This is a genomic window from Citricoccus sp. NPDC079358 (assembly GCF_040702545.1).
Taxonomy (GTDB): Bacteria; Actinomycetota; Actinomycetes; order Actinomycetales; family Micrococcaceae; genus Citricoccus.
In genome coordinates, this window is the sequence record NZ_JBFBLI010000009.1 from 115,344 (window position 1) to 155,999 (window position 40,656).

A 40,656-nucleotide genomic window follows, 5' to 3' on the forward strand; every position below is an offset into this window, starting at 1 on the left:
TGATCGCCACCAGCCTCTACGCCAGCTTCGGCGCCTCCTGGCCGATCTCGCTGTACATCCTGGCCCTCGGCGCACTGGCGCTGGTGACCATCCTGCCGCTGAGGACCGGGCGCTTCGATGCGTCCTGGGAGAGCTCACGGTAGCGGATCACGACGCCGGTTCCCCGCCCAGGCGATGTTCCGTGCGGCGGAAGGACACCTCAGGATTGCTCGGCCCGGGGACCACAATTGACCCGACACGGCCATGCCGGCACTCGGAACAGCACCGGCCGCCAGCCCCACCCTGAGCCTCGGCTCCCGCCACCCCACCGGAGGAACCATGACCACCCAGCCCCTCGAAGACCTGCGCCAGACCTTGGCCGCGGACGGCTACATCCTGCAGATCGACGAGTCCGGTGACCGGCTTGACGCCCGCATCCGTGCCGAGGACGGTGTCTGCGGGGACTGCCTGGTGCCCAAGAACCTGATGGCCGCCATGATCTCCAACGCCACCGGCACGGCCGCTGACGCGATCGACATCACCTACCCCACGGAGATCGGCGACGACGGCCAGCTCGTCTGAACCTTGTCTGAACACACCGCCGGCCGGGGGCGCTGCCCCCGGCCGGCGGTGTGTGGCGGTGTGTTCATCGGACTGGCATCACTGCTCCACCCAGACCCGGTCATACAGGACCCCACTGTTGACCACGAGGGCCGGGATGGGCGTGGTGAGTCCGGGGCCGTGGACGCCCTTTCGGACCACCTGGGCCGGGGAGAAGGCCATACCGAACGGACCATAGGCCTCGTCGGAGATCATCTTCGCGGCCTGCTTGTACAGTTCGCCGCGCTCCTCCTGGTCCACGGTGGACGCGGCATTCGTCAGCACTTCATCGAGCTCGGTGTTCAGGTTCTCCTCCAGCGCCTGGGTCGCCGTCTCCGCACCCTCCGGCAGCGGAGTGCCGCTGAACGGAGAGGTAGAGCCGAAGCGGACGGCCACCCCGATACCGGCAGCAGGCTCCCACGCGCCCGCGGTCTGGAGCATGGACTCCCACTCGCCGCTGGTGAACTTGGTGATCACGTCACCGAGGGGCTTGGAGTCGATCGTGACGTCGATCCCGGCGTCCTGCCACTGGGTCTGCAGCGCGGTGGTGACCTGACGCGCGGTCACGATGTCCGTGGTGCCCAGCTCGACCGTCAAACCGCCGATCTCCTCGACCAGCTCCCGGGCCTTCTCGGGATCATAGGTGCGGTATCCCTCGACCTCCGGCTCGTAGAACAGGCCACCGGAGGCGGTGAACGACTGAGACATGTCACCCTGACCGCCGAAGAGTCCCTCGTTGATGGCCTCGAAGTCCGTGGCGTAGTAGATGGCTTCCCGCGCCTTCTTGTCATCGAACGGCGCCTTGCGCGTGTTCAGCTGGATCACATACGGAGAGGTGGGCGCCCCGGGAGTGACGGTCAGGTTCGGGTTCTCCTGCGCCTGCTCGATCAGCGTGACCGAGCTCAGGCCCTCGATCGCATCCCCCTGGCCGGCCTGCAACGTCTGGTACAGCACCTGGTCTCCGCCCACGGACTGGAAGGACAACTCGTCCAGATACGGCAGGCCGTCCTTGAAGTACTCCTCGTTCCGGGTCAGCTCCAGCCGTTCGGACAACTGGTTGGCGTCGACGGTGAAGGGCCCCGCCGCAACCGGCGCCTGACTGTACTGATCCGCGCCCATCTCCCGATACGCCGTGGGCGAGCCGACGAAGTTCAGGCTGGTGGAGGGCATGGCGTTGACGAAGGCACCGTTGGCCACGGAGAAGTGGACCTCGAAGGTGAGGTCGTCCACGGCCTGGACGGCCCCCAGCCGCTGCTCGATCACGGCCTCATCCACGTCCTCGGGCAGGGCCGCGTAGAGGTCGTCCAGGAACTGCTGGTCCAGTTCCGGCATGTCCCGCGTGAGATCGAGGTCCAGTTGGGGCGTACCCGTACTGCCGGAACTCAACGCACGGATCCAGTTCCACACCACCGCATCAGCGTTCAACGGGGATCCGTCCGAGAAGGTGATGCCCTCCCGGAGCTTCACCGTCAGGGTCAGCCCGTCCTCCGAGAATTCATAGCTCTCGGCCTGATTCGGAACGATTTCCGCGTTCTCGCCGTTCTCATCGGCCTCGAGGGTGAACAGTCCGCCGAAGATCGCCGAGTTCTGCGGCATGTTGGCGCCGACCGTATTGGAGGTCGCCGGGTCCAGCCCCGTGGACCACCCACCGGCGAAACCGGCATCGAGCAGCACGGTCAGGTCACCGCCGGTCTGAGGCTCGCCCACGTTGGCGGCAGCTTCGGTGGCCCCGTTGGCTTCGCCTTCCGCGTTGGGCTCTCCCCCACCACAACCGGCGAGGACGAGACTGAGGCTGGCCGCCAGGGCCAGGGTACCGAGGAGCCCGCGGCGCGGACCCTTCTGGCGGGGCATGGTATTCATGACGACTCCCAAGAGGACGGTGATGGAGGATCAACCAGAGTGATTCACGTCACATTGGCTTCATGGAAGTCTGTCCCAGGTGGACGGCAGCTACCATGCACCTTCCGTCGGACGAAAGGCGCTACGCGGGCTGGGCAGCCTTGGCGCCCTCCGGATGCCCGTTGGTGGTCAGGCCGTCGTCGTCCAGGGGGAAATGACAGGCCACGAATCCGCCGCCCGAGCATGGTTCCAGCCTCGGCTCCACGGCCGCACAGACGTCCTGGGCAAAGGGGCAGCGGGTGCGGAACCGGCACCCCGAGGGCGGATCCAACGGGCTCGGGACGTCCCCGGGCAGGGTGATGGGCCGCTTGGCCACCCCGGTCTCCGGGTCGAGTCCGGGCACCGAGTCCAGCAGTGCACGCGTATAGGGGTGACGCGGCGTCTCGTACATCCGATCTGAGGGGGCAATCTCGGCCAGTTGGCCGAGATAGAGCACTGCGACCCGGTCGCTGACCTGCTTCACCGTGGCGAGGTCGTGGGCGATGAAGAGGTAGGACAGCCCCAGTTCCACGCGGAGCTTCTCGAACAGGTTGATCACCTGAGCCTGGATGAGGACGTCCAGGGAGGAGATGGCCTCGTCGCAGATGATGACCGCCGGGTCCAGGGCGATGGCCCGGGCGATGGCGACCCGCTGTGCCTGCCCACCGGACAGTTCCATGGGCCGGCGCCGCAGGTAGGTGTCCGGGTCCAGGCCCACGAGGTCCAACAGTTCCCGCACCTTCGCCCGACGTTCCTGCCGGCTCAGTGAGCGGTGACTGTCCAGCGGTTCGGCCACCACGTCCTCGATCCGCCACCGCGGGTTCAGGGAGCTGAAGGGATCCTGGTAGACCATCTGGAAATTGGACCAGACCTTCTTCAGCTCCTTGCGGCTGAGCCCGGTCAGGTCCTCGCCCCTGAACACCACGGATCCAGACTTCGGCCGGTCGACCTGGATCACGGCACGTGCCAGGGTGGACTTTCCCGAACCGGTCTCCCCCACGATCCCCAGGGTCTCGCCGGGCATCAGGTCGAACGAGATGTCGGAGACGGCATGGACCACGCCCTCCTTCACTCCCCCGGGTCCACGGCTCTCGAACTCCTGGACGATGTTCCTGACGGACAGCAGCGGCTCAGGCCGCTCCGGGCCGGTGTCTTCGATACTGTTCTCCGTGGTCATGAGTCCGACTCCTCTCCCGGTTCCAGCACACCGGGTTCTCCGTCGGTTCCCGACGCCGGCCCGGGAGCCAGCGCGCCGGTCACCGGATGCCAGCACGCGTACCAGTGGCCGGCCTCATGCTCCTGCAACGCCGGCGCCGTGACACAGGTTTCGGTCGCCCGGACGCATCGCGGCCGGAACGGGCAGCCCTCGATCCGCTGGGAGGGATCCGGCGGGTGCCCGCCGATGACGGTCAGGGCCGAGTGGGAGGGCCGGGACACCTGGGGAATGGCCTCCAGGAGGGCGCGGGTGTACGGCATCCTGACGTTGGCGAACAGTTCCGAGGTCTCGGCCTGCTCCACCACCTGGCCGGCATACATCACGAGCACCTCGTCGGCATAGCTGGCGGCCAGTCCCAGGTCGTGGCTGATCATGATGACCGCGGTCCCCAGTCGCTCTCGCAGGTCCACCAGCAGCTCCATGATCTGGGCCTGGGTGGTCACGTCCAGGGCTGTGGTCGCTTCGTCCGCGATGAGGACCTTGGGGTCGGAGGCCAGCGCGATGGCGATCATGACGCGCTGGCGCATGCCGCCGGACAGCTGGTGCGGAAACTGGTGGAACCTCTTCTCAGGGGCGGGCAGTCGCACGAGCTTGAGGAGTTCGATGGCCCTCTCCGCTGCGTCCTTGCGGCCGATCGTTCGATGGGTCCGGACCGATTCCACGATCTGCGCACCCACCGACATGGTCGGGTTCAACGAACGTGCCGGGTCCTGGAAGACCATGGAGATCTCCTGGCCTCGTACCAACCTCATCTTCCGGTCACTCAGGCCCACCAGTTCCCTGCCGTCGAGGTCCGCGGACCCAGACACCCTGGCGCTGGGTGGCAACAGGCCCATCAGGGCGCGGACGGTGACGGACTTGCCGGAGCCCGATTCACCGATGATGGCCAGCATCTTCCCGGGCCGGACGTTGAAGGACACTCCCTTGGCGGCCCGGATGCGCTTGCCGGCCCGCGTGAACGTGACCTGCAGGTCTCTGACCCTGAGGACCGGCTTGTCTCCGATCCCGTCGGAGGTGGTCGGCTCTGGTGTGATGGTCATGGTCGTGCTCATCGCCCACTCATCTCGTCGCGGATGTTCTCACCCAACAGGTTGAAGGACAGCACCGTGGCCAGGAGGGCCAGGCTGGGCCACAGCACCAGCAGTGGTGTGGCGGACATCGATTGCTGGCCCTCGAAGATCATGTTTCCCCAGCTCGGTGCGGGCGGTGGGATGCCCAGGCCGAGGAAGCTCAGGGCACCCTCCGTCACGATCACGATCCCCATGCCGAGCATGGCGAAGTTCAGCATCTGCGGGCTGATGTTCGGCGCTACATGCCGCAGCAGGATGCGCCAGGCAGGGCTGCCGCTGAGCTCGGCGGCCTGGAGGTACGGCATGGTCATCACCCTCAGCGTGGCCGAGCGGGCCACTCGGGCCACGGCCGGGATGCTGAAGGCGGACAGCGCCAGGATGGTGTTCGGGATACTCGGGCCCAGGGCCTGGGCGATGAAGATGGTGAGGACCAGGGAGGGGAAGGCGATGAACACGTCCAGGACCCGCATGATGAGGTTGTCCACCCGGCCGCCGACATAGCCGGACAAGGCGCCGATGCCCCCACCGACGGCGAGGCCGATGAGGTTGACCGAGATGGCCACGATCAGCGACGACTGGCCACCGTGCAGCAGCCGGGCCAGGACGTCGTTGCCGTTGATGTCCGTGCCCAGCAGGTGGCCGGGGCTGCCCGGCGGCAGTGCGCTTTCCAGGATGCTGCCGCCGACCGGGGCCGGAACGGGAAACACGTACGGGGCCACGAAGCAGGCCAGCAGCAGCAGGCTGACGAAGGCCACCGGCAGGCCGACCACCAGGCGTTGGCGCAGGCGGCCCCAGCGCAGGTCGGAATCGTCGTGAACATCGGGCAACGCGGCGAGGACCGCGGGGGCTTCAGTGACTGCCATAACGGATCCTTGGGTCGAGGACGGCATACATCAGGTCGACGACGAGGTTGGCGAGCACGGCCACGGCCGCGAAGATGAACACGCACATCTGCACCACGGCCACGTCCTGGGACATGGCTCCCTCCAGCATCATCATGCCCATCCCCGGCATCGCGAAGATCTGTTCGATGATGACCGTGCCACCCACCAGAGTGCCGATGTTCAGGCCCACGATGGTCAGCAGCCCGAAAGAGGAATTGCGGAAGGCGTGGAGCCACAGGACCAGACCGGGGCGGACGCCCTTGGACCGGGCCGTGTCCACGTAGTCGGCGGAGTTCATCTGCTCGACGAGGTCGCCGCGCAGGAAACGGGTATAGAAGGCTGCCAGGGGGACGGCCAGGGCCAGGACCGGCATGGCGACCGATCTCAGGTTGGGTACCAGCCCGTCCTCCAGGGGGACGAACCCGATGGCGGGCAGCATCTGGAGCGTGATGGCGAAGACCAGGACGAGCAGCATGGCCAGCACGAAGTTCGGAACCGCCAACATGGTCATGGCGACCACCATGGTGGCCCGGTCGAACAGCCCGCCCGGCTTGCGTGCGGCCATCAGGGCCACCGGGATCGCGATCCCGAGGGAGACCACGAAGGCGAGGACGACCAGTTCCAGGGTGACGGGAGCGCGATCGGCGATCATGTCCGCCACTGACTGGCCGCTGACGGACGACTGGCCGAGGTCCCCGCGGAAGAGGCCGAAGAGCCAGCCGAGATATCGCTCAGGGGCCGGCCGGTCCAGGCCCATCCGCTGGCGGACGGCCTCGACCTGCTCCTCGGAGGCATCCATGCCGGCCTGGTTGCGCGCCGGGTCCCCGGGCATCATCTCCAGCAGCACGAAGACCAGGACGCTGATGGCCAGCAGCAGCGGAATGGTCATCAGCAGGCGGCGGCCGAACAGCCTCAGCAGGGGCGAGCCGTTGCTGGTGCCCTGGGTGGCCCTGCGTCCCGGCCTGCCCGGCGGTTTGGTCCCGTCCGGCCGGGCAGCGTGCGGGTGGACGGCGGTGTCAGTCACTGTTCAACCCACACGCGCTCGTAGATGACCCCGGGATTGACCGCCAAGGCAGGAATCGGGGTGGTGAGCCCGGGGCCGTGGACGCCCTTGCGGACCACCTGGGCCGGGGAGAAGGCGATGCCGAAGGGACCGTAGGCCTCGTCGGAGATCATCTTCGCGGCCTGCTGGTAGAGCTGTTCACGTTCCTGTTCGTCCACCGTTCCGGCGGCGTCCTGGATGACCTGGTCCAGGTCGGTCTGCAACCCACCTGCCAGGGCGTCGGCCGCGGTGCTGGCTCCCTCCGGCAAGGGGGTCCCGCTGTACGTGGAGGTGGAGCCGAAGCGGACGGCCACGCCGATGCCGGCGGCCGGGTCCCATGCGCCGGCGGTCTGGAGCATGGACTCCCACTCCCCGGTGCCGAATTTGGTGATGACGTCACCGAGAGGTTTGGAGTCGATCGTGACGTCGATCCCGGCGTCCTGCCATTGGGTCTGTAGCGCGGTCGTGACCTGGCGGGCGGTCACGATGTCCGTGGTGCCCAGCTCGACCGTGAGTCCGCCGATCTCCTCGACCAGCTCCCGGGCCTTCTCCGGATCGTAGGTGCGGTATCCCTCGACCTCCGGCTGGTGGAACAGGCCACCGGAGGCGGTGAACGACTGTGACATGTCACCCTGGCCGCCGAAGAGTCCCTCGTTGATGGCCTCGAAGTCCGTGGCGTAGTAGATCGCCTCCCGGGCCTTCTTGTCATCGAACGGCGCCTTGCGCGTGTTCAGCTGGATCACGTACGGAGAGGTGGGCGCCCCCAGTGTGGTGGTGACCTGGGGATTGGATTGGGCCTGCTCGATCAGAGTCAGGGAGCTCAGGCCCTCGATCGCATCCCCCTGGCCGGCCTGCAACGTCTGGTACATCACCTGGTCTCCGGCCACGGACTGGAAGGACAGCTCGTCCAGGTACGGCAGGCCGTCCTTGAAGTAGTCCTCGTTCTTGTCCAGGTCCAGACGCTCGCTGATGCGGTTGGCCTCCACTGTGAACGGGCCCGCCGCCACGGGGGCCTGACTGAATGCCTGGGCACCCATCTCCTGATACGCCGTGGGCGAGGCAATCAGGTTCAGATTGTTGTAGGGCATGGCGTTCACGAGGGCACCGTTCGCCGTGGCCAGGTGGATCTCCAGCGTCACGTCATCCACGGCACGGATGGCTCCCAGACGCTGCTCGATCAACTCCTGGTCTACGTCATCGGGCAGGGCCGCGTAGAGGTCGTCCAGGAACTGCTGGTCCAGTTCCGGCATCGGCAGGTCATGGGCCAGGTCCAGTTGCGGGGCTCCCGTGCTCCCCGAGCTGAGGTTGCGGATCCAGTTCCACAGGACGGCCTCGGCGTCCATGGGCGTCCCATCCGAGAAGGTGATGCCCTCCCGGAGCTTCACGGTCAGGGTCAGCCCGTCCTCCGAGAACTCGAAGCTCTCGGCCTGATGGGGAACGATCTCCGCGTTCTCGCCGTTCTCATCGGCCTCCAGCGTGAACAGCCCACCGAAGATCGCCGAGTTCAGCGACTGGTTCGCCCCCACCGAGTTGGAGGTCGCCGGATCCAGCCCGGTGTCCCAGCCGCCGGAGTACCCGGCGTCCAGGAGCACCGTCAGGTCCCCGCCGGACTGTGGCTCACCCACCGCGGCCTCCCCGTTGTCCGAGACGTTGGTGCCAGCATCTCCGGCTCCGCAGCCGGCGAGGACGAGGCCCAGGCTGGCCGCCAGGGCAACGGTTCCCAGGAACCCGCGGCGCGGGGCTTTCTGGCGTGGTGTACAGCTCATGACGACTCCCCAGAATGGTGGACGACGGGTCCGGGATGTGATCTACCGCACATCTCGCTTACGAGAAGTCTGGCCCAGTCAGGGAGCCGCTCACAGATGATTTCCATCGGGTGAAAGCCAGTCGGAAGCCGTCAGGTCAAGTGGCCGGTCGGGCCTCTCCCAGCCAGCGCAAGGCGTTGCGTGAGCTGATGTCCTCCCACTGATCCGCGGGCAGGTCCATGTCACGCAGGGTCTTGGCCACCGGGTCCTCACGGAGCATCGCGGGGAAGTCCGACCCCACCAATAGCCGGTCAGCTCCGAGCAGGTCGATGAGATAACGGAGGGTCCGGTGGTCGAAGACCATCGAGTCGTAGTAGAACCGCCGCGCGATCTCCAGAGGCGAGGGGCCGTCGTCGTGCATCACGGCCCGGTCCAGGTCCACCGGACCCTCGTTCCAGGCGCCGCCCCAGAAGTAGTTGGCCCGCGGCAGCATCATGGCGAAGCCGCCGGCGGCATGGCTGAAGGAGATGCGCAGGTCCGGGCAGGCGGCGGCCGTGCCGCCCAGCACCATGGAACCGGCCGCGAACATGCCCTCCACCCCGACGACGTAGGTCCCCATGGCGGACTTCGGGAGTCGGTTCATGGGTGAGGGCATGGCGTGAACGAACACGGACAGGCCGATCCGTTCGGCCTCTTGGAAGAAGCCCAGGAACTTCTCGTGGCCGATCGAGTCGCCCATGATGTTCGAGGCGATCTCGACGCCGGCCAGGCCCGCCTCCTTGATCGCGGCCAGTTCGCCGGTGGCGGCGTCCGGGTCCTGCAGCGGCACCATCCCGAGACCGGTCAATCGGTCCGGGTCATGGCCACACAGTTCCGCGGTGAAGTGATTGACGTGCTGGGCCAGGGCCAGGCCATCGGCGGGCAGGAGGTCGTACTTCAGCAGCGGCGGCATGGGACTGACCACCTCCCGGTCCACACCCGAGGCATCCTGAGCCTCGAGTCGCCGTTCGGCGGCGAAGAACACATCCTTGGCCCGGAACCGCATCTCGCCGAAGGCGAGGGTGCGGTCCGTGGAACCCGTCACCGCCTCCATCGACGGGAAGCAGGACGGGGCATCCTCGGGGTAGCCGTCTGGCAGCACGTGGGCGTGGGCGTCAATGATCATGGTGTGTCCTTCTCCCGTTCGGGGATGACTCAGTGGCTTGCGGTCAAAAGGTGCGGTGCCACCCCTGGGTCAGAGATCCGCCCGAGGTGGGGTTGGACGGTGACGTGGATGGCGCTCTTGTCCTCGCGGTCTCCGGCGAGGGTCTCGATGGCCTCGGCGACCTGTTCCAGGCCGAAGGTGTGGGTGTGCAGCCGCTCCAGCGGGAAGCGTCCGGATTCCAGCAGGGCGATGGCCTTCTCGTTGGCGGCCGCGTCCACGCCGTAGGCGCCACGGACCGTGAGACCCCGGTTGATCAGCAGGTCCGTGCTGAGGGGGATTTCGCGCCCGCCCTTCAGACCGGCCAGCACCACGCGGCCACCATGGCGGACCACCTTCAGGGCATCCGTGACCGGTCCCGCCGCCATGGGCGTCAGGTCCAGCGAGACATCCGCCATCCGGCCCCCGGTGATCTCCGTGACGGCCTCGACGATGTCCCGTCCGTCCGGACCGTCCACCACCACGGTGTGGTCCGCTCCGAGTTCCTCGGCGACCGCCAGCTTGTGCCGGTCGGACTCCAGCCCGGTGATGATGACGGTGCGGGCGCCGGCAGCCTTGGCCGCCATCACGGCGGCCAACCCCCGCTGTCCGGCCCCGAGGACCACCAGGGTGTCCCCCAGGCCGACCTCGCCCAGGTCCACCGCCCACCGGACCCCTGCTCCCAGGGGGTTGTACATGGCGGCGATGTCGATCGGCAGGGACTTGTCGATCTTGTGCATCACCGCGTTGGGCGCGAGGTACAGGTACTCGGCGAAGCCGCCGTAGAGGGACGGCTCCACGTCCACCGGGGTGACGCCATGGCCGTTCTGCTTGTGGCGGCAGGCCTGGTAGCGGCCCATGAGGCAGTCGGCACAGGACCGGCAGGGCACGATCACCTCGAGGGCCACGCGGTCACCCACCTGGACGCCCCACCGCTCGGCGGCGCGCTCGCCGAGTTCCTCGATGATGCCCAGCGGCTCATGCCCCGGGATGAAGGGTGGCCTGGACCGGCCCTGGAGATGGCCGCGGAAGATCTCCACGTCCGAACCGCAGATGCCGTTGGCCTCGACCCTCAGCAGTCCATCGTCGGGGCCGATCACCGGGCGCGGGAACTCTCGGATCTCCAGGGTGCTGGGACCGGTCTGGACCACGGCCCTCACGGTGTCCGGCAGGTGGTCATGCAAACGCTGTGTCATCGTCGGTCTCTCCTTAGCGGGCCACGGTGGCCACGGGCGGGGCGGCGGGGCCGCTGCGCCCGAAGGGGCCGCCGTCCACCGCCAGGATCTGGCCGGTGATCCACCGGGCTTCGTCGCTGAGCAGGAAGGCGGCGGCGTGGGCGATGTCCCAGGCGCTGCCCTCCTTCTTCAGGGTGGTGCTCTCCCGGCGTGCCTCACGGAAGCGCTCGTCCATATTGGCGGCGGCGAAGGAGCCCCAGATGGCACCCACTTCGATGCAGTTCACGCGGATGCCCTGCGGACCGAGGGTGGAGGCCGCTCCCACGCTGAAGTTCTCCAACCCGGCCTTGGCCACGCAGTACGGCATCCCGGGCCCGCGCGCACTCACGCCCACGGAGGAGATGTTGAGGATGGCGCTGCCCGGGGGCAGATGGGGCACCGCGTGGCGGGTGACGGACCAGGCGGAGGTGAAGTTGATGTTCATCAGTTCGTCGAGCCGCTCGGGGGTGACCTCGAAGATCCCCGCCCGGTCTCCGCTCGCCACGTTGTTCACCAGGGTGTCCAAGCCGCCGAGGAATCCGGCAGCCTCGGTCACGGCCCGCTCGCACGCGGCGTCGGTGGTCACGTCCGCGGTCAGCGCGTGAGCCGTGCCGCCCTCGGCCCTGATCCGGTCGACGGTGCGCTGGGCCGCCTCGTCGCTGCGGTCCAGCACCACCACGGAGGCGCCGCGGGCCGCCAGGAGCCGGGCGATGCCGTATCCGACGCCGGGCAGGTCTCCGTTCTGTCCGGCCCCCGTGATGAGGGCTCGGCGCCCGGACATCCGGGCGGTGCCCTGGGCGGCCAGCGGATCCTCCAACGGTGTGCCGGCCAGACGTTCCTCGACATCAGTCCTGGTCATCGATCATCCTTCTGTGGTGACGTGCCGGTGGTGATGGCCACTGGTTTTCCGGACCAGTCGGCGAAGTACCGCACCACCATGGAGATCCCGGCGTTGCGGGACCCTGCCACGGCCACGATCATGGACGCCGGGTCGGCGATGGTGCGCTGGAACTGGTCCGGGTCCTTAGCGTCCCCGGGAAACCGGACTCCGTTCTCGTTGGCCCGGTCCTTGCCCACGGCGGCCAGCTGTCCCGTGGTGCGTCCGGCGTGCTCGGCGAGCCAGGCCGCCACGTCGGCTCGGGAGAACCCGGCCTTGGCCAGCTGGTTGGCGTGCTCGGGGCACAGCACCACTCCGGCCCCGGCATTCCGGAAGATCCACGGGCCGGAACGGCCGATGGTGTCGGCGAAGTCGGCGAGCAACTGCTCCGGATCGGACGTATGCCGGTTGTCCACGAACTCGCTGGTACGCAGCAACGTGGAGGTCACGGCGTTGCCGCTGACCCCCAGGTCTTCCGCGAGGGGGGCCCAGGGGCTTTCCTCCTCGTTCTCCGCGAGACAGATGGACCACCGTCCGGGCAGGCCCTGCGTGGCCTGTTCGAGCTCGTGCGGGCGGATCCCATAGGCGTTACGGACAGTGAGTCCGATGGCCCTGGCCACGGTGGCGTTGGCCCGGAAGCCGGGCCCGAACACCCCTCCGGTGCTGTTGAATCCGAGTTCCTGGCGCAGCGGCCCGTTGACGATGATCAACGGGGCCGGTCCACTCGTGGACTGCCAGCCGCCGCCACCGGTGGTCCGCTCCTGGGCGAGCGCCTGCCAGGCGGCCAGGACCACCGGGAAGTACTCCGGCCGGCATCCGGCCATGGCCGCGTTGATGGCCAGCAGTTCGACCGTCACGGTGCGGTCGACCTGCTTCAGGTGGCTGAGCACTTCGTCTGCGGGGCGGCCAGCGGCCGCGAGGAAGCGGTCCACGAGGTCCTGGGTGGCCGGCACCACGGGCAGCCCGTCCGTCCAGCCCTGCTCGTAGGCGTGCTCGATAGCGCTCTGGGCGGCAGCAGGGTCCAGGGACTGACCGTGCTGCTCGTGTTGCTTGTGCTGCACGGGCGCCGCGGTCATGCTCGCGCCTCCTGATCCGGGACCGTCAGGGCGGACAGGATCTCCGGCAGCAGCAGGCGAGCGCGTTCACGCACCTGTTCCTCGGTCAGCACGGCCATCGGGTGCTCGGTCCGGATCCACTCATAGTCCGGCGCCCCCTGCACGCCGGCCATGGTGCGGCCGGTGATGTCGAAGGCATCCGTGAGGACCACGGCGGCCGGCAGGCCGGCCCGCTCGAAGTTGATCCCGTCCGCCACGGCGGCGGCACTGCAGGAACCGCAGTCGCCGACTCCGGTGACCACCACGTCGCACGACTCCCGGTACCGGGAAACGATCTCCTCGTCCACGGGGATGGAGAAGTTCTTCTTGGTCTCCACGATGCCGACGGACGCGGCACCGTGCTCCTCCACGAGGAGTTCCCCCACTACGGTCAGGAACAGCAGGGCGTTGTGCTTCGTGTTGTCCAGCAGCCCGATCCGGGCTCCGGCCAACGACGCCGGCCGGGGCGCCAGCTCAGGGGTCGGGCGGCCCTGCGGGTCGGCTGGACCTGCAGCGGACCCCGCGTGCTGGGCCCCTCGTCCAGTGGGGTCGAGGATGGTCTGGGTCATGGACGCGCTCCTACTGCTCGTGGACGATGATGCCGCGGATGTTGCGGCCGGCCAGCAGATCCTCGTAGGCCGTGTTCACCTCGTCGAGGGTGTACTTGCGGGTGATGAGTTCCTCGAGCTTGAGATCCCCGGTCCGGTAGAGACCCAGCAGCTTCGGGATGTCATACAACGGATTGCAGTCACCGAACAGGGCTCCCCGGATCTGCCGCTGGTAGCTGATGAGCAGTCCGGCATGGATGGTCACGGCCTGCTCGTTCAGGTGGCCGACCGAGGTGATGGTGAGCTTGCCGCCCTTGCCGGTCATCGCGATGCCGGCATTGGCCATCTCCTGGGTGACGGCGTCCGCGGTGATGATGACCTTGTCGGCCAGCTGCCCCCAGGTGGTCTCCACCACGAAGTCATGGGCCTCCTGAGCCGTGGCGAACGCATGGGTGGCCCCGAACAGCTCGAGTGAGGACTCCCGCTTGAAGGCCACGGGATCCACGACGATCACGTTCTTGGCCCCGGCGTAGCGGGCTCCCTGGACCGCATTGGAGCCCACACCGCCGGCTCCGAAGATCACCACGGTGTCCCCCGCGCGGACCTCGGCCGCATAGACGGCGGATCCCCACCCGGTGGGGACGCCGCAGCCCACCAGCGCACCGAGCTCGAACGGGATGTCATCCGGCAGCGGGACGGCAGCGTACTCGGAGAGCACCGTGTACTGGGAGAACGTGCCCAGGGTGCAGAACCCGCCGACGTCCTCGCCGTCACCGTCGTGGAAGCGGAAGGTATCGTCCAGGAACATGCCCGTCCCGGCGTTGAGCCCCTTGACGCACATGTTCTGGTGCCCGGTCGAGCACGGTCGGCAGTAGCCGCACGCAGGGATGTAGGCACAGACCACGCGGTCGCCCGGCTTCACCCGGGTGACGCTGGGGCCGACCGACTCGACGATGCCGGCCCCCTCGTGGCCACCGACGATCGGGAAGCGGACGGGGGCGTCTCCGGCGGTGATGTGGTGGTCCGAATGGCACAGGCCGGAGGCGTGCAGCTTGACCCGGACCTCGTGCGCCTTGGGCGGATCCAATTGCAGGTCGGTGACCTGCCAGCCGTCGTGTGGCCCCCGGGCGACGGCGGCCCGGGTGGTGAGGGTGGCACCGCCGGCCCGCGCGCTGGTGGGCTGGTCGCTGGCCGCCGTGGGTGTGGTGATAGCCATGATGTCGGTCTGCCTTTCGTTCAGTGGGCCGCGGGCGTGGCGCCGCGCATCGAGACGGTCTTGATCTGCGTCCAGTTGAGGACGGCGTCGGCGCCCATGGTCCGGCCGAAGCCACTGCTCTTGTAGCCGCCGAAGGGGCCACCGATGACGCCGGCGCCCAGGGCGTTGTTGACGCCCACCTGGCCCGCCTGCAGGGCTCGGGACATCCGGACGGCGGTGCCCACATCCTGGGTCCACACGGACGCGACCAGCCCGTAGTCCACGCCGTTGGCCACCTCGATGGCCTCCTGTTCGCTGTCGACCGGAATGACGGAGAGCACCGGCCCGAAGATCTCCTCCTGGGCGATTCTCATGTCCGGGCTGACATTGTCGAAGAGGGTGGGGTTGACGAAAAATCCGTCACCGTAGTCGCCGCCGGAGGGCACGTCGCCACCGACCACCACCTCGGCGCCGCCCGCCTTGCCCGCCTCGATGTACCCCAGGACGCGCTCGTGCTGGCGACCGTTGATCAGCGGGCCCATGTTCACCTGCTGGTGCCAGGGGCCCACGGTGACCTTCTGCAGGGCCGCGGCCAACCGCTCGACCACTTCCTGGTGAACGCTGCGATGCACCACCACGCGCGAGCCCGCGGCGCAGATCTGCCCGGTATTCAGGGTGATGCCGGAGGCGATCGCCGGTGCGGCCACGGAGAGGTCCGCGTCCGGGAAGATCACCTGGGGCGACTTGCCGCCCAGTTCCAGGTGGAGCGGGATGAGGTTCCGGGCACAGGATTCCATCACGAGCGAGCCCGTGGCCGGTGATCCGGTGAATCCCACCCGCCGGATGCCGGGATGCCGGGGGATGGCCGCACCGGCCTCGGAGCCGAGGCCGGTGACCACGTTGATCACCCCGGCCGGGATCCCGGCGTCCATGGCCAGCCGGGCCAGGGCCAGGGGTGCCAGCGGGGCATCCTCGGCCGGCTTGATGACGATGGTGTTGCCCGCGGCGATGGCCGCGGCGACCTCGTTGGTGAACATCGGTCCGGGCGCGTTCCACGGGATGATGGCCCCGACCACGCCGTAAGGCTCGCGCAGGGTGAAGCCGAGGACGTCCGGCGAATAGGTCGGCAGCGAGACGCCCTGGACCTTGTCCGCCTGGCCGGCGATGAAGCGGATCATCCCCGCCAGGGGCGAGGGCCCCCAGTGGGGCCGGCCGACGTCGCGGGATTCCAGCTGGTCCAGGATCTGGGCGTTCTCCTCCACGAGGGATGCCCAGCGCAGCAGCAGCCCGGCCCGGGCCGTGGCATTCGTGTCACGCCAGCCCGGCAAGGCGCGCTCGGCGGCCTCGACGGCGGCGTCCACATCCTGGGCGTTGCTCCGGGGAATGCGGCTCAGCAGCTCGCGGTCCGCGGGGTTGATGACGTCGATGGTCTCGCCGGAGGCGGCGGGGACCCACTCCCCGCCGATCAGCTGGACGTTGTCCGCCAGCAGCGGGGTATCGAGGGTGGCTTGGGGGTCGATGACTGCGGTCATGGTGTTCTCTTCCGTCTCGGGCGCTGGCTCAGTGGTCGATGGTGATGATGCCGCGAATGTTCTTGCCGTCGAGCATGTCCTGGTAGCCCTCATTCACCTGGGCCATGGAGTAGCGGTTGGTGATCAGCTCGTCGAGCTTGAGCTTGCCGTTCTGGTACATGCTGACCAGGCGGGGCACGTCATGCAGGGGGTTGCAGCCACCGAAGATGGCGCCCTGGATCCGGCGCTGGAAGCCGATCAGGGCACCCGGGTGCTCCTTGATGGACCCGTTGCCGACGGCGGTGATGGTCACCTGGCCGGATTTGCCGACAATGTTGATGGCGTCATGAATGACCTGGTCATGCAGGCTGCCGACCGTGATGATGGCGTGGTCGGCCAGTTCACCCCAGGTGGCCTCGACGACGAATTCCGTGGCCTCCTGCGCCGTGGCGAACACCTGGGTGGCCCCGAACTCGAGGGCCTTGTCACGCTTGAACTCCACCGGGTCCACCACCACGACTCGATTGGCGCCGGACATGGCCGCGCCCTGGACGGCGTTCATGCCGACCCCGCCGGCCCCGAAGATGACCGCGGTCTGCCCCACCTGGACACCGGCGGCGTGGACGGCCGAACCCCATCCGGTGGGGACCCCGCAGCCCACCAGGCAGGCGACGTCGAAGGGGAGGTCCTTCGGGATCGGGATCACGGAGTACTCGGAGACCACCGTGTGCTGGGAGAAGGTCCCCAGCACACAGAGGCCGCCGAAGTCCACGCCGTCCTGGTGGAAACGGAAGGTGCCGTCCGGGAACTCGCCGGTGGCGGCGTTCTTCCCGGAGTCGCACAGGTTCTGGTGACCGGTGGAGCAGTAGCGGCAGGATCCACAGGCCGGGATGAAGGAGCACACCACGTGGTCTCCCACCTGCACGCGGGTCACGCCCTCTCCCACAGCATCGATGATGCCGGCGCCTTCGTGTCCGCCCACCACGGGCATGCGCATCGCGGCATCACCCTTCTGGATGTGGTCGTCCGAATGGCACATTCCCGCGGCCATCATCTTGATACGGACCTCGTTGGCCTTCGGCTCGTCGAGATCGAGTTCGGTGACTTCCCAGGGCGTTCCGGGTTCGCGGCATACGACCGCACGAGTCTTCATGCTCAGGGGGACCCTTTCTGGCAGGTGGCGCCATGGACGAGGCGCCGGCGGTGAGGTGGGTGCATCACCGGTTTCAGACGCCGGTGGTGCAGCTGCCTCCACGGTGCTCCGTCCGCCGGCACGCTGCCACGGGCTTTCCGCCGCACGGAAGGGTTCACCGTGATCAGAGTCACATTCCCAGCCCGCAAGGTCCTGCCGGTGCTCCGTCTTCTACGGCATGGAAACCGGGATGATCCCAGAGGCGAGTGGAGATTGACTACTGCATGACCGGACCATCACCGGTCGATGCCACCACCTGCCGGCCCCAGACCCGGCCTCCCCTCTCGAGAACCAGAAGAGAAGTAGGACGCACCGTGATGAACAAGTTCCGCACCGATCTCCACGAGCACCTGGATGCCGTCTGGGACGGCGCCTCGATCGCAGTCGGCGGCTTCGGCAGTTCCGGGCGCCCCGACGCCCTGCTCAACGCGCTGTCTGACCTCGGTAAGAAGGACTTGCACCTCTACGTCAACAACGTGGGTGACGATTTCACGGGCATCGGCCGCCTCGTCATGGAGGGCCGGGTCCGCCGCATCACCGGGTCCTTCCCCGTGCTGCCCGAGTTCTACGACGAGTATTTCGCGGGCCGCGTCGAGCTGGAGCTGATCCCGCAGGGCACGCTGGCGGAGCGCATGCGGGCCGGTGGCGCCGGGATCGCCGCCTTCTTCACGCCCTCGGGTGCGGAGACCATGCTCTCGGACGGGACCTTCCCGGCCTCCTATTCCGGGGGGACCCCGGGCGACCTGCTGCCGGCGAAGGAGGAACGGGTGTTCGACGGGCGGGCCCACGTCCTCGAGCACGGCATCACAGCGGATTTCGGCCTCGTCAAGGCGCAGCAGGCCGACCCCAAGGGCAATCTCCGCTTCCACCTCTCCGCCCGGAACTTCAATCCGCTGGCAGCCATGTCCGGGCGGACGACCTTCGTGGAGGTCGAACGGCTGGTGGACACCGGGGCGTTGGATCCGGACGACATCCACCTCCCCGGGGTCTTCGTGGACCACGTGGTGATGACTGCAGCACCCATCCCGGCGGACCTGCCCCGGCGGGCCGCCTCGCTCCAGAAGGGCTGACCATGTCCATGACCAGAACCGAATCCCCCCGGGTCACCGGGCGCACGCGGGACGAGATCGCCCAGCGCCTGGCCGCGGACCTGGTGGACGGCTACACCGTCAACCTCGGGGTGGGCATCCCACTGGCGGTGCCCCACCACATCCCCGCGGACCGGGAGGTCTTCCTCCAGTCCGAGAACGGAATCCTGGGGCTCGGCCCGGCACCCGAGCCCGGCACCGAGGACCCGGACCTGACCAACGCCGGAAAGCAGCCGACCAGCATGATCCCCGGCGGGGCCATCGTGGACTCGGCCACCTCCTTCGCGATCATCCGCGGCGGCCACCTGGACGTGACCATCCTGGGAGCACTGCAGGTGTCCGAGGCCGGCGACCTGGCCAATTGGTACGTCCCGGGACGCAACCCCGCCGTGGGCGGAGCCATGGACCTCGTGGCCGGCACCCCGCAGGTCTGGGTCTGCATGGAGCACGTGGACCGCAAGGGCCAGCCCAAGCTCGTGCCCGAGTGCACCTTCCCGCTGACCGGCCGGGGCGTCGTCACCCGCGTCTATACGGACCTGGCGGTCTTCCACGTGATCGACGGGGTGCTGACGCTCGTCGAGTGCGCCCCCGGTGTCACCCCCGAGGACGTCCGATTGCGGACCGCTGCCGACTACGTCAAGGCGGCCCCAGCATGAGCACCGGGTCTGGGCAAGCCGCCAGTGCGCCGTCCCTGCAGCAGTGGCAGGACCTGGCCGCCATCGATGTCCACGTCCACGCCCACCGTTCGGTGAAGGACGACGCCGGCCCGGTCGAGTCCGGCGAACAGATGGGCGAGTACTTCGGGATCGGCACGATGCACGGGCACACGGTCCCCGCGCTCGCCGCCTACTACCGCGAGCGCCGGATGGCCGCCGTCGTCTTCACCGTGGACTCGATCTCCGCCACCGGCGACGAACCGGTACCGGGGAACCGCGAGATCGCCGAGCTGGCAGCCGAGCATGCGGACGTGCTGGTGCCGTTCGCCAGCATCGACCCGGCCCGGGGCGCGGCCGGCGTGCGGGAGGCACGGATCCTCGCCCGCGACTATGGCGTGCGCGGCTTCAAGTTCCATCCCGGTGTGCAGAGGTTCTATCCCGACGACCGGTCGGCCTACCCCCTGTATGAGGTCATCGAGGAGTTCGGCCTGATCTCGCTGTTCCACACGGGACAGACCGGGGTGGGCGCCGGATCCCGCGGCGGGGGCGGGGTGCGGCTGAAGTACTCCCACCCACTGGCCATCGACGACGTGGCGGCGGACTTCCCGGACATGGACATCATCATGGCCCACCCGTCCTTCCCGTGGCAGGACGAGGCACTCTCCATCGCCCTCCACAAGCCGCGGGTCTACATCGACCTCTCCGGCTGGTCCCCGAAGTACTTCCCGCCGCAGCTGGTGCAGTACGCGGACACCCTGCTCAAGCACAAGGTGCTCTTCGGCTCGGACTTCCCGGTCATCACCCCGGAGCGGTGGATGGACGCCTTCGAGCAGTTGCCGCTCCGGGAGGCCGTGCGGCCCCTGATCCTGCGGGAGAATGCCGCCCGCCTGCTCCGGCTGCCCGGCGCCGGCACCGAGCCCACCTCCCCTTCCACGCCCTGACCCGCCCGCCGGCACCTCCGGCGCCCTCGAGAGGAACACCCATGCAAGAACTCACCGGTCGCGTCGCCGTCATCACCGGCGGCAGCAGCGGCATCGGCCGCGGCATCGCCCTCGCCTGCGCCCGTGCCGGCATGACCGTCTACGTCACCGGACGCAGCGCGGACCACCTGACCGAGACCCAGACCGAGTTCTCCGGCCAAGGTCTCGAGGTCGCCACCCTGCAGGTGGACGTGACGGACCTGGCCGCCATGCAGCAGGCGGCTCAGCGCATCGAGGCCGAACAGGGCCGCGTGGACCTGCTGGTCAACAATGCCGGGATCGGCCTGACCGGCGCCGTCTCGGACGCCACTCCCGCCGATTGGGACTGGTTGATCGACGTGAACATCAAGGGCGTGGCCCATGGCCTCCAGGCGTTCCTGCCGGCCCTCCGGCGGCATGGCCAGGGCGGGCACATCGTGAACACCTCCTCCATGGCCGGGCTGATGCCGGTGGTGGCCGGTCTCTACTCGATGTCCAAGGCCGCGATCATCGCCCTGTCCGAGGCCCTGCACATCGAGTTGCTGGCCGAGGGCATCGGCGTCTCGGCCTACTGCCCGGGTCCCACTCACTCGAACATCGCCTCGTCCGTGGCCCAGCGTCCGGCCGAGTACGGCGCCTCCGGCTACACCGCCCCCGGCCCGGAGGCCACCGCGTTCCAGCTCACCCAGCCGTACATGAGTGCGGAGGAGGCCGGCGAGAGGGTCCTGGAGGGGGTCCGCCGGGGTGACATGTTCATCCTCACGCACCCCGAATTCAAGGCCGGAGTGGTGCAACGCCACCGCGCGATCGAGGACTCCTTTCCCGAGGAGCCGCTGAACGAGGAACGGAAGGCCGCCATCCCGTTCCTGCTGTCCTCACCCGTCTATGACGAGGCGAGCCGGCCTCCCGCCCCGGTCTTCGAACCTACGCGCTGACCCCTCACGCACCGGCATCAACGTCGGCACCAGCCCCGGCGGGCGGCTGGCGCAGGGGGAAGGCGGTCAGGCCACCGCCATCGATCGGGATGGCCTGGCCTGTGATGTAACCGGCCCCTGGCGAGGCCAGGAAGGACACGAGCTCGCCGATGTCCTGGGGCTGCCCGACCCGACCGACCGGGATGTTCCGCCCGCGCTGGGCGAGGGTCGAGTCCACGTCGAGGTCCGCGGACGGGTCCAGGATGGCCCGGCTGGTGGCCACCAGCCCCGGGCACACGGCGTTGACCGTGATGCCCCACGGGCCGAGATCCATCGACAGGGCACGCGTCATCCCGATTACGGCCGCCTTGGAGGCGGAGTAGGCCACGGAGAAGGGCGCGGCGGTCAGCCCGGCCATGGAGGAGATGTTGACGATCCGCCCGTAGCGTGCGGTCCGCATCAGGGGCACGGCCGCTCTGCACATGGCGTAGGTACCACGCACATTGACGTCGATCAGCAGGTCGAACGCCTCGTCCGGCACCTCTTCGATGTCCCGGCGGTCCAGGCCTTGCGGAGCCGCCGCGTTGTTCACCAGGATGTCCAGCTGCCCGAAGCGGTCCTGCACGGTCTGCAGGATCCCGGCGACGTCGGCCCGCTGGGAGATGTCCCCCAGTGCGGTGACTACGTCCACGCCTTCCCGGCGCAGCTGGTCCGCGAATTCGTCCAGGCCGCTGGGCGGAACCTGCCCGAGCCTTCGCTGGCGGTCGTTGGCTACACCGCGGGGCTCGCGGTCCGTGATGACGAGCGAAGCACCCCGGGATGCCAGTGCCCTGGCAATGCCCTGCCCCATGCCGTCCGGTTTGCCACAGCCGGTGACGAGGGCCACCTGTCCGGCCAGGGGCCGGCGTGAGCCACCCGCGCCCGCTGGGGCCTCATCCGGCTGCGCTGCGGGATCCTGACGCTGTGGTGTGTGCTGCTCGTCGGTCATGGTCAGCGAATCTAGGCGCCCCGCCTCCGGCCCGCAGCCCGGATTCCCTCCCGCGGAAGACGGCCCGGACCGGCACCGAGGACTTCCGCCCGGTGGAAGCCGGGGAGGGCTCGTCCCCAGATGCCGCACCATAGTGAGGGACATCACCTTCTGGGAGGAGTCCACTCGATGCCCGCATCCACCGGGGACCACCCCGCTCCGCCCGAGTCCCTCGCCGCTGAGGATCACCGCACGGCCGCGGGCCGCGTCCTGTCCGTCCTGGATGTCTTCGACCAGGACCACCTGGAACTGACCTTGAGTGAGATCAGCCGCCGCGCAGACCTGACCTTGAGCACGGCGCACCGACTCGTCGGCGAACTCCGGGACTGGGGTGCCCTCGAGCGGACCACGGACGGGCGGTACGCCGTCGGGCTGCGGGTACTGGAACTGGGTAGCCTCGAGCCGCAGATGCTGCAGCTGCGGGACGTGGCCCCGGCGTACCTCGCAGACCTGCAGTCTGCGGTCCAGGCCAATGTGCATCTCTCCGTCCGAGACGGACACGATGTGGTGTACGTGGAGTCGCTGCAACGGCACTCCGGGGCTCACGTGCTCAGCCGGCTCGGGGGGCGCTGGCCCCTGCACACCACCGCCACGGGCATGGTCCTGTTGGCCTTCGCGCCGGCAGCCGTCCGCCAGGACGTGCTGGCCAGCCCGCTGAAGCGCTACACGGACCACACCATCACCGATCCGGACACCTTGCGCCGGATGCTGGCGGAGGTGCACCGCACCGGGGTGGCCGTGTTGACGGACACGATCACCCTCGGCACGTTCGCCGTGGGGGTACCCGTCCGCGGGCCCAGCGAGCGGGTCGTGGCCGCCCTGAGCGTCACCTTGAAGAGCGACGGGTCACGGACCGTGCACCAGGCCCTGCCCGCTCTCAAGGCCACGTCCCGGGCCCTCTCCCGGGCCCTGGGCGTGGCCACGCCCGGAGCCCCACCCGCGGGCGCCCACGGGCCCCCGGTCCGGCCCTTCGCGATCTGAGTCCAGCCGCCGCGACCCCCTGTCGACGCCAACCGTACCTATCCCTATAGTGGATGCATCTCTAGACTGATGTGATCCAGATCACGCCAAAGGAGTCGTCTTGGCATCTCCGTCCAAACCCACCGCAGCCGGCCGCGTCCTGGCCATCCTGGACACCTTCACCGACCGGCACGACAGCCAGACCCTGAGTTCGATCGCCCGGCGGTCAGGACTGACGTTGCCCACCACCCACCGCCTGGTCGGCGAACTCACCGCCTGGGGAGCCCTCCACCGCCAGCCGGACGGCGAGTACACCATCGGCCTCAAGGTCCTGGAACTCGGCTCACTCGCCGGGCACCGCCTGCGCCTGAAGCAGTTGGCCCACCCCTACCTCCACGGCCTGCACCACGCGACCAACACCAACATCCACCTCTCGGTCTCCGTGCAGCAGGACGTGCTCTATCTGGAGTCGATGCTGGCGCCAGGCGGCGCCCCGGTGACCAGTCGCTTCGGCGGGCGCTGGCCCATGCATGCCACGGCCACCGGCCGTGTTCTGCTGGCGGCCCTGCCCCCCGACGAACTCGACGACCTGCTGCGCCAGCCGCTGGCGGCCTACTCGCCGCACACCGACACGGACCCGAACCGCCTCCGGCAGCTGTTGGCCGAAGTCCGCCAGCGCGGCGTGGCCGTCGCCTATGACCAGATCGCCGTCGGGGTGATCGCCCTGGCCGCCCCGATCGTCGGACCGCACGGCCACCCCGTCGCCTCTGTCGGCATCACGGCACCCAAGGACCGCTTCACCCCGCACCAGCTCATCCCGCCGCTGGTCTCCACCGCGCAGAGGATCTCCCGCGCCCTCAATGGGCCGGAGGAGGCCTGGCCCGCAGACACCCTGCGCACGGCCTGATCCACAGCAGCACCGAGGCCGTGCCGCCGTCGATGGTTCGACGGCGGCACGGCCTCGGTGCTGCTGGACGCCGGGCGCGGTCAGTCGGGACCTCGACCGGCCCCGACTCGCCCAGCGCCGGTTCGGCTCAGACCTGGCCGGCCTTGCGCCAGGAGCCCTCATAGTTGTCCCGCACCTCGGAGGAGTACGGCACCGGGGAGACGGTCACGTTGACCTCGATCTGGCGGTGGCGCTCCACCGTGGTCTTGCCGGAGCCGCCGTCGGGCTCACCCCAGACGACCTTCAGCCGGTCCCCCACCTGCACGGACGGGTCGACGACGGCCAGGGAGAGCGCGGTGCGCTCATTCGCCGAGTAGCCGGTGAACATGGACAGGCCCACGACCTTCCCGGAGTCGTCCACCACGGAGTCGAAGTTCGAGGAGCCGTAGTTGGCGTTGGGCAGGTCGAAGAACTTGTAGCCGATCTCCCCCTTGCCATACATCGAGGCATGGATGGTGGCCATGTCCGCATCATCCCAGGCGAGGGTGACCTTGTGGCGCTGGGCGGCCGGATCGACCTTCTCCAGAGCCTGACGGCCGATGAAGTCATGGTCGAATTTGATGAAGTTGCCGTAGCCCAGCTCCCACGGGGTGGTGTAGTAGTCCTCGATGTTCGAGGAGACGAAGGACCCGGCGATCGCGTTGTTCGCCTCGTAGGAGTCGGCGCCGAGCCAGGCCCGGTAGTCCGCGAGCATGCCGTCGCCGGAGTAGATGGCCGGCAGCGGAGAGGGGATCCACCCGGACTCCAGGGTGTTCGAGGAGTAGGCGCGGGCGCCGACGGCGGCAAGGCCGAACTCGGCGCCGGCCTCCATGATGGCCTCGCGGATCCTGTCGTAGTCCTGGTAGTCGCCCCACAGCTCCAGGCCCGGCGCGCCGGCCATGCCGTGCCGCAGGGTCCGCACCCGGGTGCCAGCCACGTTCATGGTGTCCATGTGGAAGAACTTCAGCTGCTCCACCGGACCGCCATTGACCTTCTCGATGACGTCCCAGGCCTTGGGGCCCTGGATCTGCAGGCGCCAGTACTCCCGGGAGACCGCCTTGCCCATGGGGCGCGACGGCGAGCGCCGGTCCTCGATCAGCTCGACGTCATAGCCACCGGTCTCAGCATGGAACTTCAGCCAGTTGGTGGCGGGGGCACGGCCCACATAGGTGTACTGATCCTGGTCCTCGTGGAACAGGATGCCATCGCCGATGACATGGCCGGCCGGGGTGACCGGGACATACTGCTTGGCGCGGTTGACGGGGAAGTTCTCCAGCGAGTTGATCGCGGTGTAGGAGACGAGCTTCTTGGCGTCCGGGCCCTTGATGATCAGGTTGTCCATGTGGTGGGTCTGATCGAACATCACGGCGGTCTCCCGCCAGGCGATGACCTCGTCCCGCCAGTTGGTGAACTCGGGGGCCACCACGGGGTAGACGTAGGCACCCACCGTCGAGTTCCGCATCATCTCCACGGGATTGCCCGCGGCCTCCATGGCCTGCTGCAGCGACTTCTGGTCTGACATGACTGAATCTCCTGAACGAGGGGTAACAACTGCCGTATACCTATGAGCATAGGTATCTCACTGTGATCTAGGCAACACCCTGCGGCGAGTTTTCTGAAAAGCTCCGCCGCAGGCTGGGAAACACGGACGTCTACACGAAGGCACTGTGGCCGGTGATGGCCCGGCCCACGATGAGGGTGTTGATCTGATCGGTGCCCTCGAAGGTGTAGAGGGACTCCGCGTCGGCGTGGAACCGCGCGACCCGGTGCTCCAGCAGGATGCCGTTGCCCCCCAGCAGCTCCCGGCCGAGGGCCGCGCTCTGGCGCATGTGGCGGCAGACCCACGTCTTGGCCAGCGCGGCCTGCTCGCCGCTGACACCACCGGCATCCGCGAGCTGGGACAGCCGGACCGCGAGGGCGAGGGACGCGTTGGCGTTGCCCAGCATGGTCACGAGGTGGTCCTGGACGAGCTGGAAGGACGCGATCGGCCGCCCGAATTGCTCGCGCCGCCGGGTGTACTCGAGCACGGCTTCATACAGGCCGATCTGGAGCCCGGTGGCATTCCAGACCACGTCCGGCCGCAGCGTCTCGAAGGTGCGGTTCAGGTCCGCGAAGGAATTGATCCGCTGGAGTCGATGACTCTCCGGGACCCGCACCCCGTCCAGGCGGATATCGGCGTTGTGGACCATGCGCAGGGAGGTCTTGCCCTGGATCTTGGTGATCTCCAGGCCCGGGTCGTCGGTACGGGCCAGGAAGACCTTGACCTGGCCGTCGTCGGCGTCCTTGGCGGCGATCGCCGCGTACTCGGAGAAGGCGGCGTTGCCGATCCAGCGTTTCGCCCCGTGCAGGATCCAGCCGTCCCCCTCCCGCCGGGCCACGGTCTGGACGCCGCGGGCGATGTCCGAGCCGTGGTCGGGCTCGGTCAGCGCGAAGCAGCCGGTCATCCTGAAGGACGCCATGTCCGCACCCCATTGCGCCAGCTGCTCGTCGCTGCCGCCGGCGTGGACCACCGTGCGGAACATGCCGGCCTGGCCGCCGAAGAGGATCGCCAGAGAGCCGTCCACGCGGGAGAACTCCAGGTTCCGGAAGCCGATGAACAGGGACCGGACCGTCTCTCCGGCGTCGCGCAGGTCCGCGGGTTCCACCAGGTCGAGCCCGGCCAGGCCGTCGCGGAGGAACAACGGCGTCTCGCCGCGCTCCCAATACTCGGCCAGGACGGGCTCGGCCTCCTCCGCCAGGTAGTGGCGCAGGCGGGTCAGGACGGCCTGCTCGGCACCCGTGAGCAGGTCCGAGTAGCCGTAGAAGTCGGCGCCGCCGATGAAGGGCACGGGTCCACCGGAACGGGTGTTCTCTACGTCTTTCACTGCACATCCTCACGGATCGAGGCCTTCAGGCGGCTCAGGTTCAGCTTCCCCGTGGGCCCGCGGTCGAGCGAGTCGCGCAGCACCAGGGTGCGCGGCTTCTTATAGCCGGCCACCCGCCCGGCCAGGTGCTCCATCAGGTCCCGCTCCGTCACGTCCGCGTCCGGCTCCAGGGCCACGGCGGCCGCCACCGCCTCACCCCAGCGGGGGTCGGGGACACCGAACACCACGGCGTCCGCCACGGCCGGATGCTCCAGCAGCGCCTCCTCGACCTCCCCGGGGAAGACCTTCTCCCCGCCGGTGTTCACCACGGAGCTGCCCCGCCCGAGCAGGTCGATATACCCGTCCTCCCCCACCCGCACATAGTCCCCGGGGGAACAGTGGCGGACACCGTTGATGACGGGGTAGGTCGCCGCGGAGGTGACGGGGTCATGGAGGTAGCCCACGGGCAGCGCACCGCGGTAGGCCAGGACGCCGATCGCCCCGGGTTCGTGCTGGACCTCCCGTTGGGCATCGTCCAGGACCACGGCATCCTCGCTCAGCCGGAATCTCGCCGGCAGGTCCTCGGCCCGGGTGGTGGTGGCCACCGCGTAGGGGCCGCCCTCGGTCGAGGCGAGGATGTCCACGATCGCCACCCGGCCCAGGGCATGGATGCGGCGCTTGGTGTCATCGCTGAATCGCATGCCCGAGCTGATCACCGAGGTCAGGCTGGACCCCCGGCCGCCGAGTTCCGCCTCCAACGCGTCAAGGAGGGGCAGCGCCACCGCGTCGCCGGCGACGATCAGCCGGGTCACTCCCGCGCTCTCGATCAGCCGGGCCACATCCCCGGCCCGGAAGCTGGGATCCGGGTTGATCACCACGGTGCCGCCGAGCGCGAGCGTGTTCATGGCGCTGAACAGGGCCGTCGCGTGGATGAAGGGCGCCAGGGGCAGGGTCCGGATGGGCGCCAGGTCGTCTTCGACGGCGATCCCCACCGCAGCGTTGAGGTCGGCCGGGACGTCCCGGCCGACGGGACCGTAGATCGAGGACTGCTGGATATGCAGCAGGTCCCCGATCCTCCACACCACCGCCTTCGGTGTGCCGGTGGTCCCGCCCGTGAACATGTACAGCTCCGCCTCCCGGCCGGGCTCGAACCGCCGCGGGGCAGTGCTGCGGCCCGGGCCCGGCGCCGCCAGCTCCTCGAAACGGACGCGGACGACGCCGGCCCGCTCCCGGCCGACTGGTCCCTCGGGTTCACCGGTGTCGCCGACCTCGATGAGCAGCTCCGGCCGGCCGGCGGTTCCCGCCAGCCGGTCCAAAGCGTCCTCCACCGCTGCCCGGGCGCCGCTGGCAAGGACGAGGACCACTGGCTCGGCGACGGTGAGGAGCCCGGCGAGCTCGGCCCCGAGGTAGCGGTAATTGATCGAGACGGGGATCGCCTCCAGCTTGAGGCAGGCGTAGAACAGCACGAGATACTCAGCGGTGTTGTGGAGGAAGAACGCCACCCGTGAACCAGGGCCCACGCCGCGCTCCGCCAGGTCCTCGGCCACCGAAGCCGCGGCGGCGTCGAACTCGCCGTAGGTGTAGTGCCCACCGGCAGATCGAACCGCCCATCGGTCGGGGGCGCGCCGGGCGATCTCGCGCCACAGGACCGCATAGTTCTCGTACATGGGCAGGCCTCCGTCTGCTGTGGATCACCTTCAGTTTCAGGTAACCTGAAACGAACGTCAAGGGTCACGCCCATCGGCCGCACCCGTTCCCGCACGACCCTGGGAGGCACCATGCCGAGTCAGGATCCCGAGGCCGCACCAGACCTCGTCATCGACGGCTGGCTCATTTACATGATCAAGCTGCTGGACACCGGGCTCCGCCCCGAGGTCGAGCGGATCGCCGGCAGCCGGGGTTTCACCGCCGCCCAGTACACGGCGCTCACCGTGCTGCTGTCCAGGCCGGGCATCACCTCCTCGGAGCTGGCCCGGCGCTCGTTCGTCCGGGCCCAGTCCATGGCGGGGACCATCGGTCCGCTCGTGGAGCAGGGCCTGATCAGCCGCGCCCCGGATCCGGACAATGCGCGGCGGCTGCTGCTCCGGGCCACGCCCCGGGGCCGGGCAGCAGTCACCCGCCTGCAGGATGAGGTGGCCACCCTGCAGGGCCGGCTGGTGGAGGGACTGGACCAGCCGCAGCTCGATGCCCTGTCAGCGGCCCTACGACTCCTGCGCAACAACGTCCAGGATCTCAACACCACCACGCCCTAGCGGCGCTCAGCACTCGGGGAGGTTGACCGCCACATTCACGGCCAGGCCGCCGCGGGAGGTCTCCTTGTACTTGGACATCATGTCCCGCCCGGTGTCCCGCATGGTGGTGATGGCATCGTCCAGGCTCACCCGGTGGGTGCCGTCACCGACCAGGGACAGGCGGGCGGCGTTGATGGCCTTCACGGAGGCGATCGCGTTGCGTTCAATGCACGGGATCTGCACGAGCCCGGCAATGGGGTCGCAGGTCAGGCCGAGGTTATGCTCCAGTCCGATCTCGGCGGCGTTCTCTACCTGTTCCGGGGTGCCTCCCAGGACGGCACACAAGGCCCCGGCGGCCATGGAGCAGGCCGAGCCCACCTCGCCCTGGCAGCCGACCTCGGCACCGGAGATGGAGGCGTTGCGTTTGAACAGGGTGCCGATGGCGCCGGCGGTGAGCAGGAACTCCTCCACCCGATCGTCATTGCACTCGCGGAACATGTCGAAGTAGTGCAGCACGGCGGGGATGATCCCGGCGGCCCCGTTGGTCGGGGCGGTGACCACGCGGCCACCCGAGGCGTTCTCCTCGTTCACGGCCAGGGCGAAGAGGTTGACCCATTCCATGGCCCACAGCGTGTCCTGGGTGTCCCCCTGGGCCTGCTGCTCGCGCAGCCGTCGGCGCAGCCCGGGTGCGCGCCGCTTAGCCAGCAGCACGCCCGGCAGGACCTCCTCGGTGCGGCTGCAGCCGTTCTCCACGCATTCCTGCATCACGGCCCAGACATCGAGCAGGGCCGTGCGGATCTCCTCGGCCGAGTGCCGGGTCAGTTCGTTGGCGTGCATGACGCCGGCCACGGACAGCCCGGACTCCCGGCAGCGCTGCAGCAGTTCTGCCCCACTGGCGAACGGGTAGGGCTCGGGCACCTCCGGCTCGTCCGTGCCGGACCCGGCTTCCGCCAGGTCCTCAGCGGTGACCACGAAGCCGCCGCCCACGGAGTAGTACTCCTGCGAGGCCACGACACCAGGGGCAGGGGCGCTGTCCCGGACGGCACCGTCCTCGGCCCCGGAGCCGGCGGCCGCGGCGGCCTCCTCGGAGGAGTAGGCGGTGAGACGCATGCCGTTGGGGTGGCCGGGCAGCGACTCCCAGCCGTTGAGCACCACGTCCTGAGCGGAGAAGGCCACCTCCCGCGTGCCGTCCAGCCGCAACCGCCCCGAGTCCATGGCCTCTGCCACCACCCGGGGGGCCTCGTCCGCACCGACGGACTCCGGGGCCAGCCCGGCCAGGCCCATGATCACGGCGTGGTCCGAACCGTGGCCCTGGCCTGTGGCGCCGAGCGATCCGAACAGCACCGCCTTGACCCGGACCACCTCGTCCAGTCGGCCGGCCTCGGCCAGCGATCGAGCGAAGAGCCGCGCGGCGCGCATCGGCCCCACGGTGTGGGACGACGACGGCCCCAGGCCGATCGAGAACAGGTCCAGCACGCTCAAGGTCACAGCACTTCCTCCTGACGGAACTCCGCCATGGAATCCACCAGCCAGCGTACGAGGAAATCGGCGAAGGATGCACGGGGGTACAGCCGGAATTCGGTCTCGGCGGACCGGTGCAGGATGACCGGGACCGGTCCCACCGCCGTCACGATCGCGTGGCCGACGGGGAAGGAGCGCGGGTGCAGGTCCGCCTGGCACCCCTTCTCCAGAACGTCCCGAGCCGAGAGCCCGGCCAGCACGAGGATCGTGCGGTTGGCGGAGAGGTCCAGCGCCTGGCCCGGCAACCCCTCGAGGGCGGCCTCGAGCGAGTCCGCATCACCCGTGGACTGCTCACGGGAGACGTCCACCACGAGGAACTCGTCCGGGGACAGCCACAGCACGTGCTGACCGGAGGCGTCCCCCGTGCTCTGGCCGTGGCCGGCCGGCAACTGGACGCCCAGGACGGTTTCCAGAGCCTGTGCGGTCTTCGAGTCCGGCGCGGCCCGCAGGCCGATCTGGACAGCGAAGGGCAGCTCACGCAGGGATACGGCGCGGGCGCCGTGCACCTCGGCCTCCGCCATGAGGGACTCCAGGTGGGCCGCCGGGGAGGTGCGGATCGATCGGGTCATCAGTTTCTCAGCCATCACGGCGGGTCCCTTCGGGGTCGTAGAGCAGGGGTGAGGCGATCTCCACCTCGACGTAGTTCTCGCCGTCCGGGCCACCGGCGCCGATCGGCGAGCGCACGATCTCGCCGATGCGGTTGCGGCCGTTGTCCACGAGGGCCAGACCGAAGGTCCGGCCCAGCGCGGCCGAGTTGTAGGAGGAGGTGACGTGGCCGATCATCGGGACCGGGCCGGCGTCGGGCGTCAGCGGGGTGCCCGCCGTCACCAGCTGGGCGCCCTCCGCGAGCCGGGTGGTGCGGTCCACGGGCAGCACACCCACCAGGTGGCGGCGGTCCTCGCGGGCCGTGTGCGCCCGGGAGAACGAGCGGTTGCCCACGAAGTCCTTCCGCGCGGACACCGCCCAGCCCATCCCGGCGTCCTGTGGGGTCACGGTGCCGTCCGTGTCCTGGCCGATGATGATGAGGCCCTTCTCGGCGCGCAGCACGTGCATCGTCTCGGTCCCGTACGGGGTGATCCCGAACTCGGCGCCGGCCTGGGCCACGGCCTCCCACGTGGACAGGCCGGCGAAGGCCTCCACGTTGATCTCGAACGCGAGTTCGCCGGAGAAGGAGATGCGGCAGATCCGGGCGCGGGTCCCGTTGGCCAGGGTGGTCTCGCGGAAGGCCATGAACGGGAACGCCTCCTGGGAGACGTCCAGGTCCGGGGCCACCCTCGCCACCACCTCGCGGGACTTGGGCCCGACGACGGCGACGGTGTTCCACTGCTCGGTCACCGAGGTGAACACCACGTCCAGGTCCGGCCACTCGGTCTGGTGCCATTCCTCCAGCCAGTCCAGGACCTTGGCGGCCCCGCCGGTGGTGGTGGTCATCAGGAACCGGTCCTCGGCCAGGCGCATGGTCACGCCGTCGTCGAAGAGCATGCCGTCCGCGGAGCACATCAGCCCGTAGCGGCCCATCCCGACCTTCAGCTTGAGGAAGCCGTTGGTGTAGATGCGGTTGAGGAACTCGGCGGCGTCCGCCCCACGCACCTCGATCTTGCCGAGGGTGGAGGCGTCCATGAAGCCCACCGAGTCGCGCACGGCGGCGCACTCGCGCAGCACGGCGGCGTCCATGTCCTCCCCGTCCTGCGGGAAGTACCAGGGCCGCTTCCACTGACCCACGTCTTCGAACAGGGCGCCGGCGGCCTCATGCCAGGGCTGGATCGAGGTGACACGCGCCGGGTCGAACAGCTCCCCGCGGCGGCGGCCGGCCACGGCGGCGAAGGCCACCGGGGTGAACGGAGCGCGGAAGGTGGTGGTCCCGATCTCGCCGAGATCGCCCTCGTTCAGGGCGGCCGCGATCACGCCGATCGCGTTGACCCCGGAGGTCTTGCCCTGGTCGTTGGCGGTGGAGATGGAGGTGTAGCGCTTGATGTGCTCCACCGAGCGCATCCCGGCCCCGGTGGCCCGCAGCACGTCCGCCACGGTCTGGTCCCGCTGGAGGTCCACGAAGTGGGTGTCCCAGTCGGCCGGCTCACCGGCCAGGGCCGGGGCCAGCCACACGGGCCGGACGGTTCCGGGGGCCGGGGACGCCGGGGCGCTCGGCACCAGCAGCGGGGCGGAGGAGCCGGTGGCCCGGGCGGCCTGGTGACCGGCCTCGGCCCCCTGGGACAAGGCCTCACCCAGGGTCACGGCCCCGGTCAGGGCTCCCGCGGTGAACTGGTTCTTGACGCGGGCGGATGGCACGAAGGCCGCGAGCTCTCGGTTCCAGGCGATCCGGCCCTGGCGCTGGCTGTGCAGGTGAACCACCGGCGAGTGCCCGCCGGAGACGGCGAGCAGGTCCGCGTCCAGCGTCTCGGGGTCACCGGCGATGGCGCCGGACTCATCCAGGGGTGCCACGGTGACGCCGCTGATCCGGCCGCCGGGGCCGTCTCCGGCGGTGTCCACCACGGCGGCACCGAAGATGCCGCGCACGCCGGTGGACTCGAGGACCTCCAGGGCGGTGGCGGAGGCCTCCGGCCGGGAGTCCGCCACCGCCACTACGGAGACGCCAGCGTCATGCAGGTCCTCCACGAGGGCGTAGGCGGAGTCGTTGGTGGTGGCCACCACGACGCGCTCGCCGGTGAGAGCCGCGTACCGGTTCAGATAGCTGCGCACGGCGCCGGCGAGCATGATGCCCGGGCGGTCGTTGTTGGCAAAAACCAGGGGACGCTCGTGGGCGCCCGTGGCCAGCACCACCTGGCTGGCGCGCACGTGCCAGATCCGCTGGCGGGACACCCCGGGCCGCTCGCGCGCCGGCAGGTGATCGGTGCGCTGCTGGACCGCCACCACGAAGTTCTCGTCGTAACTGCCGAAGGCGGTGGTGCGGGGCAGGTAGGTGAAGTCCTCGGCGGCGGCGAGGCGCTCGAGGGTGGCTGCGGCCCACTCACGAGCGTCCATCTCGTCGATCGTCTCGGTGCGGCCGGAGAGCAGCGAGCCCCCGGGGGCGGGCTGATCGTCCATGAGGATGGTGCGGGCACCGGACTTCCCGGCCTCGCGGGCGGCGGCCAGACCGGCCGGTCCCGCGCCCACCACCAGGACGTCGGCGTGAACATACTTGTGGTCGTAGACCGCCTCATCCTTCCTCGGATCCAGCACGCCGAGCCCGGAGAGGTACGTGGCGTTCAGCCCGTCGGTCAGGCCCACCGTGGTGGCCGGCAGCATGGATTCGTCCACGTGCCCGGCGAAGCGCGCCGCGACGGTGACGAGCGCGTTGGGCTCCTCCACGCCCGCCGCAAGGATGCCGCGCGGGCGACCCTCGTAGAGCGAGGATCCGCAGTCGAGACGACCGTTGGCGATGAGGGCGCTGGCGAGGGTGTCCCCCGGGTGGCCGGTGTACTGGGTGCCGTCCATCGTGAAGGTGATCTCGCGGCTGCGGTCGATGCCGTGGCCGGGGGCGCGGCCGGCCTCAAGGCGCCGGGTGTTGGCGGTGCTCACTGGTGGCCTCCGTGGTCGGTGTTCGGGCTGGCGGGGCTGGAAGGGGTGGTCCGGGTGGAGTTGCCGTGGCCGGGGTCCGGGAGGTCGCCGGCCTCGGGCCGGGGCGAACCGGCCGGATAGGTCGCGGCGAACTCGTAGGTGTGGGTGTCCCGCAGGGCGTTGAACCACTTGCGGCACCCGCCGCCGTGCTGCCAGCGCTCCGCGAACAGCCCCTTGGGGTTGTCCCGGTAGAAGAGGTACTCGGCCCAGCCCCGGTCGTCCAGGGAGTGCGGGTCCTCGGGGTAGGCGATGTGGGCCTGGCCCCCGTAGTGGAATTCGGTCTCGTTGCGGGGCCCGCAGTGCGGGCAGTCGATCAGCAGCATGATTCTTCTCCTGCCTGTACCTTCCTAGTGGGCCACGGCGGCGGCGCCGTGCTCGTCGATGAGGTGTCCGGTCTCGAAGCGGTCCAGCGCGAACGGGGCGTTCAGCGGGTGGGCCTCATCGGTGGCGATGGTGTGGGCGAACGTGTAGCCGGAGGCAGGGGTGCCCTTGAAACCGCCCGTGCCCCAACCGCAGTTGACGTACATCTGGTCGATCGGGGTGGTGGAGACGATCGGCGAGGCGTCGAAGGTGGTGTCCACGATCCCGCCCCAGGTGCGCAGCAGATGCGCGCGGGCGAAGATCGGGAACAGTTCGACCGCGGCAGCCAGCTGCTCCTCCACCACGTGGAATGCGCCGCGCTGGCCGTAACCGTTGTAGGAGTCGATCCCGGCGCCCATGACCAGCTCGCCCTTGTGCGCCTGGGAGACATACACGTGGACGTGGTTGGACATCACGACGGTGGGGTGCACCGGCTCGAAGAGCTCGGAAACGAGCGCCTGCAGCGGATGGGAGGAGATCGGCAGCCGGAACCCTGCCAGCTCCGCCAGCACCGAGGAGTGGCCGGCCGCCGCGAGGGCCACCTTGCCGGCGTTGATGCGGCCACGGGACGTTTCCACACCCACCACCCGCTCGCCGTCCTTGACGAAGCCGGTGACCTCGCAGTTCTGGATGATGTCCACGCCCATCTCGTCACACTTCCGGGCGAAGGCCCAGGCCACATGGTCATGCTTGGCGATCCCGGCGCGCGGCTGATAAGTGGCCCCCATGACCGGGTAGCGGATGTCGTCCCCGATGTTGATGATGGGGCAGGCCTCTTTGACCTGCTGCGGGTCCAGCCACTCCGCGTCCACGCCGTTGAGCACGTTGGCGTTCACGCGGCGCTGGGACTCACGCACGTCCTGCAGGGTGTGGGCCAGGTTCATCACGCCGCGCTGGGAGAACAGGAAGTCGTACTCCAGCTCCTCCGGCAGCCCCTCCCATAGCTTGAGGGAGTGCTCGTAGATCGCCGCCGACTCGTCCCACAGGTAGTTGGAGCGGATGATCGTGGTGTTGCGGGCCATGTTGCCGCCGGCCAGCCAGCCCCGCTCCAGGATGGCGATGTTGGTCATGCCATGTCTGGACGCCAGGTAGTAGGCGGTCGCCAGGCCGTGGCCGCCGCCGCCGACGATCACGGCGTCATAGCTGGGTTTCGGGTCGGGGTTGCGCCACAGGAAGTCCGGGTGCTCGGGAAGCTTCTCGGCCATGTCAGGCCCCCTTCGGGGTGAGGAGTTCGGTCATGTTCGGGTACAGGGGATGGGCGGCCGCCAGGGTGCGGACCCGCTCGCGCAGGCCGGTCACCACCTCGTCGGCCACCCCGACGCCGGCCCCGGCATCCGCCGCGCCAGCGGTCCCGGCCGCGGCAGCGCCGGCGCCAGCTTTCAGGGTCTCGGCGATGACGTCCGCGACCTCGCGGAAGGCCTCCTCACCGAAACCGCGGGTGGCCAGGGCGGGGGTGCCGATGCGCAGCCCGGAGGTCACCATCGGCGGACGCGGGTCGAAAGGCACCGAGTTGCGGTTGATGGTGATGTCCACGGCTGCCAGCAGGTCCTCGCCCTGCTGGCCGTCCAAGGACGAGTCCCGCAGGTCCACGAGGACCAGGTGCACGTCCGTGCCGCCGGTGAGGACGGTGATCCCGTGTTCGGCCACGTCGGGGCGGGTGAGCCGCTCGGCGAGGATGCGCGCCCCGGCCAGGGTCCGCTCCTGACGGTCCCGGAAACCCTCGGAGGCGGCGATCTTGAACGCGACGGCCTTGCCGGCGATCACATGCTCGAGCGGCCCGCCCTGCTGGCCCGGGAACACGGCGGAGTTGACCTTCTTGGCGATGTCCGCGTCATTGGTCAGGATGATGCCGCCGCGTGGTCCGGCCAGGGTCTTGTGGGTGGTGGAGGTGACCACGTGGGCGTGCGGGACGGGCGAGGGGTGCAGGCCCGTGGCCACGAGCCCAGCGAAGTGAGCCATGTCCACCATGAGGTAGGCACCGACCTCGTCCGCGATCTCGCGGAAGCGGGCGAAGTCCAGGTGGCGCGGGTAGGCGGACCAGCCGGCCACGATCAGCTTCGGGGAGTTCTCGCGGGCCAGGCGGGCCACCTCGTCCATGTCCACCTCGAGGGTGGACTCGTCCACGCCGTACGCCACGATGTTGTAGAGGCGGCCGGAGAAGTTGAGCTTCATGCCGTGGGTCAGGTGGCCGCCGTGGGCCAGGTTCAGGCCGAGGACCGTGTCCCCGGGGCGGATCAGCGCGTGCATCACGGAGGCGTTGGCCTGGGCTCCGGAGTGCGGCTGGACGTTGGCGTAGGCCGCGCCGAACAGGTCCTTGACCCGCTCGATGGCCAGGGACTCCACGGCGTCCACATGCTCGCAGCCTCCGTAGTACCGGCGGCCGGGATACCCCTCCGCATACTTGTTGGTCAGCACCGACCCCTGGGCCTGCATCACGGCGGCGGCGGTGTGATTCTCGGAGGCGATCATCTCCAGCCCCTCGCGCTGCCGCCCCAGCTCGGCGTCGATATGCGCCGCGATCTCGGGGTCGAGCTCGGCCAGGTCAGCAGTCAGTTCGGTGGGGATGGCCTCGGCCATCTCGCGGGTCATGGTCACGATGATCTCCTGGTACGTCTCTTGAAGACAACTGATATATCAAGCTGCGGTCTAGAGTATGGTGAGGATCACACCCCGTCAAGGGGTGGCAGGAACAGGGCCACCCGACGAGCCGAAGGACCTCATGACCACCGCAACGGACCTCGCCCCCGCCGGCCTCTCGCTCGCCGAGCAGGCCTACCGCGCACTCCGGGACCGGCTGATCATGCTGGACATCGCCCCGGGAGAGCCGCTCCAGGAACTCCAGCTCGTCCGTGAGCTCGGATTCGGCCGCACCCCGCTGCGGGAGGCCCTGAAGCGGCTCGAGACCGACCATCTGGTGGTGTCCTATCCCCGCCGGGGCACCTTCGCCACCCGAGTGGACATCACCGAGCTGGCCGCCGTCTCCGAGGTGCGCCAGCTCCTGGAGCCCCTGGCCGCCCGCAAGGCTGCCGGGAATGTGGGCCCGGAAACCCGCGCGGCCCTCGTGGAAGCTCGGGAGGGGATCGAGCGACTGGACCACGCCACCCCTCAGCGGGAGGTGATGGCACTGGACCTGACCGTCCACCGGCTCGTCTATCGGACCGCGGGCAACCACCATCTCGAGGAGTCCTTGATCCGCCTGGACAACCTCGCCACCCGCATCTGGTGCGTGGTGGTGGACCGCCTCCCGGACGTCGCCGGCCACATTCGCGAGCACCTCGGCTTGCTGGACGCGATTCTGGCCGGCGACCAGGAGCGGGCGGAGTCCATCGCCACCGAGCACGTCCGCCACTTCGACACAGCGGTCCGCAGCGTCATCTGACGTCCTCCCGGCCAGGGCTTGACGGTGACCTGAGTCACTGTCAGTCTATAGCGCAACCGCGTTGCCTTAAGTGCAACAGCCAGCGACTGTGCCCCCTGGAGGAAGTCGACATGTCCACCCCTGAGAAGTCCACCACCGTCACCGAGGACAGCCCCGCCGCCGGGAGCGAACGGACGGTCACCCTCCCGCGATTCCGAGGCCGGATCATCCCGCCGCTGGACCGGGCCATCATCATGATCCTCCCGCCGGTGCTGATCATCGCCGCCGTGGTGGCCGTGACGGTCAACCCCGAGGGCGCCGCCGATCTCATCGGCCGGATGCGCACGTTCGTCACCGGAGGATTCACCTGGTGGTTCGTTCTCTACTCCCTCATCGCCGTCGGTGTCTGCGCCTGGCTGTGCATCAGCAAGGTCGGCAGCGTCCGCCTCGGTGGCCCCAAGGCCCGGCCGGAACACAACAACTTCGCCTGGTACTCCATGCTCTTCGCCTGCGGCCAGGGCATCGGCCTGATCTTCTGGTCCCTGGCGGAGCCGATCATGCTGCGCGAGGAGACCCCCGTCATTCCCACGGGTGCGAATCCCGGCGAAGGCGGCCTCGTGTGGACCTACTTCCACTGGGGACTGACCGCCTGGGCCATGTATTGCGTGGTCGCCGTCTGCCTGGCCTACTCCCACCACAACCTCGGCAAGACCCTCACCTTCCGCGAGGCGACTGTGGACATCCTGCCGAAGCGCATCCAGCGCCCGGCCGGCGTCGTGGTGGAGCTGCTGGCCATCATCGCCACCGTGCTCGGCCTGGCCACCTCGTTCGGCTTCGCGGCCATGCAGTTCACGTCCGGCGCCACCCAGGCACTGCCGTTCGATGCCAGCCCCCTGGTGTGGGCCATCGTGATCATCGCCTTGGGCCTGCTCACAGCCGTCTCCGCGTTCCTGGGCGTCAACAAGGGCATGAAGCGCATCAGCCAGGCGAACTCGATCCTGAGCATCGCGCTAGTGGTCGGCGTCTTCGTCCTCGGCCCTACCGTCTACATCCTCTCCAACATCTCCCAGACGTTCGGCTCCTTCTTCCAACATTTCATCCCGATGAGCTTCTGGTCTGAGGCCGAGGGTGCCGGCGCCCCGTTGGCCGACTGGCAGGACAGCTGGAGCGGCTGGTGGACGGTGTTCATCTGGTGCTGGGTCATCGCCTTCTCCCCCTTCGTGGCCGGCTTCATCGCCCGCATCTCCCGCGGGCGCACCATCCGCGAGTTCGTCCTCGGCGTGACCATCATCCCGTCCCTGATCGTGATGATCTGGGTGGGCGTCATCGGTTCCGCCGGCATCCACTACGACAACGAGACCGGACAGATCTCTGCCGATGCCGCCGCTGACACCTCCTCCGCCCTGTTCTCGATGCTGGAGATGGTGCCGTGGATCGGCACGCTGCTGATCATCGTGGCGACCATCCTGGTGGCCACCTACTACGTCACGTCCCTGGACTCGGGCACCTACGCCCTGGCGGAGTTCGTCTCCGCCCCGAAGAAGTCCGGCCCCTGGTTCCGCGTGGTACTGGTCGCCAGCATCGCCACCGTGGCGCTCGTACTGCTCTCGATCGGCGGTGTGGACGCGGTGGATACCGTCCAGACCGGCACCATCATCGGCGGGTTCCCGTTCTCCTTCGTCATCGTGCTGATGATCGCCAACCTCATCCGCCGGCTGCGGTCCCGAGACCGTGAGATCCGGCAACTGGAGAAGGACATCAACGATCCCGAGCACCGCGCGGAGGACGAGTTCTGCGACGAGGACGGCATCCCCCGCCCCGATCCGCGCCGCGGCGTGGGCCCGGGGACACTGACCGACGTCCAGGATCCCTATGGCTACGGCACCCGAACCGAGAAGAGGCCCCACCAGTGACCAGCACCCCCGACCCCCGATCCCGGGGACTTTCGACCGCCGAGCCCACTCGGCTGGCCCACCTGGACGCCCACACGTACCGGGACTGGGCGGCCGGAGAACGGTCAACCGTGATCCTGCCGGCCGGGGCCTTCGAGCAGCATGGCCCCCACCTGCCCCTGGGAACGGACGCCATCCTGTCCTCGACCATCGCCGAGGCGGTGGGGTCCCGGATCGGCGCCAAGGTGGCCGAGCCGCTGTCCTACGGCTACAAGTCGCAGCAGAAGTCCGGCGGCGGCGATCACCTGGCCGGCACCGTCAGCCTGGACGCCGCGGCCCTGATCGCCCAGGCGCGCTGCGTCATGGCCGGGTTCCTGCAGCAGGGCGTGCGCCACCTCGTGGTGCTCAACGGGCACTACGAGAACTACCAGTTCCTCTACGAGGCCGCGGACCTGGCGCTTGCCGACATCGGCGCCGGTGTCAGCGCCGGACCGCCACGGGACAGCCCGACCATCCTCCTGCTCTCCTACTGGGACTACGTCTCCGAGGACACCCTGGCGGCGGTCTACCCGGATGGCTTCCCGGGGTGGGACATCGAGCACGGAGGGGTCCTGGAGACCTCGCTCATGCTGCATCTGCGCCCCGAACTCGTGGCCATGGACCGCGCCGTGAGCCATCCCCCGGCTGACCTGCCGCGGTTCGACCGTCTTCCCGTGGTGTCCTCGCGCACCCCGGAGACGGGATGTCTCTCAGCCCCGGACGGTTCCTCGGCGGAGAAGGGCCGGCTGCTCTACGAGCAGGTCACCGCAGAGTTGGCAGGGGACCTGGCGGCCGAGCTCGGCCTGCCGGCACGGGAAGTCCTCGAGACCTCTTGACGTGACCCCCGGCACACCACAGAATGAATGCAACGCCGTTGCGTGTAATGCAACCGATTCGGGATGCGATGAAGCGGCACCACCAGAACACCAGGACCGCCCGCAGGCGGCACGCCCCCAGGAGCACACCATGAGCACCACCTCCACCACCGCACGTTCCGTTTCCGACCTGGAGCGCCTGAAGACCCTGCACAACGGGTCCAAGCAGCCCCTGACGTTCTCGGACGCCGAGTTCGAGCGCCGCCTGGCCGGCCTGCGTCAGATCAT

General features: G+C 69.0%; 36 protein-coding genes and 1 pseudogene (1 of these 37 cut by a window edge). 13 read left to right on the plus strand and 24 right to left on the minus strand.

Going from position 1 to position 40,656, the window contains the following annotated elements:
• Positions 1-143: the 3' portion of an MFS transporter gene (locus tag AB0333_RS12200; protein WP_366218939.1), read on the plus strand. The gene continues 1,216 nt to the left of window position 1, outside the view; 143 of the gene's 1,359 nt are visible here — the last part of the coding sequence; its start codon lies off the left edge, out of view; the stop codon is at positions 141-143.
• Between the two features lie 175 nt (positions 144-318).
• Positions 319-561 (plus strand): hypothetical protein, encoded by a 243-nt coding sequence (locus AB0333_RS12205; protein ID WP_147301249.1) that lies wholly within the window; start codon positions 319-321, stop codon positions 559-561.
• Between the two features lie 78 nt (positions 562-639).
• On the opposite strand, the gene AB0333_RS12210 is transcribed toward AB0333_RS12205, so the two are convergent.
• From AB0333_RS12210 to AB0333_RS12275, 14 genes are all read right to left on the minus strand, one after another.
• Positions 640-2,439 (minus strand): ABC transporter substrate-binding protein, encoded by a 1,800-nt coding sequence (locus AB0333_RS12210; protein WP_366218940.1) that lies wholly within the window; start codon positions 2,437-2,439, stop codon positions 640-642.
• A 121-nt stretch (positions 2,440-2,560) separates the two neighbouring features.
• Positions 2,561-3,634 (minus strand): ABC transporter ATP-binding protein, encoded by a 1,074-nt coding sequence (locus tag AB0333_RS12215; RefSeq protein ID WP_366218941.1) that lies wholly within the window; start codon positions 3,632-3,634, stop codon positions 2,561-2,563.
• The gene (locus tag AB0333_RS12220; protein ID WP_366218942.1) at positions 3,631-4,713 is read right to left on the minus strand and encodes an ABC transporter ATP-binding protein; all 1,083 of its coding nucleotides are present in this window, start codon (positions 4,711-4,713) and stop codon (positions 3,631-3,633) included. Before AB0333_RS12220 ends, AB0333_RS12215 begins: the two co-directional genes overlap by 4 nt.
• Positions 4,714-4,721: 8 nt before the next feature.
• Positions 4,722-5,606 (minus strand): ABC transporter permease, encoded by an 885-nt coding sequence (locus AB0333_RS12225; protein WP_115932886.1) that lies wholly within the window; start codon positions 5,604-5,606, stop codon positions 4,722-4,724.
• The gene (locus AB0333_RS12230; RefSeq protein ID WP_366218943.1) at positions 5,593-6,651 is read right to left on the minus strand and encodes an ABC transporter permease; all 1,059 of its coding nucleotides are present in this window, start codon (positions 6,649-6,651) and stop codon (positions 5,593-5,595) included. The genes AB0333_RS12225 and AB0333_RS12230 overlap by 14 nt, the downstream gene beginning before the upstream one ends.
• On the minus strand, positions 6,648-8,435 hold the full coding sequence (locus AB0333_RS12235) for an ABC transporter substrate-binding protein (protein ID WP_366218944.1): 1,788 nt from the start codon (positions 8,433-8,435) through the stop codon (positions 6,648-6,650). The genes AB0333_RS12230 and AB0333_RS12235 overlap by 4 nt, the downstream gene beginning before the upstream one ends.
• Before the next feature lie 136 nt (positions 8,436-8,571).
• On the minus strand, positions 8,572-9,579 hold the full coding sequence (locus AB0333_RS12240; RefSeq protein WP_115932884.1) for an amidohydrolase family protein: 1,008 nt from the start codon (positions 9,577-9,579) through the stop codon (positions 8,572-8,574).
• Between the two features lie 29 nt (positions 9,580-9,608).
• Complete coding sequence (locus AB0333_RS12245; RefSeq protein WP_211309062.1) at positions 9,609-10,790, minus strand: alcohol dehydrogenase catalytic domain-containing protein; 1,182 nt, start codon at positions 10,788-10,790, stop codon at positions 9,609-9,611.
• Positions 10,791-10,803: 13 nt separating this feature from the next.
• The gene (locus AB0333_RS12250) at positions 10,804-11,667 is read right to left on the minus strand and encodes an SDR family oxidoreductase (protein WP_366218945.1); all 864 of its coding nucleotides are present in this window, start codon (positions 11,665-11,667) and stop codon (positions 10,804-10,806) included.
• Positions 11,664-12,761 (minus strand): hypothetical protein, encoded by a 1,098-nt coding sequence (locus AB0333_RS12255; RefSeq protein WP_366218946.1) that lies wholly within the window; start codon positions 12,759-12,761, stop codon positions 11,664-11,666. The genes AB0333_RS12250 and AB0333_RS12255 overlap by 4 nt, the downstream gene beginning before the upstream one ends.
• Entirely contained in the window at positions 12,758-13,348 is a 591-nt protein-coding gene (locus AB0333_RS12260; protein ID WP_366218947.1) for a UGSC family (seleno)protein, read from the minus strand. Before AB0333_RS12260 ends, AB0333_RS12255 begins: the two co-directional genes overlap by 4 nt.
• A gap of 10 nt (positions 13,349-13,358) precedes the next feature.
• Positions 13,359-14,543: an NDMA-dependent alcohol dehydrogenase gene (locus AB0333_RS12265; protein ID WP_366218948.1), complete on the minus strand. Its 1,185-nt coding sequence runs from the start codon at positions 14,541-14,543 to the stop codon at positions 13,359-13,361.
• 20 nt (positions 14,544-14,563) lie between these two features.
• Positions 14,564-16,054 (minus strand): aldehyde dehydrogenase family protein, encoded by a 1,491-nt coding sequence (locus AB0333_RS12270; RefSeq protein ID WP_366218949.1) that lies wholly within the window; start codon positions 16,052-16,054, stop codon positions 14,564-14,566.
• A 28-nt stretch (positions 16,055-16,082) separates the two neighbouring features.
• Positions 16,083-17,186, minus strand: coding sequence for an NDMA-dependent alcohol dehydrogenase (locus AB0333_RS12275; protein WP_366218950.1), 1,104 nt, complete (start codon positions 17,184-17,186; stop codon positions 16,083-16,085).
• Positions 17,187-17,542: 356 nt separating this feature from the next.
• Between AB0333_RS12275 and AB0333_RS12280 the strand changes: the two genes are divergently transcribed.
• Genes AB0333_RS12280 through AB0333_RS12295 form a run of 4 tightly spaced genes read left to right on the plus strand, consistent with a single transcriptional unit; the run spans position 17,543 to position 20,863 of the window.
• Positions 17,543-18,295 carry a 3-oxoacid CoA-transferase subunit A gene (locus AB0333_RS12280; protein ID WP_366218970.1) on the plus strand — a complete coding sequence of 251 codons (753 nt, stop codon included), beginning with the start codon at positions 17,543-17,545 and terminating at the stop codon, positions 18,293-18,295.
• A gap of 8 nt (positions 18,296-18,303) precedes the next feature.
• Positions 18,304-18,969: a 3-oxoacid CoA-transferase subunit B gene (locus AB0333_RS12285; protein ID WP_366218951.1), complete on the plus strand. Its 666-nt coding sequence runs from the start codon at positions 18,304-18,306 to the stop codon at positions 18,967-18,969.
• On the plus strand, positions 18,966-19,910 hold the full coding sequence (locus AB0333_RS12290) for an amidohydrolase family protein (protein ID WP_366218952.1): 945 nt from the start codon (positions 18,966-18,968) through the stop codon (positions 19,908-19,910). Before AB0333_RS12285 ends, AB0333_RS12290 begins: the two co-directional genes overlap by 4 nt.
• A 41-nt stretch (positions 19,911-19,951) precedes the next feature.
• Complete coding sequence (locus AB0333_RS12295) at positions 19,952-20,863, plus strand: SDR family NAD(P)-dependent oxidoreductase (protein WP_366218953.1); 912 nt, start codon at positions 19,952-19,954, stop codon at positions 20,861-20,863.
• Between the two features lie 4 nt (positions 20,864-20,867).
• Here AB0333_RS12295 and AB0333_RS12300 read toward each other — a convergent pair whose 3' ends face one another.
• Positions 20,868-21,830 (minus strand): SDR family NAD(P)-dependent oxidoreductase, encoded by a 963-nt coding sequence (locus tag AB0333_RS12300; protein ID WP_366218954.1) that lies wholly within the window; start codon positions 21,828-21,830, stop codon positions 20,868-20,870.
• A gap of 168 nt (positions 21,831-21,998) precedes the next feature.
• Between AB0333_RS12300 and AB0333_RS12305 the strand changes: the two genes are divergently transcribed.
• Positions 21,999-22,850, plus strand: a complete 852-nt coding sequence (locus tag AB0333_RS12305) for an IclR family transcriptional regulator (RefSeq protein WP_366218955.1) — start codon at positions 21,999-22,001, stop codon at positions 22,848-22,850.
• A 100-nt stretch (positions 22,851-22,950) separates the two neighbouring features.
• On the plus strand, positions 22,951-23,736 hold the full coding sequence (locus tag AB0333_RS12310) for an IclR family transcriptional regulator (protein WP_366218956.1): 786 nt from the start codon (positions 22,951-22,953) through the stop codon (positions 23,734-23,736).
• A gap of 127 nt (positions 23,737-23,863) precedes the next feature.
• Here the strand turns inward: AB0333_RS12310 and AB0333_RS12315 are convergent, their stop codons facing one another.
• The 3 genes from AB0333_RS12315 to AB0333_RS12325 all read right to left on the minus strand — a co-directional run bounded on the left by AB0333_RS12315 (position 23,864) and on the right by AB0333_RS12325 (position 28,264).
• A complete protein-coding gene (locus tag AB0333_RS12315) occupies positions 23,864-25,276 on the minus strand; it encodes an aminomethyl transferase family protein (RefSeq protein WP_366218957.1) in 1,413 nt (470 codons plus the stop codon).
• Between the two features lie 130 nt (positions 25,277-25,406).
• Positions 25,407-26,618, minus strand: a complete 1,212-nt coding sequence (locus tag AB0333_RS12320; RefSeq protein ID WP_366218958.1) for an acyl-CoA dehydrogenase family protein — start codon at positions 26,616-26,618, stop codon at positions 25,407-25,409.
• Positions 26,615-28,264 carry an AMP-binding protein gene (locus AB0333_RS12325; RefSeq protein WP_366218959.1) on the minus strand — a complete coding sequence of 550 codons (1,650 nt, stop codon included), beginning with the start codon at positions 28,262-28,264 and terminating at the stop codon, positions 26,615-26,617. The genes AB0333_RS12320 and AB0333_RS12325 overlap by 4 nt, the downstream gene beginning before the upstream one ends.
• 111 nt (positions 28,265-28,375) lie before the next feature.
• Between AB0333_RS12325 and AB0333_RS12330 the strand changes: the two genes are divergently transcribed.
• Positions 28,376-28,849, plus strand: a complete 474-nt coding sequence (locus AB0333_RS12330; RefSeq protein ID WP_115932870.1) for a MarR family transcriptional regulator — start codon at positions 28,376-28,378, stop codon at positions 28,847-28,849.
• A gap of 6 nt (positions 28,850-28,855) precedes the next feature.
• Here AB0333_RS12330 and AB0333_RS12335 read toward each other — a convergent pair whose 3' ends face one another.
• From AB0333_RS12335 to glyA, 6 genes are read right to left on the minus strand one after another with little or no spacing between them, the layout of a single operon-like run.
• Positions 28,856-30,316, minus strand: a complete 1,461-nt coding sequence (locus tag AB0333_RS12335; RefSeq protein WP_366218960.1) for an L-serine ammonia-lyase — start codon at positions 30,314-30,316, stop codon at positions 28,856-28,858.
• Positions 30,313-30,933, minus strand: a complete 621-nt coding sequence (locus AB0333_RS12340; RefSeq protein WP_366218961.1) for a sarcosine oxidase subunit gamma family protein — start codon at positions 30,931-30,933, stop codon at positions 30,313-30,315. The genes AB0333_RS12335 and AB0333_RS12340 overlap by 4 nt, the downstream gene beginning before the upstream one ends.
• The gene (locus AB0333_RS12345) at positions 30,926-33,865 is read right to left on the minus strand and encodes a 2Fe-2S iron-sulfur cluster-binding protein (protein ID WP_366218962.1); all 2,940 of its coding nucleotides are present in this window, start codon (positions 33,863-33,865) and stop codon (positions 30,926-30,928) included. The genes AB0333_RS12340 and AB0333_RS12345 overlap by 8 nt, the downstream gene beginning before the upstream one ends.
• Positions 33,862-34,227, minus strand: coding sequence for a sarcosine oxidase subunit delta (locus AB0333_RS12350; protein ID WP_366218963.1), 366 nt, complete (start codon positions 34,225-34,227; stop codon positions 33,862-33,864). The genes AB0333_RS12345 and AB0333_RS12350 overlap by 4 nt, the downstream gene beginning before the upstream one ends.
• Positions 34,228-34,251: 24 nt before the next feature.
• Positions 34,252-35,469, minus strand: coding sequence for a sarcosine oxidase subunit beta family protein (locus AB0333_RS12355; RefSeq protein ID WP_115932865.1), 1,218 nt, complete (start codon positions 35,467-35,469; stop codon positions 34,252-34,254).
• A 1-nt stretch (position 35,470) separates the two neighbouring features.
• On the minus strand, positions 35,471-36,853 hold the full coding sequence (glyA, locus tag AB0333_RS12360) for a serine hydroxymethyltransferase (RefSeq protein ID WP_366218971.1): 1,383 nt from the start codon (positions 36,851-36,853) through the stop codon (positions 35,471-35,473).
• Between the two features lie 130 nt (positions 36,854-36,983).
• Between glyA and AB0333_RS12365 the strand changes: the two genes are divergently transcribed.
• The 4 genes and pseudogenes from AB0333_RS12365 to AB0333_RS12380 all read left to right on the plus strand — a co-directional run.
• On the plus strand, positions 36,984-37,643 hold the full coding sequence (locus AB0333_RS12365) for a GntR family transcriptional regulator (RefSeq protein ID WP_366218964.1): 660 nt from the start codon (positions 36,984-36,986) through the stop codon (positions 37,641-37,643).
• Positions 37,644-37,753: 110 nt separating this feature from the next.
• Complete coding sequence (locus AB0333_RS12370) at positions 37,754-39,535, plus strand: BCCT family transporter (RefSeq protein ID WP_366218965.1); 1,782 nt, start codon at positions 37,754-37,756, stop codon at positions 39,533-39,535.
• Complete coding sequence (locus tag AB0333_RS12375) at positions 39,532-40,389, plus strand: creatininase (RefSeq protein ID WP_366218966.1); 858 nt, start codon at positions 39,532-39,534, stop codon at positions 40,387-40,389. The genes AB0333_RS12370 and AB0333_RS12375 overlap by 4 nt, the downstream gene beginning before the upstream one ends.
• A 130-nt stretch (positions 40,390-40,519) precedes the next feature.
• A pseudogene (locus AB0333_RS12380) lies at positions 40,520-40,656 on the plus strand (creatininase); the annotation flags it as partial.

Excerpts from the sequence above, each read along its gene's own strand:
- AB0333_RS12355 (WP_115932865.1), bottom strand. The coding sequence starts at position 35,469 with ATGGCCGAGAAGCTTCCCGAGCACCCGGACTTCCTGTGGCGCAACCCC.
- AB0333_RS12270 (WP_366218949.1), bottom strand. The coding sequence starts at position 16,054 with ATGACCGCAGTCATCGACCCCCAAGCCACCCTCGATACCCCGCTGCTG.
- AB0333_RS12215 (WP_366218941.1), bottom strand. The coding sequence starts at position 3,634 with ATGACCACGGAGAACAGTATCGAAGACACCGGCCCGGAGCGGCCTGAG.
- AB0333_RS12245 (WP_211309062.1), bottom strand. The coding sequence starts at position 10,790 with ATGACACAGCGTTTGCATGACCACCTGCCGGACACCGTGAGGGCCGTG.
- AB0333_RS12255 (WP_366218946.1), bottom strand. The coding sequence starts at position 12,761 with ATGACCGCGGCGCCCGTGCAGCACAAGCAACACGAGCAGCACGGTCAG.
- AB0333_RS12225 (WP_115932886.1), bottom strand. The coding sequence starts at position 5,606 with ATGGCAGTCACTGAAGCCCCCGCGGTCCTCGCCGCGTTGCCCGATGTT.
- AB0333_RS12290 (WP_366218952.1), top strand. The coding sequence starts at position 18,966 with ATGAGCACCGGGTCTGGGCAAGCCGCCAGTGCGCCGTCCCTGCAGCAG.
- AB0333_RS12235 (WP_366218944.1), bottom strand. The coding sequence starts at position 8,435 with ATGAGCTGTACACCACGCCAGAAAGCCCCGCGCCGCGGGTTCCTGGGA.
- AB0333_RS12250 (WP_366218945.1), bottom strand. The coding sequence starts at position 11,667 with ATGACCAGGACTGATGTCGAGGAACGTCTGGCCGGCACACCGTTGGAG.
- AB0333_RS12260 (WP_366218947.1), bottom strand. The coding sequence starts at position 13,348 with ATGACCCAGACCATCCTCGACCCCACTGGACGAGGGGCCCAGCACGCG.
- AB0333_RS12340 (WP_366218961.1), bottom strand. The coding sequence starts at position 30,933 with ATGGCTGAGAAACTGATGACCCGATCGATCCGCACCTCCCCGGCGGCC.
- AB0333_RS12280 (WP_366218970.1), top strand. The coding sequence starts at position 17,543 with ATGAACAAGTTCCGCACCGATCTCCACGAGCACCTGGATGCCGTCTGG.
- AB0333_RS12350 (WP_366218963.1), bottom strand. The coding sequence starts at position 34,227 with ATGCTGCTGATCGACTGCCCGCACTGCGGGCCCCGCAACGAGACCGAA.
- glyA (WP_366218971.1), bottom strand. The coding sequence starts at position 36,853 with ATGACCCGCGAGATGGCCGAGGCCATCCCCACCGAACTGACTGCTGAC.
- AB0333_RS12365 (WP_366218964.1), top strand. The coding sequence starts at position 36,984 with ATGACCACCGCAACGGACCTCGCCCCCGCCGGCCTCTCGCTCGCCGAG.
- AB0333_RS12240 (WP_115932884.1), bottom strand. The coding sequence starts at position 9,579 with ATGATCATTGACGCCCACGCCCACGTGCTGCCAGACGGCTACCCCGAG.
- AB0333_RS12210 (WP_366218940.1), bottom strand. The coding sequence starts at position 2,439 with ATGAATACCATGCCCCGCCAGAAGGGTCCGCGCCGCGGGCTCCTCGGT.
- AB0333_RS12330 (WP_115932870.1), top strand. The coding sequence starts at position 28,376 with ATGCCGAGTCAGGATCCCGAGGCCGCACCAGACCTCGTCATCGACGGC.
- AB0333_RS12220 (WP_366218942.1), bottom strand. The coding sequence starts at position 4,713 with ATGACCATCACACCAGAGCCGACCACCTCCGACGGGATCGGAGACAAG.
- AB0333_RS12370 (WP_366218965.1), top strand. The coding sequence starts at position 37,754 with ATGTCCACCCCTGAGAAGTCCACCACCGTCACCGAGGACAGCCCCGCC.
- AB0333_RS12305 (WP_366218955.1), top strand. The coding sequence starts at position 21,999 with ATGCCCGCATCCACCGGGGACCACCCCGCTCCGCCCGAGTCCCTCGCC.
- AB0333_RS12315 (WP_366218957.1), bottom strand. The coding sequence starts at position 25,276 with ATGTCAGACCAGAAGTCGCTGCAGCAGGCCATGGAGGCCGCGGGCAAT.
- AB0333_RS12295 (WP_366218953.1), top strand. The coding sequence starts at position 19,952 with ATGCAAGAACTCACCGGTCGCGTCGCCGTCATCACCGGCGGCAGCAGC.
- AB0333_RS12325 (WP_366218959.1), bottom strand. The coding sequence starts at position 28,264 with ATGTACGAGAACTATGCGGTCCTGTGGCGCGAGATCGCCCGGCGCGCC.
- AB0333_RS12300 (WP_366218954.1), bottom strand. The coding sequence starts at position 21,830 with ATGACCGACGAGCAGCACACACCACAGCGTCAGGATCCCGCAGCGCAG.
- AB0333_RS12275 (WP_366218950.1), bottom strand. The coding sequence starts at position 17,186 with ATGAAGACTCGTGCGGTCGTATGCCGCGAACCCGGAACGCCCTGGGAA.
- AB0333_RS12205 (WP_147301249.1), top strand. The coding sequence starts at position 319 with ATGACCACCCAGCCCCTCGAAGACCTGCGCCAGACCTTGGCCGCGGAC.
- AB0333_RS12285 (WP_366218951.1), top strand. The coding sequence starts at position 18,304 with ATGACCAGAACCGAATCCCCCCGGGTCACCGGGCGCACGCGGGACGAG.
- AB0333_RS12265 (WP_366218948.1), bottom strand. The coding sequence starts at position 14,543 with ATGGCTATCACCACACCCACGGCGGCCAGCGACCAGCCCACCAGCGCG.